53 protein-coding genes and 1 riboswitch (2 of these 54 running past the window's edge) are annotated in these 57,671 nt (G+C 35.2%); of the genes, 46 read left to right on the plus strand and 7 right to left on the minus strand.

Annotated elements, in window-relative coordinates; all coding sequences use genetic code 11:
- The 4 genes from GXW81_RS01665 to GXW81_RS01680 all read left to right on the plus strand — a co-directional run.
- Nucleotides 1–226: the 3' portion of a carboxy terminal-processing peptidase gene (locus tag GXW81_RS01665; RefSeq protein ID WP_161530921.1), read on the plus strand. The gene continues 1,895 nt to the left of window position 1, outside the view; 226 of the gene's 2,121 nt are visible here — the last part of the coding sequence; its start codon lies off the left edge, out of view; the stop codon is at nucleotides 224–226.
- A gap of 77 nt (nucleotides 227–303) precedes the next feature.
- On the plus strand, nucleotides 304–1,167 hold the full coding sequence (locus GXW81_RS01670) for a mechanosensitive ion channel family protein (protein WP_161530922.1): 864 nt from the start codon (nucleotides 304–306) through the stop codon (nucleotides 1,165–1,167).
- A 105-nt stretch (nucleotides 1,168–1,272) separates the two neighbouring features.
- Nucleotides 1,273–4,143, plus strand: a complete 2,871-nt coding sequence (locus GXW81_RS01675; RefSeq protein WP_161530923.1) for a hypothetical protein — start codon at nucleotides 1,273–1,275, stop codon at nucleotides 4,141–4,143.
- A gap of 27 nt (nucleotides 4,144–4,170) precedes the next feature.
- Entirely contained in the window at nucleotides 4,171–4,722 is a 552-nt protein-coding gene (locus GXW81_RS01680) for a hypothetical protein (RefSeq protein WP_161530924.1), read from the plus strand.
- A 74-nt stretch (nucleotides 4,723–4,796) separates the two neighbouring features.
- Here the strand turns inward: GXW81_RS01680 and GXW81_RS01685 are convergent, their stop codons facing one another.
- From GXW81_RS01685 to GXW81_RS01695, 3 genes are read right to left on the minus strand one after another with little or no spacing between them, the layout of a single operon-like run.
- Nucleotides 4,797–5,594, minus strand: coding sequence for a GLPGLI family protein (locus GXW81_RS01685; protein WP_161530925.1), 798 nt, complete (start codon nucleotides 5,592–5,594; stop codon nucleotides 4,797–4,799).
- 27 nt (nucleotides 5,595–5,621) lie between these two features.
- Nucleotides 5,622–6,029: a thiol-disulfide oxidoreductase DCC family protein gene (locus GXW81_RS01690; RefSeq protein ID WP_161530926.1), complete on the minus strand. Its 408-nt coding sequence runs from the start codon at nucleotides 6,027–6,029 to the stop codon at nucleotides 5,622–5,624.
- Nucleotides 6,030–6,035: 6 nt separating this feature from the next.
- Nucleotides 6,036–6,530: a heme-binding domain-containing protein gene (locus GXW81_RS01695; RefSeq protein WP_161530927.1), complete on the minus strand. Its 495-nt coding sequence runs from the start codon at nucleotides 6,528–6,530 to the stop codon at nucleotides 6,036–6,038.
- 104 nt (nucleotides 6,531–6,634) lie between these two features.
- Between GXW81_RS01695 and aroQ the strand changes: the two genes are divergently transcribed.
- The 4 genes from aroQ (at nucleotide 6,635) to GXW81_RS01715 (ending at nucleotide 11,265) form a co-directional block, all read left to right on the plus strand.
- On the plus strand, nucleotides 6,635–7,051 hold the full coding sequence (gene aroQ, locus GXW81_RS01700) for a type II 3-dehydroquinate dehydratase (RefSeq protein WP_161531020.1): 417 nt from the start codon (nucleotides 6,635–6,637) through the stop codon (nucleotides 7,049–7,051).
- A 100-nt stretch (nucleotides 7,052–7,151) separates the two neighbouring features.
- The gene (locus tag GXW81_RS01705; RefSeq protein WP_161530928.1) at nucleotides 7,152–8,432 is read left to right on the plus strand and encodes a regulatory iron-sulfur-containing complex subunit RicT; all 1,281 of its coding nucleotides are present in this window, start codon (nucleotides 7,152–7,154) and stop codon (nucleotides 8,430–8,432) included.
- Nucleotides 8,419–8,889 carry a gliding motility lipoprotein GldH gene (locus tag GXW81_RS01710; protein ID WP_161530929.1) on the plus strand — a complete coding sequence of 157 codons (471 nt, stop codon included), beginning with the start codon at nucleotides 8,419–8,421 and terminating at the stop codon, nucleotides 8,887–8,889. Before GXW81_RS01705 ends, GXW81_RS01710 begins: the two co-directional genes overlap by 14 nt.
- A 12-nt stretch (nucleotides 8,890–8,901) precedes the next feature.
- Entirely contained in the window at nucleotides 8,902–11,265 is a 2,364-nt protein-coding gene (locus GXW81_RS01715; protein WP_161530930.1) for a penicillin-binding protein 1A, read from the plus strand.
- 157 nt (nucleotides 11,266–11,422) lie between these two features.
- Here GXW81_RS01715 and GXW81_RS01720 read toward each other — a convergent pair whose 3' ends face one another.
- On the minus strand, nucleotides 11,423–11,959 hold the full coding sequence (locus tag GXW81_RS01720) for an SPOR domain-containing protein (RefSeq protein ID WP_154137407.1): 537 nt from the start codon (nucleotides 11,957–11,959) through the stop codon (nucleotides 11,423–11,425).
- A 214-nt stretch (nucleotides 11,960–12,173) separates the two neighbouring features.
- Between GXW81_RS01720 and GXW81_RS01725 the strand changes: the two genes are divergently transcribed.
- From GXW81_RS01725 to GXW81_RS01890, 34 genes are all read left to right on the plus strand, one after another.
- On the plus strand, nucleotides 12,174–13,523 hold the full coding sequence (locus tag GXW81_RS01725) for a c-type cytochrome (RefSeq protein WP_154137408.1): 1,350 nt from the start codon (nucleotides 12,174–12,176) through the stop codon (nucleotides 13,521–13,523).
- A gap of 24 nt (nucleotides 13,524–13,547) precedes the next feature.
- On the plus strand, nucleotides 13,548–16,598 hold the full coding sequence (locus tag GXW81_RS01730; RefSeq protein WP_161530931.1) for a TAT-variant-translocated molybdopterin oxidoreductase: 3,051 nt from the start codon (nucleotides 13,548–13,550) through the stop codon (nucleotides 16,596–16,598).
- A 17-nt stretch (nucleotides 16,599–16,615) separates the two neighbouring features.
- Nucleotides 16,616–18,013 (plus strand): NrfD/PsrC family molybdoenzyme membrane anchor subunit, encoded by a 1,398-nt coding sequence (gene nrfD / locus GXW81_RS01735; protein WP_004916117.1) that lies wholly within the window; start codon nucleotides 16,616–16,618, stop codon nucleotides 18,011–18,013.
- Nucleotides 18,000–18,521: a DUF3341 domain-containing protein gene (locus tag GXW81_RS01740; RefSeq protein WP_161530932.1), complete on the plus strand. Its 522-nt coding sequence runs from the start codon at nucleotides 18,000–18,002 to the stop codon at nucleotides 18,519–18,521. Before nrfD ends, GXW81_RS01740 begins: the two co-directional genes overlap by 14 nt.
- Nucleotides 18,514–19,200, plus strand: a complete 687-nt coding sequence (locus GXW81_RS01745) for a cytochrome c (RefSeq protein ID WP_161530933.1) — start codon at nucleotides 18,514–18,516, stop codon at nucleotides 19,198–19,200. The genes GXW81_RS01740 and GXW81_RS01745 overlap by 8 nt, the downstream gene beginning before the upstream one ends.
- Before the next feature lie 14 nt (nucleotides 19,201–19,214).
- Nucleotides 19,215–20,546: a quinol:cytochrome C oxidoreductase gene (locus tag GXW81_RS01750; RefSeq protein WP_161530934.1), complete on the plus strand. Its 1,332-nt coding sequence runs from the start codon at nucleotides 19,215–19,217 to the stop codon at nucleotides 20,544–20,546.
- A gap of 85 nt (nucleotides 20,547–20,631) precedes the next feature.
- Nucleotides 20,632–21,804, plus strand: coding sequence for an NTF2-like N-terminal transpeptidase domain-containing protein (locus GXW81_RS01755; RefSeq protein ID WP_161530935.1), 1,173 nt, complete (start codon nucleotides 20,632–20,634; stop codon nucleotides 21,802–21,804).
- Between the two features lie 5 nt (nucleotides 21,805–21,809).
- The gene (locus GXW81_RS01760) at nucleotides 21,810–22,346 is read left to right on the plus strand and encodes an adenine phosphoribosyltransferase (protein ID WP_161530936.1); all 537 of its coding nucleotides are present in this window, start codon (nucleotides 21,810–21,812) and stop codon (nucleotides 22,344–22,346) included.
- Nucleotides 22,347–22,412: 66 nt separating this feature from the next.
- Nucleotides 22,413–23,126, plus strand: a complete 714-nt coding sequence (locus tag GXW81_RS01765; RefSeq protein WP_064964685.1) for a hypothetical protein — start codon at nucleotides 22,413–22,415, stop codon at nucleotides 23,124–23,126.
- 29 nt (nucleotides 23,127–23,155) lie between these two features.
- Nucleotides 23,156–23,641, plus strand: coding sequence for a 6,7-dimethyl-8-ribityllumazine synthase (ribH, locus tag GXW81_RS01770; protein WP_161530937.1), 486 nt, complete (start codon nucleotides 23,156–23,158; stop codon nucleotides 23,639–23,641).
- Nucleotides 23,642–23,658: 17 nt separating this feature from the next.
- The gene (locus tag GXW81_RS01775) at nucleotides 23,659–24,513 is read left to right on the plus strand and encodes a neutral zinc metallopeptidase (RefSeq protein ID WP_154137415.1); all 855 of its coding nucleotides are present in this window, start codon (nucleotides 23,659–23,661) and stop codon (nucleotides 24,511–24,513) included.
- 86 nt (nucleotides 24,514–24,599) lie between these two features.
- Nucleotides 24,600–24,938, plus strand: coding sequence for a hypothetical protein (locus tag GXW81_RS01780; protein WP_161530938.1), 339 nt, complete (start codon nucleotides 24,600–24,602; stop codon nucleotides 24,936–24,938).
- 121 nt (nucleotides 24,939–25,059) lie between these two features.
- Nucleotides 25,060–26,154 (plus strand): acyltransferase family protein, encoded by a 1,095-nt coding sequence (locus GXW81_RS01785; RefSeq protein ID WP_161530939.1) that lies wholly within the window; start codon nucleotides 25,060–25,062, stop codon nucleotides 26,152–26,154.
- A gap of 55 nt (nucleotides 26,155–26,209) precedes the next feature.
- A complete protein-coding gene (locus tag GXW81_RS01790) occupies nucleotides 26,210–26,854 on the plus strand; it encodes a DUF4271 domain-containing protein (RefSeq protein ID WP_161530940.1) in 645 nt (214 codons plus the stop codon).
- Nucleotides 26,855–26,875: 21 nt separating this feature from the next.
- A complete protein-coding gene (locus GXW81_RS01795; RefSeq protein ID WP_161530941.1) occupies nucleotides 26,876–27,619 on the plus strand; it encodes a uroporphyrinogen-III synthase in 744 nt (247 codons plus the stop codon).
- A 98-nt stretch (nucleotides 27,620–27,717) separates the two neighbouring features.
- Nucleotides 27,718–29,766: a S9 family peptidase gene (locus GXW81_RS01800; RefSeq protein ID WP_161531021.1), complete on the plus strand. Its 2,049-nt coding sequence runs from the start codon at nucleotides 27,718–27,720 to the stop codon at nucleotides 29,764–29,766.
- Nucleotides 29,767–30,039: 273 nt separating this feature from the next.
- Entirely contained in the window at nucleotides 30,040–30,276 is a 237-nt protein-coding gene (rpmB, locus tag GXW81_RS01805; protein WP_004916140.1) for a 50S ribosomal protein L28, read from the plus strand.
- Between the two features lie 10 nt (nucleotides 30,277–30,286).
- Nucleotides 30,287–30,469 (plus strand): 50S ribosomal protein L33, encoded by a 183-nt coding sequence (rpmG, locus tag GXW81_RS01810; RefSeq protein ID WP_004916141.1) that lies wholly within the window; start codon nucleotides 30,287–30,289, stop codon nucleotides 30,467–30,469.
- 22 nt (nucleotides 30,470–30,491) lie between these two features.
- Nucleotides 30,492–30,641, plus strand: coding sequence for a DUF4295 family protein (locus tag GXW81_RS01815; RefSeq protein WP_004916142.1), 150 nt, complete (start codon nucleotides 30,492–30,494; stop codon nucleotides 30,639–30,641).
- Between the two features lie 100 nt (nucleotides 30,642–30,741).
- A complete protein-coding gene (gene ftsY / locus GXW81_RS01820; protein ID WP_107046186.1) occupies nucleotides 30,742–31,698 on the plus strand; it encodes a signal recognition particle-docking protein FtsY in 957 nt (318 codons plus the stop codon).
- A 40-nt stretch (nucleotides 31,699–31,738) separates the two neighbouring features.
- Entirely contained in the window at nucleotides 31,739–31,993 is a 255-nt protein-coding gene (locus tag GXW81_RS01825) for a GlsB/YeaQ/YmgE family stress response membrane protein (RefSeq protein WP_161530942.1), read from the plus strand.
- Nucleotides 31,994–32,183: 190 nt separating this feature from the next.
- Nucleotides 32,184–34,703: a type I DNA topoisomerase gene (topA, locus tag GXW81_RS01830; RefSeq protein WP_161530943.1), complete on the plus strand. Its 2,520-nt coding sequence runs from the start codon at nucleotides 32,184–32,186 to the stop codon at nucleotides 34,701–34,703.
- A gap of 11 nt (nucleotides 34,704–34,714) precedes the next feature.
- Nucleotides 34,715–35,779 (plus strand): formimidoylglutamase, encoded by a 1,065-nt coding sequence (locus tag GXW81_RS01835; RefSeq protein ID WP_161530944.1) that lies wholly within the window; start codon nucleotides 34,715–34,717, stop codon nucleotides 35,777–35,779.
- Nucleotide 35,780: 1 nt separating this feature from the next.
- Nucleotides 35,781–36,773 (plus strand): glycosyltransferase family 2 protein, encoded by a 993-nt coding sequence (locus GXW81_RS01840; RefSeq protein WP_161530945.1) that lies wholly within the window; start codon nucleotides 35,781–35,783, stop codon nucleotides 36,771–36,773.
- Nucleotides 36,774–36,782: 9 nt separating this feature from the next.
- Nucleotides 36,783–37,910 carry an EpsG family protein gene (locus GXW81_RS01845; protein WP_161530946.1) on the plus strand — a complete coding sequence of 376 codons (1,128 nt, stop codon included), beginning with the start codon at nucleotides 36,783–36,785 and terminating at the stop codon, nucleotides 37,908–37,910.
- Nucleotides 37,911–37,926: 16 nt separating this feature from the next.
- Complete coding sequence (locus tag GXW81_RS01850; RefSeq protein WP_161530947.1) at nucleotides 37,927–39,030, plus strand: glycosyltransferase family 4 protein; 1,104 nt, start codon at nucleotides 37,927–37,929, stop codon at nucleotides 39,028–39,030.
- 28 nt (nucleotides 39,031–39,058) lie between these two features.
- The gene (locus tag GXW81_RS01855; protein WP_161530948.1) at nucleotides 39,059–39,940 is read left to right on the plus strand and encodes a polysaccharide biosynthesis/export family protein; all 882 of its coding nucleotides are present in this window, start codon (nucleotides 39,059–39,061) and stop codon (nucleotides 39,938–39,940) included.
- 4 nt (nucleotides 39,941–39,944) lie between these two features.
- The gene (locus tag GXW81_RS01860) at nucleotides 39,945–42,428 is read left to right on the plus strand and encodes an exopolysaccharide transport family protein (protein ID WP_161530949.1); all 2,484 of its coding nucleotides are present in this window, start codon (nucleotides 39,945–39,947) and stop codon (nucleotides 42,426–42,428) included.
- A gap of 87 nt (nucleotides 42,429–42,515) precedes the next feature.
- Complete coding sequence (gene mutS, locus GXW81_RS01865; RefSeq protein ID WP_161530950.1) at nucleotides 42,516–45,107, plus strand: DNA mismatch repair protein MutS; 2,592 nt, start codon at nucleotides 42,516–42,518, stop codon at nucleotides 45,105–45,107.
- Nucleotides 45,108–45,113: 6 nt separating this feature from the next.
- On the plus strand, nucleotides 45,114–45,491 hold the full coding sequence (locus GXW81_RS01870; RefSeq protein WP_161530951.1) for a DUF2809 domain-containing protein: 378 nt from the start codon (nucleotides 45,114–45,116) through the stop codon (nucleotides 45,489–45,491).
- A gap of 79 nt (nucleotides 45,492–45,570) precedes the next feature.
- Entirely contained in the window at nucleotides 45,571–46,287 is a 717-nt protein-coding gene (locus GXW81_RS01875) for a polyprenol monophosphomannose synthase (RefSeq protein WP_161530952.1), read from the plus strand.
- Nucleotides 46,284–46,682 carry a DUF4296 domain-containing protein gene (locus tag GXW81_RS01880; RefSeq protein ID WP_161530953.1) on the plus strand — a complete coding sequence of 133 codons (399 nt, stop codon included), beginning with the start codon at nucleotides 46,284–46,286 and terminating at the stop codon, nucleotides 46,680–46,682. The genes GXW81_RS01875 and GXW81_RS01880 overlap by 4 nt, the downstream gene beginning before the upstream one ends.
- 10 nt (nucleotides 46,683–46,692) lie before the next feature.
- Complete coding sequence (tgt, locus tag GXW81_RS01885; RefSeq protein ID WP_161530954.1) at nucleotides 46,693–47,829, plus strand: tRNA guanosine(34) transglycosylase Tgt; 1,137 nt, start codon at nucleotides 46,693–46,695, stop codon at nucleotides 47,827–47,829.
- A 187-nt stretch (nucleotides 47,830–48,016) separates the two neighbouring features.
- Complete coding sequence (locus GXW81_RS01890) at nucleotides 48,017–49,111, plus strand: LptF/LptG family permease (protein WP_161530955.1); 1,095 nt, start codon at nucleotides 48,017–48,019, stop codon at nucleotides 49,109–49,111.
- Here the strand turns inward: GXW81_RS01890 and GXW81_RS01895 are convergent.
- A complete protein-coding gene (locus GXW81_RS01895; protein ID WP_161530956.1) occupies nucleotides 49,105–49,815 on the minus strand; it encodes a biotin--[acetyl-CoA-carboxylase] ligase in 711 nt (236 codons plus the stop codon). The two genes, GXW81_RS01890 and GXW81_RS01895, sit on opposite strands and share 7 nt — an antisense overlap.
- Before the next feature lie 75 nt (nucleotides 49,816–49,890).
- Between GXW81_RS01895 and rsfS the strand changes: the two genes are divergently transcribed.
- Complete coding sequence (gene rsfS / locus GXW81_RS01900) at nucleotides 49,891–50,259, plus strand: ribosome silencing factor (RefSeq protein WP_161530957.1); 369 nt, start codon at nucleotides 49,891–49,893, stop codon at nucleotides 50,257–50,259.
- Between the two features lie 15 nt (nucleotides 50,260–50,274).
- Entirely contained in the window at nucleotides 50,275–52,260 is a 1,986-nt protein-coding gene (gene ftsH / locus GXW81_RS01905; protein WP_161530958.1) for an ATP-dependent zinc metalloprotease FtsH, read from the plus strand.
- A 59-nt stretch (nucleotides 52,261–52,319) separates the two neighbouring features.
- Here ftsH and GXW81_RS01910 read toward each other — a convergent pair whose 3' ends face one another.
- The gene (locus GXW81_RS01910; RefSeq protein WP_161530959.1) at nucleotides 52,320–53,621 is read right to left on the minus strand and encodes a Na+/H+ antiporter NhaC family protein; all 1,302 of its coding nucleotides are present in this window, start codon (nucleotides 53,619–53,621) and stop codon (nucleotides 52,320–52,322) included.
- 63 nt (nucleotides 53,622–53,684) lie between these two features.
- Nucleotides 53,685–53,783, minus strand: a riboswitch (SAM-I-IV-variant riboswitch).
- A 133-nt stretch (nucleotides 53,784–53,916) separates the two neighbouring features.
- Here GXW81_RS01910 and GXW81_RS01915 point away from each other — a divergent pair.
- Together GXW81_RS01915 and GXW81_RS01920 are read left to right on the plus strand one after the other, a co-directional pair.
- On the plus strand, nucleotides 53,917–56,832 hold the full coding sequence (locus GXW81_RS01915) for a hypothetical protein (protein ID WP_161530960.1): 2,916 nt from the start codon (nucleotides 53,917–53,919) through the stop codon (nucleotides 56,830–56,832).
- 27 nt (nucleotides 56,833–56,859) lie between these two features.
- Nucleotides 56,860–57,411 (plus strand): hypothetical protein, encoded by a 552-nt coding sequence (locus GXW81_RS01920; protein ID WP_161530961.1) that lies wholly within the window; start codon nucleotides 56,860–56,862, stop codon nucleotides 57,409–57,411.
- A gap of 148 nt (nucleotides 57,412–57,559) precedes the next feature.
- On the opposite strand, the gene GXW81_RS01925 is transcribed toward GXW81_RS01920, so the two are convergent.
- Nucleotides 57,560–57,671, minus strand: the 3' portion of a protein-coding gene (locus GXW81_RS01925; protein ID WP_161530962.1) for an Arm DNA-binding domain-containing protein. It continues 50 nt past the right edge of the window; only the last 112 of its 162 coding nucleotides appear in the window; its start codon lies off the right edge, out of view — the gene reads right to left on this strand; the stop codon is at nucleotides 57,560–57,562.

The following is a 57,671-nucleotide window of genomic DNA, read 5'->3' on the forward strand; positions in this document are numbered from 1 at the left end:
TCAGGCTAAATTTAATGATTTGATGAAGAAAAGAAAACAGGAAATTGAGCGTTTTAAAGTATTAGATAAGTATAATAATGGGCTTAAATTCACCCTTCATAAAGAAGAACAAATGAGAGGAAAAACAGATACTACTTTTGCTCATAAAAGCGATATTTGGCTCAAAGGTTTAAAGAAAGACCTCTTCTTACAAGAAGGTGTTAATGTAGTTTTGGATATAAAGTAAAATAATTTAATTGATTTTTTTAAATGAGGGAGTATAGTAATTTTACTCCCTTATATTTTGTTAAAAGTACTAATTATATGCACGAGAATGTAAATCAAATTACAGATGATGTAAATCTTACGCTGAAACAAATCTTAGAATACCAAATTTTTTCCATTGGTAAATACAGTTTAAGTGTCTATCAGATAGTGGTGGCTCTTATCATTTTTATTATAGGTGCTTTGCTAGCTCGTATGATTAAAATGCTTATTTATAGAACAGATAGATTAGATTTAGGGAAAAAATTTGCATTTTCTCAGATACTAAAATATACGGTATTTATCGTTACATTTTTCATTGCAATGAAATCACTAGGTATCAATATTTCTCCTTTGCTAGTAGGGTCTGGAGCTATATTGGTAGGGATAGGTCTTGGGCTTCAAAATTTGGTTTTAGACTTTATTTCTGGGGTGATTATACTCGTGGATAGAACAATAAAGGTAGGTGATGTCATTGAAATAGATAATATAGTAGGAAGAGTAGAACAGATACACATGAGAACTACTTCTATTATTACGAGAGATAATAAAAACATGATTTTTCCTAATTCGGTACTTACAAAAGAAAAGCTAATAAACTTCTCTCATGCAGATGAAATTGTAAGATTTGATGTTGATATTAGAGTACATTATACTGCAGATGTAGACTTGGCGACGGAACTACTTGTTCAGTCAGCTATGGAAAATAGCTCTGTGCTGAAAGGAGAGCCTAATAAACCATTTGTTAGGCTAGAACACTTTGGAGAAAGTTCGTTAGAATTAAAGTTGTTTTATTTTTCTACTCAATTATTTAGAGCTCCACAAACCAAAAACGAAATAAGGAGGACTATCTTAGCCAAGTTTAGAGAGAATGGTATTAGAGTTCCGTATCCTATTAGAACAGTGGAATTTCCTAATGTATAGGAAAATAATATTATATACAATCTAATCAATCTATAAAAGACTTAAAACTAGGCTAATAAATAACTATTTAAGAAAATACTTACCTTTGCAAAAAATAACACACATATGATAAAAAAACTACTAAGTTTGACATTAGTCATACTTCCTTTGTTTATTCTAGCACAATTACAGAGTTTTACAATTAGCCTTACAGGGACACCTGAGACATGTCCTAATAATGGTACACTTTCTTGGACTACTAGTGGGGCTACTACCAATGCTACTTTGGTTTATAGTGTATATAACACCTCTAATCTGTCTACGCCTGTTGCTACTACTACTAGTTTAAGTGCTACAGGGCTTCCTACAGGTACTTATAGAGTGGTAGCTACTCAAACTTTAGGTACGCAGAGCAATCAAGCTACTAGTAGCAACTTTACGATTGCTAACCAGAAAAGAGCAATGACTTCAGTAACATCTACACTTGTTAGCAATGCAATCTGTGGTACGGATGGCTCATTTAGAGTAAGTGTTACGGGAGGGAGAGCTCCCTATCGTTACCAAATATTAGATTCTAATAATCAGGTGATTTCAGAATTTCAAGATAACTCAAACACTTATACTTTTACAGGGCTTGCAGCAGCTAAATATCGTTATCGTGTAGTGGATGATTGTGGTATAGGGTTAGTAGGAGAACGAGAGATTCTTAGTACCCCAAGTAATTTTACAGGAATACTCCTTACTGGTAGTTATGCGGCTGATTGTACTAAAATACAGTTAAATTTTATTGGTCTACATTGGATGTCTGTAGCTAAGTATCCATTAAACATAAAAATATCCTATACAAATCCAGATACAGGAGCTACTGAGGTGGTGGAGGGTACAAATACGGCTATGCCTAGTATCCCAAACTTTACTTCTTTAACGAGACTACCTTTAAGAATAGAGACAACAGATGCATGTGGAAGAACAGTTGTACAGAGTTTAAATTATGATTATTTACCTAGTTCTATTAATCTCTTTCAAACACCTACTATTTGTGGTGGGCAAAATCTTGAGTTTGTTAGAAACACAGGAGGTTTTTTTACTACTATTGGATCTTTTAGAATTAATTTTACTTCTGCTCCAACAGGCTTTGATCCGAGTGTTTATGATATAAATCATGGTAAGCTTGCTACTTCACATATCTATGGTTCTTCTACCCAACCACTGCCTGAAGGTAACTATACCTTTGAAATTATTGATGAGTGTGGTAGAATCCAAACTCGTTCTGCTACCATATCTTCTATATCTTGGAATTCAGCTACTACAATTAGTGTTTTAAGGCAGTGTAGTGATGATGTGAATTCAACTTTATATGGGTTAGCGAGCAATCGCTATACTTATGATTGGGTAAAAATTACTTCTGCTCCACAGACATTTATTGATAAATATGGGCCTTTACCATACACTGTGCCTGAATACAAATTTACGTCAGCAAAAGCAGCCTTTTATTTAAATGATATACCTCCTGGGGTTTATACTTTTGAGTTAGCCAATACTTGTAATGCAGATATTGCTACTCGCTCACTTACAGTACAAGAACAGACTCCAGTTACCCCTGCTCAGGTCTCGGTAGAGGTTGCTTGTGGTAGCCAATTTAGAGTTAGCCAATCTGTGTATTACCAAAGATATTATCCTGAATCTGGTAAATGGGGAAATTCTCCAACAAATTTACAAACTGATGGTTCTGGCAAGATGGCACCTCTTTTTTGGACAAGTATAAATACTTGGCAAAATGCTACACCAGGGCGGTATAGAATTGTATCTTATCCAATAAGATATTCAAGAGCACTTAACAACGGCTCTTTTCAGGAATACTATTGTGATCCTATAGTTATTAAAGAATTTGAGGTAGGAGCTACACTTACTTTTTCTAACGCCTATGCATTTGCCTGTGCCAATGGAACCTATGATGTAGCTTTAGCTGCAAGCGGTGGTACCGCTCCTTTAACTTACGCTATAGTGTCTTCGGAGGCTAATGATGCAATAGTGCTTAAAGATAACGGCACTAATCCTATATTTGAAGGGCTTGAGGGAGGTACTTATTTCTTCCGTGTGTATGATCAGTGTGGTAACTTCCAAACAAGAAAGCTGGACATTGCTAAGCTAGGTCGTCCAGGTATTCGTATGGCACCTGTATGTCCAACAAATGAGCTAAGTCTTGTAGTAGATGGTCTAGACTATCTAAAATACGAGTGGACAAAAGAAGGAGACCCGACTATTTTATCTACTACCAATGTGCTAAGCCTTGGAACATATACGGCAGATAAAGCAGGAGTTTACCATGTTCGTCTTAGTACTAACTCAGCTACGAGCTGTATCAATAGTACCTTGGATTTAAAACTTACAGTAGATGCACTTACATCAGCAAATGCAGGTTTAGGGCAAACCGTTAACCTGACTTATGATGAAGCTATGGGAACTAGCATTAACCTTTTTGATTATCTTCAAGGAAACTACGATGGTTTCGGAACGTGGACAGAAACTACCACACCATCAAGTAGTCTTTTGATAGGTAACCAGTGGAGAGTTAGTTCAGCACAATCAGGTACTTATAGTTTTAAGTATACAGTTACAGGAGCTTGTGGAGGAGCAACAGATACTGCAACAGTGATTATTAACTTGGCTAAAGTTTGTTACAAAAAGCCAGTTATAAGTGCGGCAGGGGATGCACTCCCTACTAAGGTGGGAATTACGTCTCTCTCTAGAGCAGGAGCAGATGCACAAGGAGAGAATTGGCCAATGGTAAGACAGGGCGGTTGGATCGCTTTAGAGTCAAATACTAAAGGGTTTGTAGTAAACAGAGTTCCTTTTGATGCTAGCGGTCTTCCTATTGGGATTCCAGCAACTAACTTTGTAGCAGGGATGATGGTTTATGATACCACAAATAACTGTTTAAAGGTTTATAACGGTAGTATTTGGAGTTGTTTTTCAACACAAACTTGCCCAGAGTAATTTTATAATATACAAATAGAAAAACAAATGAAAATTAAATTGTCAATATTTTTTATAGGCTTGTCCATGTTTGCATTTGGTCAAGTGGCATTGGGTAAGAGTGAAGTTTCTAACCCATCAGTATCCCTAGAGTTTGGGACGCAATATAGAGGTTTTATTTTACCTTATGTAACTTCATTGTCATCTGTGTCTGATGTAGTTCCAGGGACGGTTGTTATGGATGGTTCTGATGGGGTAGTGAAGTATGCACGTCCTAATGGAGATTGGCGAGCGTTAACATTTAACACCAAGCATACCTTTGAAGGAGTTACATTAGATACTACGGGTAAAGTGGATAGGAGTCTTCAGTCATCTAAGACAGATAAAACAGATGCCTCTGTAATTATAGGAGCTAATACTAGTGGTCAACCTTCAGGAATACTGGTATTGTCAGATAATAATAAGGCGATGATTTTACCTAAGATGGATTCTCCACATTTGAAAATTATCAACCCTGCTCCAGGAATGATGGCATACGACACAAAGATGAACCAGTTGGCGGTATTCAATGGTACTGTATGGACTTTTTGGAAAGATTAGAAATATGATAGTTAAGAAAAAGAGGGTGTCTCAAATTTTCAGACGCCCTCTTTTTGTTTAATATAGTTCAGTCTTTACCTTAGCTCTATAGGATTATTATTTTTTGTATTATTTTCTTTTTGTCTTTCCTCCATTCTTTTCCTTGCATTGGCGTCTATTTCTATTCTTACAGGACCACCGCTTCTATTAATGAAAGAGAGAGGGTCTTCTTTAAACCTTTGTTCTATTTTTTGATAATCTTTCTTTTTAACCTCTATTGGTGCTGAACGATAAGAGAAAGTGGTAGGAGTTGCTATCTTCTTACTTTCCTTAAGGTCAAAGCTATAATCTCCTTTGGTATCTTCTACCTTTACAATAAGACCAGGAAGACCAAAGAATTTATAAGGTCCATCGGGCATTGGGATTTCTGTGGTAAACCAAGCTATCCAAGTTCTGCCACCATAGGTAGTTTTTGCCTTTTGTGTTTCATAATTACCTATTTTAGCGGTCTCGGGTAAAATTTCCCAAGTAGTAGGGTTGTTTTCTGTATAGCTGTAAGTGTCGCCTCCAATACGATTTTTAAAGTTAATCTTCTGTGATGCATAATCTTTTTCTACAGAAAAGTTGATAGCGGTGCGGTAGTTATCCATAACTCCTCTATCAAAATTGAAATTTCTAGTTTCTCTCATTCTAGAAAATAGAGAGTCTCTTTGCATTCTTTTTTCGGAATAGAAGATGGATTTTTGAGCCTCAACATCTAGAAATACAGTTTCTGTCTTAGTTTGCGTTCTATTGGTAGAATCTGGCTTGAAACTCATTTCATAAACAAAACGAGTGGCTTGTGCTGCTAAAACCTGAGTGGCTAGTGCTAGAATTAAAAAGTAAAATCTCATAATGTGTAATTGTGATTTAAGTTTGTGCTATTTGATGAATTTCTTTTGCTCCTCCTCGGAAAGTAATAAACACTGCTTACCTGCAATATTCATTCTGTTTTTGGCAACGAGGTCATACATTTTATTCCTGATGAATGTAGGAACTACTTTGCCAATATTTAACAGACTAAACTTACCACTTAAAACACTACCTATTTTAATAACGGCATCAGACTTAGTAAGGTAAAACGCATTAGGTTTCCAAAGGTAAAGTGTCGAAAAGTTAGAGGTAGGCAGATTTCTGTCCTTCAAAAAGCTTTGTCCAAAAGAAGATTGTAGTGCCACAAACCGAAAGTTATCATTTTTATCATTCTTTAGTACCCATTGTACCCATCGGTTACAGACACCACAATCTCCGTCGTAAAAAAGGTAATATTTAGAAGAATCTAAATTCATGTAGATTTAATCTTCGTTTTCATCTCCATCTTCGTCTGCTGTAGCGTGAGAAGTTTGAGCATTGTTACCAATAGATTGTTTTAGGAAGCTTACTAACTCTTGTTTCTGACTATCAGATAGCTTTGCTTCAGGATGAGCCAATAAATAAGATTCTAGCGGCATACCTCCTTTTTCTATTTCTTCTATAGACTCTTCTATTTTTTCTGCTTGCTTTTCTGGGCTATAGGTTGCAAATGTAGAGAAGTTAAGGCGTTTTCTTCCGTCATCTATATGCTCTTTTACAAACCAAGCTACAGGTTGTATATTGGTGTACCAAGGGTATTTGGTTTCGTTAGAGTGGCAGTCATAACAAGCACTTTTAAGGATGTTTGCGGTAGACTCTGGCATTTTTTTGATTTGAGCAAAATCCATTCCTTTGTCTACAGGCGGATTGGTTTTATCTATTTGAAAGAATTGGAGAATTACTCCAGCGGCTAATAAAGCCAACGCTACTTTTTTCATTTTATAAGTTTTATAAGTTGAGGAAGTAAAGTTATAAAAAATATGCCGTAAAATGATTTTTATGAAAACTTTTTGTAAGTTTATCCCCAATAATTAGAATGATGATGAAAATATTAATTATTAATGGAGCAAACCTCAATCTTTTAGGAACTAGAGAACCAGATATTTACGGATATATTTCTATGGAAGAAGTGTTGGCTAATTTGAAAGAAAAATTTGTGAAATATAAAATTGATTATTTTCAATCCAATCTAGAAGGTGAAATCATCAATAGAATTCAGAATGAAGACTACGATGCTTTGGTGATTAACCCTGGGGCATTCACGCACTACTCTTATGCTATTGCCGATGCACTTAAAAATCTTAAGAAACCTAAAGTAGAAATACATATTAGTAATATTTACCAAAGAGAAGAGTTTAGGCAGAAGTCTGTTACAGCAGCTTATACAGATGGTATTCTATCAGGTTTTGGTATTAAAGGTTACCGGTTAGCAGTAGCTGCAGTCGTAGATTTGATGTAACTTACTTTAGTATTTCACCAAAAATATAGTAGGCTATTAGCTGAAATAGTGCTATGAAATAAATTTATATTAAATTTGCAAGAATTAAAAAATGTAAATTATGAGTTGTGGATGTGGAGCATCTGGAAACTCTACTCATACTTGTGGGACAAAATCAGCCTCAGGGTGTGCTAGTGTAGACACCTGCGGCAATAGTTATAAATTAAGTGTTTTTGATTGGCTTTCAAATATAAAGCCGCCAGCACCTTCCCAAAATGAATTTGTAGAGGTAAGATTTAAAAACGAAAGGAAATGCTTTTTTAGGAATGTTCATAACCTTCCGCTTAGTATAGGGAGTGTGGTAACGGTAGAAGCAAATCCAGGTCATGATGTAGGGGTTGTAAGCCTTACTGGCGAATTGGTAAAAATCCAAATGAAGAAGAAAAAGGCAAATTCTGAAGAATGTCTTAAGATATATAGAGTAGCCAATCAGAAGGATATAGATGCGTGGCAAGCTATTAGAAACAAAGAGGAAGAAGTAAAGTTAGAAGCAAGAAAAATAGCGAGAAACCTTAACCTACAAATGAAAATTTCTGATGTGGAATTTCAGGGTGATGGTACTAAAGCTACCTTTTACTATACTGCTGAAGGCAGAGTAGACTTTAGACAACTGATTAAGGAGTACGCCACAATGTTCCGTACTAAAATAGATATGAAGCAGATTGGCTACCGTCAAGAAGCTTCTAAAGTTGGAGGAATAGGTTCTTGCGGAAGAGAGCTTTGTTGTTCTACTTGGCTTACAGATTTTCGTTCGGTGAATACCAATGCGGCTCGTTATCAACAGTTGAGTATCAATCCTCAAAAGTTGGCTGGGCAATGTGGTAAGCTTAAATGTTGTCTCAATTTTGAGCTAGATAGCTACCTAGATGCCTTAGATGCATTTCCTTCTACTAATACTACCATCAATACCGAAAAAGGTAAAGCGTTTTGCATCAAAATAGATGTTTTCAAAAAGAAAATGTGGTTTGCTTATGTAGAAAACTCTATGATGTGGTATGATTTAGATGTAGATGAAGTGAAAAAACTTATTAAGCAGAATAAAGAAGGTAAACAAGCTCAGCCTTTAGAAGAACTTAAAAGTCAAACGCTTCCAAAAGAGGTGCAGAGTGTGGATCTTATTCAAGAAGATAGCATAGACAGGTTTGAGAAAAAAGATAATGCTAAGAGAAAAAATAGAAGGAGAAATAGTAATAATGAAGGAGGAAAATCTCAGAGCAATAATAAAAACCCTCAGAATAATCCAAATAAAGAGGTAGGAAGTAATGAGGCTAAGAAGCCTCGTCCAAAACATAAAAATAAAAGAAAACCTAACTCAAGAAATACAGATAATGATAAAGGTTAATGTTTTTTGGATAATGTTAGCGTTGTTCTCTTTAGCTTCTTGCTCGTCGTTTGGAGATGAAGAGGTTAAGATGAATGACCTTAATGGAGTGTGGTATAAAAATAACCCGCAAAAATTTGAGTTTGAAATAAAAGATGCTCAGAATCCTAAAAATATTATCTTTGTTATACGAAATAATAATGATTATCCTTTCAGTAACCTCTATCTCATTAGTAAGATAAGTAAAGCTAATAAGGTTTTAGGGAAGATAGATACCCTAAACTATATATTAGCAATGCCAAATGGAGAGTGGGTAGGCAGTGGTTTTGGTTCTACAAAGGAGGCATTATTTCAATATAAGGTTAATTATAAATTTCCTGAAAATGGAGTCTACAACATAGAGCTTAAACAAGCGATGAGAAAAGACACTCTAAAGGGAATAGAAGATATAGGGGTAACAATCCAATCACTAAAATAGAATTTAATTAAGATGACTTCTGATAAAAATCAAAAACAAACCTTTCCTCTTCCTCCTAAAAAGAAGAAGAATAACGGATATAAAAAATGGATTAAGCTAATATGGCTAGGTTTAGTGGGCTTTGTAGTAGGTGTAGCAGCTTTGTTTTTTGCAACCTCTCAAGGTCTTTTAGGAGAAATGCCAGATGTACAAGATTTGGAGAATCCTGATATTTATGTAGCTTCGGAGATTATCTCTTCAGATGGGGTAACTTTAGGTAAATTTGAAATGGAGAAAACAGATCCTATTACCTATAAAGACATGCCTCCTCATTTAATTTATGCTCTACAAGCTAAAGAAGATGAGAGATTTAAGGAGCATTCAGGGATAGATTTAAAGTCCATACTGAGGGCTATTCGTTTTGGAGGAGATAGGGGTGGAGGTTCTACCATTACCCAGCAGTTAGCGAAACTTTTATTTACTAAAAAAGCATCCACTAATAAGTTTAGAAGGGTTACTCAAAAACTTAAAGAATGGGTAGTGGCGGTAAGTCTTGAAAAGCGTTATACCAAAGAGGAAATCATTACGATGTACTTCAATAAGTTTGATTTTACATACAACGCTCATGGTATAGAAATGGCGTCAAAGATTTACTTTAATAAGAAAACTAAAGATTTAACACTTCCTGAAGCAGCTATGTTTGTAGCGATGTTGGAAGCACCTGTGGCTAATAATCCGCTTCGTAATGAGGAACGAGCTAAGAAGAGGAGAGATGTGGTACTTAAGCAGATGCTAGAAACAGGCTACATAGACCAAGCAACTTACGAAAAGGCAATAGCAGAGCCATTAGTGGTAAATTATACTCCAATTAAAAATATTACAGAAGGAAATTCTGCTTATTACAAATATTATCTTAGAAAAGAAATCGCTCAGTATCTAAAAGATTACGAGAAAAAGACAGGTAAGTCGGTTAACTTGTTTAGAGATGGACTCAAGATTTATGTAACATTAGATTCTAGAATGCAGAAGTATGCAGAGGAAGCCATTAAAGAGCATTTAACTCAACTACAAAAATCTTTTGATGCAGAGCAGAGAAGAAATCCTAGTCGACCGTTCTATAAGGTAAGTAAAGATCGTCAAAATAGAATTATGATGAGGGCGGTTAAGCGTACGGGGCGTTATCAGCAGCTTTTAGCATCTGGTATGCCAGAAGACTCTATTATTATGGAGTTTCATAAACCTACTAAACTAACGAGATTTACATGGGATGGAGAGGAAGAAGTTGAAATGTCTCCTTGGGATTCTATCCGTTATCATAAGCAAATTGCTCAGGCTGGATTAATGTCTATGGATCCGTCTACGGGAGATATTAAAGCTTGGGTAGGAGGTATAGATTGGCAACATTTTCAGTATGACCATGTAAGACAGGGTAAAAGACAGGTGGGGTCAACATTTAAACCATTTGTTTATGCTGCTGCTATTATGAATTTGGGAATGACGCCTTGTACACCTATTTCTAATGCAACATATACCAAGGGAAGCTGGAGAGTTTTAGGCTCTGGAGGTTCGCTTACACTTAGAGATGCTTTAGCTCATTCCAAAAACCCTGTGGCTGCAAGGCTTATAGAATCTGTAGGAGTAGATAATGTGATTCAGTTAGCTAGAGATTTAGGAGTTGAAAGTGATATTCCTAGAAACAATACAATTGCATTAGGTTCTTCTGAGATTACAATATACGAAATGCTCGGAGCTTACAGTACTTTTGCCAACTTTGGTAACTATGTGAAACCTGAGATGATATGGCGTATAGAGGACGCTAACGGTAGAGTAATAACAGAAGTAAAATCTGAGTTAAAAGAAATAATGAATGAGAAGTATGCTTATTCTATGATTGATTTGATGAAAGGTGTGTCTGCTTACGGTACGGCATCTGGAGAGTTAAGAAGAAAAGGCATTAGTGCAGGTGTTGAAATCGCCGCTAAAACAGGTACAACTAACGATAACTCAGATGGTTGGTTTATAGGTATGGTTCCTAAATTAGCCACAGGTGTTTGGGTTGGTTGGGAAGATAGAGATACCCACTTCTGGAGTACAGGTGAAGGGCAAGGTGCTAAAATGGCACTACCGATATGGGCTTTATTTATGAAGAAAGTTTGGGCGAATAAGAGCTTAAATATATCTCCAGAGGAAAAATTTGTAAAACCTTCGGACTGGACTAATGGTTGTGATGATCTTAGAGGTATGGGAGGTTATGGCGACGAAGGAGGTTTACAGACAATAGACCAGCTGAGAAATCCTAAACCGGTGGAGTCTAAACCTAAAGGCTCTTCTACAGGACGGGAAGAAAATATAAATGAAAAGCTGAATACTTCCGAGGAAATAGATTTTAATCAATAAGAACATCTTAAAAAAACGCTCCTTTTTAGGAGCGTTTTTTTATTGATTGCTATAACAATTTTACTTTACACAATATTATCATTAGAGTATTAAAAAAGTAAAAACCCGTTTTGAAGTTCATTCAAACGGGTTTTTATTTATTTGTTATTACCTTTTTTTAAAGGGCATCAGTACAGAAAATCATGTATCTCACAGGAGTGGCAGATTTAAAGTAACTTCTTATATTTCTTAAATCACTTGCAGCAGCTTCTTTAGTAAAATAACTACCTGCTAATACTTTGTAATTTGGTCTAAGAGAAGCATCTAGTTGTACTTTTATATATGGGAATCTTCTTCTAAAGTATTGAGCAACTTCGTCCGCTTCATCCTTACTTTTTACTACCACGAGTTGTATTTTGTAACCTAATATTCTAGGATTCTTTCTGCAAATTTCAGCGTTAGATAAATTTTTATTAACGTTTGTTGTGTTAGAAGAAACAGTATAGTCAGATTTCTCTGTTTTCTTCACCGTACCTTCTTTTGTAGCACATCCTTTTTCTAAATTATCTAGCAGAGAGCTAATGTTTTTATCAGTAGTAATACTAAGCTCTATGCCTTCTAGTGTATCTTTTTTTATAACGGTATTTTGTGCATTACAAAAAGAAAAGGCTAGAAAGAATAAAGCATAAAAATTTGAGTTTATTAATTTTTTCATTTGAAAGTGTTAAAAATATTCGGCAAAAATACTAAAAGTAAAAAATATACCAAGTGCCAAAATTTAAAAAGATGATCTAATAGTTTAGAATAATTATAAATTAGTTAAATATGATAATTTACACCCATTCTAGTCTGTTAAATTTGTGTTAATGTCTTATTTTTGCCCAACTGAATATAAAATTCATTTTTATTAATAACCCAAGATTATATAAATGATTAGTTGGAGAAAGCATTACAAAAAGGGATTGATAGCTATAGGATTATTGCTATCAACTAGTGCTTCTGTGTACTCACAGGATGCTGCAAGTGGCGACCCAAAGAATGGGGAAACGCTTTTTAAAACCAATTGTGCTGCCTGTCATGCGTTAGATAAACAAATGGTAGGTCCTGCTCTGGGAGGTGTAGTTGATAGACTTAAAACCGAACAAGGGTTAGGTACAGATTGGTTACATAAGTGGATAAAAGACAACAAGGCTCTCAGGACATCGGGAGACAAGTACGCTAATGAAGTCTTTGAAAAGTTCAACAAGACGGAAATGACTACATTTCCAGGGCTTTCAGAAAAAGATATTGATGATATCTTAGCGTATACAACCAATCCACCTGTTGCTGAGCAACCTGCTGCTGATGCGGCAACGGAGGCTAATAATCTAGATGCTATAAAGAAAGCTCAACAAGAGCGTAGTAATACTACTATTGTTTTAGTGTCATTATTGTTTATTGCGGCACTACTAGTTTGGTTATTGCTAAGACTTAGACAGTTGGTTAAACTTAGCCAAAGTGATGAGCTGTCAGAGCTTAACGCTACAAGAACCCAATCTTTTGGTGAACTTTATCAGAAGTATCACTATGTAGGTAAGGGTATTTTAGCAGTATTGGCTGTATTGGCGGTTTATGGTGTTTGGAACTGGCTGATGTGGGTAGGTGTTTATAAAGGGTATAAGCCTGAGCAGCCTATCTATTTCTCTCACAAAATTCATGCGGGTGAAAATAAGATAGACTGTCAGTTGTGTCACTCAAGTGCTAAGTATGGTAAGGTTTCAGAAATTCCATCACTTAATGTTTGTATGAACTGTCATAAGAACATTTCAGAATATAAAGGTAGCTACATTGAACCTGGTAAATCTAAAGAATTCTATACTGCTGAGATTAAAAAGATTTACGCTGCAGTAGGTTGGGATGAAACTACTCAGTCTTATACAGGTAAAACTCAACCTGTGGAATGGGTGAGAATTCACAATATGCCAGATTTTGTTTACTTTAATCACGCACAACACGTGGTAGCTGGAGAGGCGGCTATTAAAAAGGCTAAAAATGTAGATGTGGTTTGTAAGGCTTGTCACGGTGCTATAGATACTATGAATGTGGCTAAAATGGCAAATGATTTCACTATGGGATGGTGTATCGATTGTCATAGAAGTACAGAAGTAGATATGAATAACGATTACAACAAAGAGTATTTCAAAAACTTACATGATAAGTTGAAAAAACAGTACGGCGAAGGCACTAAAATTACAGTAGATGCTATCGGTGGACTAGAGTGTGGTAAATGTCATTATTAATAACAGAAAACTAGAAGTATCAAAATGGCTTCAAATAAAATACAATTCAGAAGTATTCACGAATTAAAAGACCCAACGCTTAATAATAAGTTGGCTCAGAAGGAGTTTCAGAACGAAATTCCAGTAGATGAGTTCTTGGGCAATGATGATAAGATGAATAATTCCGGAACGAGTAGAAGAGACTTTCTTAAGCTATTAGGATTCTCTACTGCTGCGGTTACTTTAGCTGCGTGTGAGTCTCCGGTAATTAAAACAATTCCTTATGTTGTAAAACCTCATAATATTATTCCAGGGGTGCCTAACTACTTTGCGTCTTCATTCTTTGATGGGTATGATTTTGCGAGTGTTTTGGTAAAAACAAGAGAAGGAAGACCTATTAAAATAGAACCAAATCCAGCAGCAGGTTCTTTGGGTAAAACTAACGCTAGAGTTCAGGCGGGATTGTTATCGCTATATGATAATGATAAATTAAAACAGCCAAAGCTAGACGGTAAAGATGAAACTTTTGATAAAGTAGATGATTTTGTTATCAAAGGACTGGAGGAAGCTAAGGCTTCAAACAAGAAAATTGTTTTATTATCTCACTCTTTTGCGAGTCCTACTTTTAAGAAGTTATTTGGAGATTTCAAAGCAAAATATCCTAACGCAGAGTTAGTAACATACGATGCTATACCTTACGCATCAGCTTTAGATGCAGCAGAAGAAGTTTTCGGACAAAGAGCATTACCTGTTTATGATTTGTCTCAGACTGAATTGGTAGTATCTTTCCAAGCAGACTTCTTAGGTGATTATAATGCAGGGTCTTTAGAAACTTCTTATGCGGCTGCTAGAAAACCGGGTGCTAATATGCTTCGTCATATTCAAGTGGAGTCTAACATGTCTCTTACTGGAGCTAACGCGGATACTAGGTTGAGAATGAAGCCTAGTGAAGTGTATAAAACATTGGTAGAGGTTTACAACGGGCTTAATGGTTCTACTTCTAACCAAGTAGCTACTAAGATTGTTGCAGAACTTAAGGCAAAAGGAAGCAAAGCGGTTGTATTTGCTGATGGTTCTAAAGCGGCTTATGTTTTAGCTCATTTAATTAATCAGAAATTAGCTTCTGTAGCGTTTACAGGAAAAGCTAATTATCTAAAAGAATATAACGCTCAGAGATTTAACGAGTTTATAACTTGGCTTAACTCTGGTCAGGTAGGAGTACTTATTTCTAATAATGTTAACCCTATCTATTCTCACAAAACAGGTGCTAAGCTTAAGGAAGCTATTAAGAAAGTACCTTATCATGTAGCTGTAACACAGAAGAAAGATGAGATGTATCAAGTAGCTAAAGCAGCTATTCCTGTTGCTAATTGGCTAGAGTCTTGGGGAGATATAATGCCTGAGACAGGAGCATACTCTTTAATGCAGCCTACAATTCAGAAAATTTATAAATCAAGACAGATAGAAGAGTCTTTATTGGTTTGGACTAATGGTAAAAATCATCCTACTAATAACTACTATGCTTATCTTAAGGCTAATGCCTCTACTATTTTAGGAGAGACTTCATTCAATAAAGGTTTATATAATGCATTTAATAGTGTTGCTGCAGGTAGTACTTTATCGTATGCAGGAGGTAATGCAGGTGGAGCAGTAGCAGAGCTATCACAATTCAAATCAAGTGATTTAGAATTGGTGCTTTATACAAAAACTTCTATGGGAGACGGTACTCAAGCCAATAACCCTTGGCTACAAGAGTTACCAGACCCTATTTCTAGATTATCGTGGGATAACTATTTAACAGTATCTCCTAAAGATGCGGAAAGACTAGGATTAGAAAACGAGCTTAACGGAAGAATGCAGTTAGACGGTTCCAAAGTTAATGTTACCGTTAATGGAGTTACTATAGAAAATGTACCCGTATTCATTCAACCAGGACAAGCAGATGGCTCTGTAGGGTTAGCTTTAGGATATGGTAAAAAAGATTCAGGAAAGGTAGCTGAAACAGGTGTTAATGCTTATCCTTTATTTGACGGATATAACTTGGCTGTTTCTAATGTTAAAATAGAGAAAGTTTCTGGTGGGCATGAGTTTGCTGGAATGCAGCTTCAAAACACTCTAATGGGTCGTTATGAAATTGCTAGAGAAGTTCCTTTAGACACATTCCTTAATGTTCCTTTTGATGACCACCTTAAAGGTTGGAATAAGCCTTTGGAATACCACACTATCAATGGTGCTTTACCAGCAGGTAAAATTACGCTTTGGGATGCTTATGATGATACAGATGGTCCACACTTTAATTTATCAGTAGACTTAAATGCTTGTACTGGTTGTGGAGCTTGTGTAATTGCGTGTCAGGCAGAAAATAATACACCAGTAGTTGGTAAAGAAGAGGTAAGAATGTCTAGAGATATGTACTGGTTGAGAATAGACCGTTACTACTCTGCAAAAGAGAAAATTGAGGTTAAAGAAGGTATAGACAGAGGTCTAGATGTTCCTAACCTTTATGATATTCTTATCCAGCCAAATGAAAGTCCAGATGTGATTTTCCAACCAGTGATGTGTCAGCATTGTAACCATGCACCTTGTGAAACGGTTTGTCCAGTAGCTGCGACTTCTCACGGTAAGCAAGGACAAAACCAAATGGCTTATAACAGATGTATTGGTACTAGATATTGTGCAAACAACTGTCCGTACAAAGTAAGAAGATTCAACTGGTTTACTTACAACTTGAACGATAAGTTTGACTTCAATATGAATAATGACTTAGGAAGAATGGTACTTAATCCAGATGTTGTAGTAAGAACTAGAGGGGTTATGGAGAAGTGTTCTATGTGTATCCAAATGACACAAAGTACAATTCTAGAAGCTAAGAAAGATGGCAGAAAAGTACAAGATGGAGAGTTCCAGACAGCTTGTTCTAAGGCTTGTTCTACAGGAGCAATGACTTTCGGTGATATGAATGATAAGTCTTCTAAAGTAAGAGAGTTATTCAAAGATGAAAGAAGATACTTCTTACTAGAGGAGATAGGAACTAAACCGAATGTATTCTATCATACTAAAGTTAGAAATAGAAAAGAAGAAGAAAATAAAATTTAATTATAAATAGGTAAAAAATGTCAGGACATTACGAAGCTCCAATTAGGGAACCTTTAATTATAGGGCATAAGACTTATCACGATATTACAGAAGATATCGTAAAGCCTATAGAAGAAAGAGCAGGTAAGTTATGGTGGGCGTCTTTATACGCAGCCTTAGTGTTATTCATTTATGGGTTTGGCTGTATAGCTTATACCATTGGTACTGGTATCGGTGCTTGGGGACTCAATAGAACTATCAACTGGGGTTGGGATATTACCAATTTCGTATGGTGGGTAGGTATTGGGCACGCAGGTACACTTATATCAGCTGTACTCTTGCTATTTAGACAAAGATGGAGAATGTCTGTAAACCGTTCCGCTGAAGCGATGACTATCTTTGCGGTAGTTCAGGCAGCTATTTTCCCAGTAATACACATGGGTAGAGTTTGGGTTGGTTATTGGGTATTCCCGTTACCTAACCAGTTTGGTTCTCTTTGGACAAACTTTAACTCTCCTCTACTTTGGGACGTATTTGCTATCTCTACCTATTTCTCTGTATCAGTAGTATTCTGGTTTATGGGACTTATTCCTGACTTTGCAATGATTAGAGATAGAGCTAAAACACCATTTACTAAGAAGATATATACAATATTAGCTTTTGGTTGGGGTGGTAAAGCTAAGCACTGGCAAAGATTTGAAGAACTATCACTTGTGTTAGCAGGTTTGGCAACACCTTTGGTATTCTCGGTACACACTACGGTATCTTTTGACTTTGCTACTTCGGTAATTAAAGGTTGGCACTCTACTATTTATCCTCCTTACTTCGTAGCAGGAGCTATCTTCTCAGGGTTTGCAATGGTACAAACACTATTATTAGTAGCTAGAAAAGTATGCCACTTAGAGGAGTACATCACAATGTATCATATCGAGATAATGAACATCGTTATCATCGTAACAGGTGGTATGGTAACTGTGGCTTATGCAGCAGAGTATTTTATCGCTTGGTATTCTGGAAGTCGTTACGAAGACTTTGCATACTTAACGCCAGGAGCAGCTACTGGACCTTATTGGTGGGCGTTTTGGGCACTAATTATATGTAACTTAGTGATTCCTGCATTATTCTGGTTCAAGAGAGTAAGAACTAATATTTTTGCAACATTTATTATTGCATTAGTAATTAACATAGGTATGTGGTTTGAGCGTTTTGATATCATTGTTATTAACCTTTCTAGAGACTATCTACCTGGTTCTTGGACAATGTTTAAACCAACCATTATTGATGTGGGCGTTTATTTAGGAACTATCGGGTTCTTCTCTGTGTTGTTCTTATTATACGCTAGAACATTCCCTGTAATTGCACAGGCTGAATTGAAGAGTATTTTGAAAATTTCAGGTGAAACTTATAAAGCAAAAGAAGGAGATGAGCACCACTAAAAGAATATACGGACTTTACGGCGATGATGATGATTTAATGCACGGCGTAAAGGCTTTCAGAGAAAGAGGTATTGAAATAGAGGAGGTTTATACCCCTTTTCCAGTACACGGTTTAGATAAGGCACTAGGTTTAAAGAAAACTAGAATTTCAGATGCTGCATTCATCTACGCAGTTTATGGTGTGATGATAGGAGCTCTTACAACATGGTATACTATGAACCATGATTGGCCTCAAAACATAGGTGGTAAGCCAGCTTTTGACTGGGCTCATAACATGCCAGCTTTTGTGGTACCAATGTTTGAGTTAATGGTATTTTGTTCGGCTCACCTAATGTCTCTTACTTTCTTATTTAGAAATAAGATGTACCCAGGAGCTAAGCCACAAAATCCAGATTCAAGGACGACAGATGATAAGTTTATGATGGAGTTTGTGTCTTCTGATGTAGAGACTATTAAACAACTTCTTATAGATACAGGAGTAGAAGAAATAACTGTAAAAGATGCTTAAAATGAAGAAAAATATTTTTAAATTATCAGGTATCTTTGGTGTGTTAGCAATAGTTTTGAATTCTTGCGGACCTAAAGAAAATCCACCGTTGGTGTATTTCCCAGATATGTATTTCCCAGTGGCTTATGATCCGCTAATGAAAGCAGCAGATCCTTATTCTAAGCATGAGAATGAAATTCCTGCTTTTGTTAAGAATAACGGTGCTACGGCTTTAGCAACAGTAGAGGGAACTGTATCTCAAAATCCAGAAGGTTTAGCAGAAAGCACCCCTGGGGCTGCAATGACGGCAGATGAGTATAATGCAGGATATGATGCATCAAAAGCAATAGTAGAGTCTCCATTAAATCCAGCAAATAAAGCTAAAGATTTAGCAAGAGGGAAGCATTTATATGAAATAACTTGTGCTGCTTGTCATGGTACAGCAGGAGATGGTCAAGGACCAATAGTTCAATCTGGAGCTTACTTGGGAGTGCCTAAGTATGCAGATAGACAAATTACAGTAGGATCTGTTCACTATGTATTAACTTATGGTAGAAATGCTATGGGGTCTTATGCAGGGCAGCTAAAGCCAGGTGATAGATGGAGAGTTTCTATGTATGTAATGGATGCATTTAAAGGAGCAGCATTGCCTGCACCTGCAGAAGCATCTGCAGATCAAACAAAAAACAATACTAAATAATAAAACTAAAGAAAATGTATAGTTTTTCACCAAAATTAAGATTATATTCTATCGTATTCATCATTTTGGGATTGGTGCTTTTCGGTGCAGGGTATTTTATGAATCATGGGATAGATGAGGCTAAAATAGAGCATATGATGGAAGCAGTACATGCTTCAGGTCACCATAATCCTACTCATTCTAGTGAGCTTGTAGGTCCTCAGGATCATGCAGCTCATTTAGAACACGCAAAAATGCAAGTGCACAATCAGCCTTTAGCAGCTATTCACTCTGTGGCGGTTTTCTTCTTCGGACTTAGTTGCTGTGTAATGTTTTTCTACTCAGTTCAGCATGCGGCTCATGCAGGGTGGTCTATTATCATTACTAGAGTAATGGAGGCTATTGGAGCTTACATTCCTTACGGTGGGGCGATTCTTATCATTATAATGATTTTAAATGTAACTCATAATGGGCATCTTTTCCACTGGATGGATTCTGAACTTACAGATCCAAACAGTCCTCATTTTGATGTTATTTTATACGAAAAGAAGAAGTTTTTGAATATTCCTTTCTATGTTGTAAGAAATATTATATATGTACTTGGAGCTTCTTTCTTCGCTTGGAAACTTAGATCTATGTCTAAGAAAGTAGATGAGACTAAATCTTTAAGAGACTACCAAATGCTTTATAGATGGAGTGTAGGTTATATTGCTTTCTTCGGATTTGCTTCTGCATTATGGGCGTGGGATTGGTTAATGTCTATAGATCCTCACTGGTACTCTACTATGTATATTTGGTATTCTATGGTGAGTTGTTTAGCAAGTGCTATAGCTGCTATTATCCTAGTAAGTGTTTACCTTAAGAAGAAAGGCTTCTTGCCTCAGTTTAATGATAATCATTTACATGATTTAGGTAAGTATCTTTTCGCTACAAGTATGCTATGGACTTATACTTGGTTTGCACAGTTTATGCTTTATTGGTATGCAAATGTACCTGAAGAAGTAAATTATTTCTTTGGAAGATTTGAGTACTATGCACCGACTTTCTTGCCAATGTTAATCCTTAACTTCTTAATACCTTTATTAGTAATGGTAAGTAGTAGTATTAAGAGAAATTATAAAGTGGTAACTACTATGGCGGTGGTTGTAATTATTGGTCACATTGTGGATTACTTCAATATGGTAATGCCAGGAACAGTAGGTCCTCACTGGAATAACTTTACAGTTCTATTGCTAGTTTTAGGTTCTGTTTTGTTTGTAGTAGGTTTATTCGTATTCGTAACTATGACGCAACTATCTAAGATGAAACTTATTCCTAAGGGAAACCCTTACTTACACGAATCTGAAATTTATGAATATCCTTTCTAATTAGAAAAGGACTATAAAATAAAATGAAAATCCCGATGTATTTGTCGGGATTTTATTATTTTTGTGAAGATATAAATCTTAAATAATGAATAAATTAAAACTAATACCAATACTTTTCTTGCTCTTCTTTACAGGTTGTAAAAAAGATCAAGTAGATGGTAGTAACATAAGAGCATTTCAGTCGAGCATCAATGATATGTCCTCGTCCTTAACTACGCTTGAGCAAGTCAAGTTCAATGAAGCACTTTACATTCTCAAAACATTTGGAGTAGAGGCAGATGGAGATATACAAGAGTTGAATGCATTGTCAAAATTACTTGATGGTAAAAAAGTGCCTGAAATTTTAGCGATGGCTAATGAAGTAGCAGCTAAAAATGAGTTAGAATGGTCTAGTACCTCGCCACCATCTTTAGGAAATATGAATATTTTTCAAAGTCAAGATCCTGCGGCTATAGACCCCAACGATGTTAAGGCTTCGTCTATTAGCTTACAGATAAATCCTGTTTCTGTTGATAGTGTATTAGGAGCTAAGGCTTTACAAGTTGTTCCAAGGTTGCTAGATACAAGAGGTAATTTAGTAGACTTTTCTAATGCGGGGTTAGAGACAACATTGGAGATTTACAGTAATGATATAAAGCTATTAACTTCTAAAAGGCTGATGACGGATAATAATTTTAAAGGTTTTTACGTAAACCTAGCATCTATCCCCCAAGAAAAAGTAACAGGTGGAGTAATAGATATTAAAGTAACTGTAAGAACGGCACAGAAGTTTTTACAAATGGCAAGACGAGGAATGTCTATAAATACCAAAGCATTAAAGCAACCTATTACTGTTGATGAAACAGTGTCTACAGAAAGTGGAGATGGAGAAATAAAAGAACAAGATGCAACAACAGTTCAATCAAAGGAAAACGCTCCTAAAGGTAAAACTGACCCTAAGTCTACAGTTAGCAAGTTTTTAAACAACTTAGGGAGTAATAATTTAAAGGCGGCTTATGAGATTTCTTCAAATCCAAAGTGGGGTTCTTACGACCAGTTTTCTAATCCAACATCTGGTTTTGGTTCGGTAAAAAATATTACTGTAAAAAATATTTCAACTCAGTCTAGTTCTGATAATTCTGCAACAGTAAATGCAAGTTATAATGTAACGGATAATAATGGCAATACTTCGGCATTGGAGGTTACCTATACGCTTAAATCAGACGGAAATAGTTGGAAAATTACAAACTATAAAATTAATTCTACACAAAAACAATAGTGCTAATGGCAACTCAAGAACTCATTAAAAAATTAGAACAAACCATTGATAATATTCCAAACTTCCCTAAAGAAGGAATACAGTTTAAGGATATCACACCTATTTTTCTTAATCCAGAACTTTATGAAGAAGTCATAGATGATTTGGTAGAGTTCAGTAAAGGTAAGGTAGATGTAGTCTGTGGTATAGAAAGCAGAGGCTTCCTTTTTGGGATAGCCGTGGCGGTAAAGTTAGGGGTTCCTTTTGTTTTAATTCGTAAAAAGGGTAAACTTCCTCCACCCTTTATTTCTCAAAAATACGATTTGGAGTACGGCTCATCAGAGATAGAAATGAAAGAGGGACAGTTAAAAGCTGGTGATAGAGTTCTAATTCACGATGACCTTTTAGCAACAGGTGGAACTACTGAAGCTGCAGCAAAACTAGTGGAGAAACAAGGGGCAAAAGCAGCACAGTTTAGTTTCTTAATTGGGCTTAAGGCTCTTGGAGGAGAGGCGAAATTAAAGAAATTCAATTCAGAGATTTATCAGTTATTAGAATACTAAAGCACAGATTAAGTTTTGTGTATCAGAAAAGAAAAAACTAAATTTGCGGACTAAATAATAATCAAAATGTCAGGAAAATACAATAAATTAAGTGAAGAGCAGATAAAAGAAGGAAAAGAAACTGTGGAGATATTTCAGGAGCTAGATCAAACTGCACTAAAATCTGAAAAATTTTTAGAGAAGTATTCTAAATACTTGGTTGGTGTATTTGCATTGGTGTTAGTGTCTATATTGGGATATTTTGCTTATCAACAATTTATAGTAGCTCCTAAAAATGAGGAAGCTACAAAAGGATATTTAGCAGCACAGAAAAACCTATCGGAGGGGAATAATGAGCTTGCATTAGGAGGTAAATCTGCGGCTAATCCAGGTTTTCTAGGAACTTACCAAGAGTTTTCGGGTACTAAGGCAGGAAAACTTTCAGCATATAATGCAGGTCTTCTTAAATTTAAAGAAGGGAAATATCAAGAAGCTTACGACTTGTTAGATGCATTCAAATCGGATAATAAAATATTGATGGCACTAAAATACGGTGCTATGGGAGATTGTCTGTCTAACCTTAATAAAGCTGATGATGCTATGGCACAGTATGATAAAGCATCATCTACATCTGATGACCCATTCACATCTTATTACTTCACAAGAAAAGCAGGCTTGGTGGCAATTTCTCTAAAGAAAAATGCTGATGCTAAAAAATATTTTGAAGCCATTGATGAGAAATATCAAGACTATGATGGTGGTGCTTCAGATGCTTATATAGAAATGGTAAAATATTACTAAATTTACATCATAACTCTAAAATAAAAAATATGGCAACTATTAATCTTTCTGATTATAAGCCACTCGATATTAAAAATGCCGATGAGTTCAACATCGGCATTGTTGTCTCTGAGTGGAACGATTTTGTAACTTTCAATCTCCGTGATGCAGCTGTAGAAACTCTACTCAAAGAAGGAGTGAAGAAAGACAAAATAAAAATTTACTATGTACCAGGTGCTTTTGAGCTTAGCTATGCTGCCATGAGACTTTGTGCTAAACAACGTTATTTTGATGCTGTTATAGCTATAGGGTGCGTCATCAGAGGAGAAACACCTCATTTTGATTATGTTTGCCAAGGCGTTACACAAGGCATTACAGCATGTAATACACAAACAGATACCCCAACAATATTCTGTGTGCTTACAGATGATACCAAAGAACAATCTATAGCACGAAGTGGAGGGAATTTGGGTAACAAAGGTGTAGAGGCTGCTGTTACAGCTCTAAAAATGGTAGATTTTAAGAAAAATATTTAATCTAGATTAGCACTAAAATGAGATGGACTAATAATAGAGGTGATAATGTAGAGGACCGAAGAGGGAGAGGAGGTATGGTTGTAGGCGGTGGTCTAGGCATAGGAACCTTAATCATAGCTGCTATTGTATTTTTTCTAGGGGGCGACCCTTCTTCAATTATAGGAAGCGGTGGTCTGGGAAGTACTCAACAAACGGAGCAGAGAGAATTAACCCAAGAGGAATTACAAGTAAGAGAATTTATTGAGATGTTAATTTTTGAAAATGATACTACTTGGCAGAAAATTTTTTCGGAAAATGGAATGCAATATAGGAAGCCTAAAGTAGTACTTTTTGAAAGCGTAACACAATCAGGGTGTGGGACAGCACAGTCTGAAATGGGACCTTTCTACTGTCCTGCTGATGAAACTATCTATATGGATATGAGTTTTTTCTCAGAGCTTCAGAGTAGATTTGGTGCTAAGGTTACCGAATTTTCTGTAGCCTATGTTTTGGCACATGAGGTAGGGCATCATGTACAGACCATTTTAGGAACTACTGAAAAAGTAAATTCACTTAGAGCTAGTGGAAAGTACTCGGAAGCAGAGATGAATAGAGTATCTGTGGCTACAGAGCTTCAAGCTGATTTCTATGCAGGGCTTTGGGCAAAAAAAACAGATGAAAGAGAAGGTATTTTAACGCCAGGAGATATAGAAAGTGCAATTAGTGCTGCTGAAGCTGTGGGTGACGATAATATTCAAAAAAGAGGACAGGGGTATGTTAATCAGGAAAGCTTTACTCACGGTAGCTCTGCACAAAGGAAAGAATGGTTTATGAAGGGGTATGAGACTGGTGATATTCGTCAAGGAAATACCTTTGACGTTTTGCTAAAGTAATTTTATGAAAACATTAACTAAATTTTAGTATTGTTTGGGTAAAGAGGGTCTGTTTTTTGATACTATACCAAACAAATAATATTAAAATGAAAAAAATACTTATCGCAATGTCATTCGTACTAGGATTGAGTACAGCTTACTCTCAACAAGTACAAGGTTCAGTAACATCTAAAGCTCAAGAAAAAGTTATAAAAAAGGAGCAAAAGATGCAAAGTCAGAAAAAAGATTTCAAAAAGAAATACTCTGAATCTGTTGAAAAAGGTAAAGAAAGAAAAGAGGCTTTTGAAAAAGGTGAAAAAGGAGAACATAAAGGGAAGTTAAAAGCTGATGGTACACCAGATAAACGCTACAAAGAAAACCGTAAACTTAAAAAAGACGGTACGCCAGATAAGCGTTTTAAGGATAAAGAAAATGACAAAGAATAGGGAGCCATTTCTTTAAAAAGAGTAAAGTTCGGTTGTGAAACAACCGAACTTTTTTGTGTGCATATATTTCATTCCTGTATTTTTAAGATGTATCTTTGAGGTGTTAATTAAATGCTGGAAAATGAAAAGAGATTTATACATTGATTTTGCAAAAGGCTTAGCAACTTTATCCATTATCTTTATCCATACCACTTTTTGGAGTGGGCAGTATTATATTCCTACGGAACTTAGAGTGTTGTCATTGTTATTTGATGTCCCTATTTTCTTTGCACTTAGTGGTCTTACCTCTGGCGGGAATGTAGAAAAAACACTTTATAGGCTACTTAAACTCCAGGTAACCTATATGATTTTTGTAACACTGTTATTTTTTGTAGACTATTTCTTTAAAGTTTTTGGGCTTTATTTTTTTGGTCTAGAGAGTTTGAAAAACTTTTATGCTACTTTTGGGAGTAAGTTTGTACCACAGTCTATAGCTTATTTTCCTCAATGGGAAAATTTAGGAAATTGGTATTTACATCAATATTCTACTTGTGATACTTTTCCAGTGGTGATGGGTAGCTTTTGGTATCTTAAAGTCTATTATATTTTAACGGTACTTGGGGTACTAATACTTAGGTTTTTCCAGCAACATATCAATTGGTTTATAGCCCTATGTTTTGGCTTAACTTTATTGTTTAATATTTTTCCACATTATTATCCAACAGGTCAGGTAGGGTATGTTTCTTTTTATCTTGGTGTATTTCTGGTGGCTTATAAAATGAGAGGCAAAAGAATAAAAAACAGTCATATTCCTCTGCTGTATGGAGCTTTAGCTCTAGTTTTAGTTTGGCTGTTTTGGTTCTATGGAACGGATATTTTCTATAAAATAAATAAACAAAAATTTCCGCCAAAAATACCGTATATTGTATGGTCTTTTCTTTCGTTAATAACGGTGTTTGTACTTTATAATAGGCTTAAGATTACTAAAGATAATTTTATAAACTATATTGGTAAGAATGCCATTTTCTACTATTTTGCACAAGGTATTAGTTCATCGTTGGTTTATTTTATAGTAGTTCTTTTGCAGGATAATATCCACTGGGGAGTTTTAATTTTAATGGTTTATTTGGTTAATGTAGTTTTGGCTATACTCATTGCAGAACTGCTTAAAAAGATAGATGCTTTAGGCTGGAATACTTTAACTTGGCTGAGAAGAAAGACGGCAAGTGCTGGTTAGATAAAATTTACTTTTGTGGAAATCTAATAAAGAGTATTTTTGCAAAAAAATAATCTTGATAAGAATTGTAGAAAATAAAGATTGGATTATATACTCTCTTTTAGGAGTTGGTTTTTTGTATGTAGTAATGTTTCGTGTTCTTTTAAGAGATATAAGTTTAATTAAATTTTTCACTCTTAAAGAAGAATTTGCTAATAATACTATTCAGTCTTGGGTTGTAACTAGTGTGGGGTTTATTATTTTAGCGGCTGTAGCGTTATCTAATATTCTTCCTGTAAACCCACGCTTATTTGCTGAGTATTTTAATGTTTTTGGGTATACTCCTAATAAAGTAGGCAGTATTATTTTAGCAGTAGTTTTTTTGTTTTTTTTTAGAACCGTATCTACTTATTTCTTTTTGGCAAGTATAGGAGAGGTAGAGAGATGGAAGAGTTTTTATTTTTTAGCTACAAAATTCTTTTTAGGCTATAGTTTAGCTCTAATAGTACTGGTACTCGCTCAGAATTATTTCCCCATAGAAACAGAATGGATGATATATGTGTATGCCGTCTTTTTCTGTATGTCTTTTATTTTTAAAAACTTGGTCTATCTGTTTCATCATAAGACCATCTTGCCAGATGAATGGTATTATAAAATTTTGTATATTTGCACGCTCCAAATTTTACCTTTTTTGGTAGTTGGGAAATTTTTATTCTTTTAATCAATTTTTAGGATTTTAAAAATGTCAAAAATTAAATCTATTCTAATATCTCAGCCTCAACCTGCGGAATCTTCTCCTTATTTAGAACTTGCGAAAAAGGAAAAAATAGAAATAGATTTTCGTCCATTCATTTATGTTCAGGGGGCAGATGCTAAAGATTTGAGAACACAAAAAATAGACCTCTCTAAGTATACGGGAATTATTTTTACTAGCAAAAATGCAATAGACCACTACTTTCGTTTAGCTGAGGAGATGCGTTTTTCGGTTCCAGATTCTATGCGATATATTTGCCAGTCAGAGGCTATTGCTAATTATTTGCAAAAGCACATCGTTTATAGAAAAAGAAAAATTAGTTTTGGTGAAAAATTACCCACTGATATAATCCCTTTGCTTAAGAAATATCCATCAGAGAAGTATCTTTTACCTTCTTCTGATATTCTTAATGATGGGATAACTAAGGTTTTAGATGAGTCTGGAGTAGATTGGACTAGAGCTATTATGTACCGTACGGTTAATAGTGATTTATCTGATATAAACATCAATGACTATGATGTTTTGGTGTTTTTCAGCCCACAAGGGATAAAGTCTTTGGTAGAAAACTTTAAAGATTATAAAAAATCTAAATTTAAAGTAGCTGTTTTTGGTAATTCTACGAAAGCGGAGGCAGAAAATGCAGGGCTAACGGTGGATATTATGGCTCCTACTAAAGAAAACCCGTCTATGACCATGGCGATAGAAAATTTTGTAAAGAATGTCAATAAGTAGAAAGTAAGAAATATTTAACATATTAAACTCATTATAAAAGGTCATCATCTTTCAATATAACGAAATGAAGATGACCTTTTTAGTAAAAATAAAAAATGATGCAACCACCTAAAGCAATACAAAAACCACAGAAATTAGTTATTCATAATGATGAAAGGATAGACCCGTATTTTTGGCTAAACCAAAGAGATGCTCCAGAGGTTTTAGAATATCTCGAGCAAGAAAATGCTTATACAGAATTTATATTAAAGGATACTGAAGATTTTCAAAAAGAACTTTTTGAGGAAATGAAAGCGAGGTATAAAGAAGATGATGCCTCGTTGCCATATTTTTTTAATGGGTACTGGTATATTGTTAAATTTGAAAAAGGGAAAGATTATCCACTCTTTTTCAGAAAGTACCAAACTTTAGAAGCGGAGGAAGAACTTTTGCTAGATGCTAATCAATTAGCAGAAGGTAAGAAGTTTTTAGATGTGGGAAGTATGGCGGTGAGTCCTAATAACAAATTAGCTACTTATTCTACAGACGAAACAGGAAGGCGTATTTACAGTATTTTCATTAAAAATTTAGAAACGGGAGCAGTCTCCAACGAAGTTATAGAAAATACCACAGGTAAAGCTGTTTGGGCTAATGATAACGAGCATTTTTTCTATATCAGAAAAGATAAAAGTCTTAGGGCATATCAGATTTTTAGACATAAACTAGGAACTTCTCCTAGCGAGGACATTTTAGTTTTCCACGAAAAAGATACTTCATTTGATGTCAATTTATTTAAAACTAAATCTTTAGAATATATATTTATTGCCAGTTCTAGTACGGTTTCAGATGAGCATCGTTTTATTCCAGCTGATGATGTGTCTGCACCATGGCAAATCGTTCAAACTAGAGAAGAAGGCTTAGAGTATGCGGTAGAGCATTATCAAAATCATTTTTATATCATAACCAATGAGGGAGGAGCAACTAATTTTAAATTAGTGAAAACACTAGTAGCTACACCACAGAAAGAAAATTGGCAAACAATAATTCCTCACAGAGAAGATACTTTATTAGAGGGGTTTGAAATTTTTAAAGATTACCTTGTGGTAGAAGAGCGTAGAGAAGGTTTGCTTCAAATTAGTATCAGGCATTGGGAAACGGGTGAACAATACTATCTCCCGTTTCAAGAGGAAACCTATACGGCGTATATTGGACTAAATCTAGATTTTAATTCTACAAAATTAAGATATGGATATTCATCTCTTGTTCAGCCATCTGCCACTTTTGAATTCGATATGAATAGTCAAGCCCAAATACTTCTTAAAGAGCAAGAGGTTTTGGGTGGTAAATTTTCAAAAGAGAACTATACTTCGGAGAGGTTGTGGGCGTCTTCAAGAGATGGTGTTACTAAAATACCTATATCTTTAGTTTATAGAAAAGATACGGTGCTTTCTCAGGATACGCCATTATTACTTTATGGTTATGGAAGTTATGGTCATACCATAGATGCTTCATTTTCTAGAGGGAGATTGTCGTTACTAGATAGAGGTTTTGTGTTTGCTATTGCACACATTAGAGGAGGAGAATATTTGGGTAGAGAATGGTACGAAAAAGGAAAGTTACTTCACAAAAAAAATACCTTTTACGATTTTATAGACTGTGCCAAATTTTTAATTGAGAAAAACTACACTTCTTCAAAACATCTTTACGCTATGGGAGGTAGTGCAGGAGGATTATTAGTAGGGGCTGTTATTAACGAGGAACCTAGCCTTTTTAATGGAGCGGTTGCACAAGTTCCGTTTGTAGATGTGGTTACCACGATGCTAGACGAAGAAATCCCTTTAACAACGGGTGAGTTTGACGAATGGGGAAATCCTAAAGAAGAGCAGTATTATCATTATATGAAGTCTTACTCTCCATATGATAATGTCAAGGCTCAAAGTTATCCTCATTTACTAGTAACTACAGGATACCACGATAGTCAGGTGCAATATTGGGAGCCAGCAAAATGGGTGGCAAAGCTACGAGATATAAAAAAAGACCAAAATCTTTTAGTTTTTAAAACTGACTTTTCTTCGGGGCACGGAGGGGCGAGTGGTAGGTTTGAGTCACTAAAGGAAGATGCTTTAGAGTATGCTTTTTTAATGAAGTTAGAAAAACTGAGTAAATAAATATAGATAATAAAAAACCTTCGGAGTATGCTATCTGAAGGTTATTAGTGTGTATAATATCATTTTGTTGTACTAAACTTACTGAAAACTTTGGTTTAGAATTTAGAATGTATATTTAACATAGCATTTTTTGTGCCAAAAAATATGCTGATGAGTAAAATCTAATGAAAGTGCTGGTTTTGAGAATTAATTTAGAAAAATATTTGGCTATGTCAAAAAAACTTCTTTATTTTGCACTCTCAAATATTTAGTAGTAAAAAAGAACATCGAGATATGTCAAGAATTTGCCAAATAACAGGAAAGCGTGCAATGGTAGGAAACCATGTTTCTCACGCTAATAACAAAACGAAGCGTCGTTTTGAGATTAACTTATTAGAGAAGAAGTTTTACCTTCCTGAGCAAGAGAAACATATTACACTTAAAGTTTCTGCTCACGGATTGAGAGTAATTAACAAGATTGGAATTGAGGAGGCTGTAGAAAGAGCAACTCGTAACGGATTTATCAAATAATTAAGAAATCATGGCAAAAAAAGGGAATAGAGTCCAAGTGATTTTGGAATGTACAGAGCATAAAGAAAGTGGTGTTGCTGGAATGAGCAGATACATCACGACTAAGAATAAGAAGAATACAACAGAAAGATTAGAACTTAAAAAGTATAATCCTGTTCTTAAAAAGTATACACTTCACAAAGAAATTAAGTAATCATCTTTAAAGATATTTTACAATGGCAAAGAAAGTAGTAGCAACCCTACAAACATCTTCTAAGAAGATGACAAAAGTAGTGAAAATGGTAAAGTCTCCTAAAACTGGAGCTTATGTTTTCGAAGAGAAAGTAATGAATGCAGATGATGTAGATGCTTATTTAAAAAAATAAGTATTATTCATTCTAGTATAAGAAATATAAAAGCTATCCAAATAATTTATTTGGGTAGTTTTTTTATATATTTGTTTCTGTTAATCGTACACAAAAATATATGAGTTGGTTTAAAAAAATATTCAAAAAAGAAGAGAAGGAAACTTTAGATAAAGGATTAGAAAAGTCAAGTCAAGGCTTTTTTGAAAAAATATCCAAAGCAGTCATAGGGAAAAGTAAGGTAGATGATGAAGTTCTAGATGATTTGGAAGAGGTTCTTATTGCGTCAGATGTAGGGGCTCAGACAACTATCAAGATTATCGAACGAATTGAAGATAGGGTTGCTAGGGATAAGTATGTTGGTGTAGATGAACTACATAAGCTTCTTAAAGAAGAAATTACAGCATTGCTTTTAGAAAATCCTCATGCTGATACGGGTAATATAGATGAGGCTAAAAAACCTTATGTAATAATGGTGGTGGGAGTCAATGGAGTAGGTAAAACAACTACGATAGGTAAATTAGCACATCAGTTTAAAACACAGGGTAAAAAAGTGGTGCTAGGAGCAGCAGATACTTTTAGAGCGGCGGCGGTGGACCAGTTGGTGATATGGAGTGAGCGAGTAGGTGTACCTATTGTAAAGCAAAATATGGGTTCTGACCCCGCTTCTGTTGCCTTTGATACAGTGCAATCTGCAGTAGCTCAAAATGCTGATGTAGTGCTTATAGATACAGCTGGAAGGCTTCATAATAAAGTAAACCTAATGAATGAGCTGTCTAAGATAAAAAGAGTAATGCAGAAAGTAATTCCTGATGCTCCACATGAGGTTTTGTTGGTGTTAGACGGTTCTACAGGGCAAAATGCATTTGAACAAGCTAAGCAGTTTACTGCGGCAACAGAAGTTAATGCTCTTGCGGTTACAAAATTAGATGGTACAGCAAAAGGAGGTGTGGTTATTGGTATTTCTGATCAATTTCAAGTTCCTGTAAAGTATATAGGAGTGGGAGAGAAAATGGAGGACTTGCAGTTATTTAATGGCACGGAATTTGTTGATTCTTTTTTCAAGAAAAAGAGTTAATACTCAAAAAATAAGTACTTAATTTTTAAACTATAAACTTATGGGAATTTTATCTTGGCTATTATTTGGCCTTATTGCAGGCGCTATCGCTAAAGCTATTCATCCAGGAAAAGATCCTGGAGGTTGGTTAATGACTATCGTTATTGGTATTTTGGGAAGTGTGGTAGGAGGCTGGTTGGGCTCTATGTTATTCAATGTAGATGTTACAGGCTTTAACCTTAAAAGTTTCTTTGTGGCCGTAGGTGGAGCATTGATTTTGTTAGCACTTTACTCAAAGGTGATAGCTAAAAAGTAGAAATACTTGTTTCGAGGTCGAATAATTATATTTCGATATAGTTAATTATTGAATGCCTGCTTTAGCAGGTATTTTTTTTGATATTCATATAAATTTTAATTTAAAATAAGAGAATATTATATAGTAATTAAGCAATAATAAGCAGCTATTTATTAAAAAGTTTATACTTTTGCAAAAAAATAAAAAACACATGCCCAAAAACTTAGTCATCGTAGAGTCTCCTGCAAAGGCGAAAACTATCCAAAAATATTTAGGTAAAGATTTTGAAGTATTGTCTAGTTTTGGACACATTAGGGATTTGCCTAAAAAAGGGATGGGGATTAATCTTAATACCTTTACTCCAGAATATGAGGTGTCTACGGACAAAAAGAAGTTGGTGTCGGATTTAAAAGCAGCAGCGAAGAAAGCGGATATGGTATGGCTAGCATCTGATGAGGATCGAGAGGGAGAAGCTATTGCTTGGCATTTGGCTCAAGAGCTTAAGTTAAAGGATGAAAAAATAAAAAGAATTGTATTTCACGAAATTACTAAAAATGCAATTCTAAAAGCTATAGAAAATCCTAGAAATATAGACAAAAACTTAGTGAATGCTCAACAAGCTAGGCGTGTTTTGGATAGGATAGTAGGTTTTGAAATGTCTCCCGTACTTTGGAAAAAAGTAAAAACGGGGCTTTCAGCAGGCAGGGTTCAGTCGGTTGCGGTTAGACTTATTGTCGAAAAAGAAAAGGAAATACAAGACTTTGTTCCTAATTCCTATTATAAAACAGAAGGGAAATTTTTGAACGCTGATAATCAAGAAATATCAGCTCAGTTGAAAAAAAGCTTTTTTGAAGAGGCAGAGGCGAAAGAATTTTTAACATTAGCGAAAAATACAGAGTTTAAAGTCCTTAATATAGAAAAAAAACCAGGTAAAAGAACCGCTTCTGCACCTTTTACGACTTCAACTTTACAACAAGAAGCGAGTAACCGTCTAGGTTATGGGGTTACTACTACAATGAGGGTCGCTCAGCGATTGTACGAGGAAGGATATATTACCTATATGAGAACCGACTCGGTTAATTTATCTCAAGAGGCTATAGAGGGAGCCAAAGAACAAATTATCAAAGAATTTGGGCAGGAGTACTCTGAGCCGAGAAACTATACTACTAAATCATCTTCTGCACAGGAAGCTCACGAGGCTATTCGTCCTACGGATTTCAAACTAAAAACTGTTGCAGGAGATACTCAACTTAATAGACTTTATCAGCTCATCTATAAGAGAACGCTGGCTAGCCAAATGGCAAATGCTCAAATAGAAAAAACCGTTGTAGAGATAGGTAATCCAAAGTTGCCTTATAATTTTGAGGCTCAAGGGGAGGTTATTGTATTTGATGGTTTTTTAAAGGTTTATGGTATATTAAAGTCGGAGGAAGAAGATACGGAGGATACCGAAAAAACTTTACCAAAGGTAAGTGTTGGAGAGAGTTTAACTTATCAAAATATTATTTCTGTTCAGAAATTCACTCGTCCACCTGCACGATATACAGAGGCAGGGCTAGTGAAGAAGCTAGAAGAGTTGGGTATTGGTAGACCTTCTACCTACGCTCCAACTATACAAACCATACAAAATAGAGAGTATGTAGATAAAAAAGAGATTGCTCCGCAAGAAAGGGAAGTTATTAAACTTAATCTTACTTCAAATAAGATAGACAGAAAGGTTTTAACCGAAAATTACGGTGGAGATAAAAATAAATTTGTACCTACGGATATAGGTATTGTAGTTAATGATTTCTTGACTGAAAATTTTGCGGAAGTTTTAGACTACGGCTTTACAGCCAAGGTTGAACAAGATTTTGATGACATTGCGAACGGTGATGAAAAATGGAAAGAGGTACTTTCTGGATTTTATGAAAAATTCCACGATAAAATAGAAGATGTAGAGGAAAATGCAGATAGAGCAAATGGAGAGAGAATCTTAGGAGAAGACCCTAAAACAGGAAAGACTGTTTTAGTAAGAATTGGTAGATACGGAGCAATGGCTCAGTTAGGAGATAGTGATGATAAAAACCCTGTTTACTCTTCATTATTGCCTCACCAAAATATCAATACGATTACATTAGAAGAGGCTTTAGACTTGTTTAAAGTACCTTTTGATTTAGAGAAGATAGATGGCAAGGCTGTTTCCGTAGGGGTAGGGCGTTTTGGACCTTATGTGAAGTGGGGCGAAACTTACATTAGTATTCCTAAAGAAGAAGACCCATTATCTGTAAATCAAAAAAGAGCTGAAGAGCTAATTAGAGAAAAACAGAAAGCAGATGCTCCTATAACAACATTTAAAGGAGAGCCAGTAACTAAAGGGACAGGGCGTTTTGGACCTTTCTTGAAGTATAAAAATATTTTTGTAAATGTTCCTAAAAAATATGATTTTGAAAATCTTACTCAAGATGATATTGTGGAACTCATAGAAGCTAAGTTAGAGAAAGAAGCCAACCGTTACATTAAACAATGGGAAAAAGAAGGTATTTCTATAGAAAACGGAAGGTGGGGACCATTTATCAAATTTAACAAAACTAATTTCAAAATTCCTAAAAACGGAGATGAGAAATATACAGCCGAAGAGCTGAAAAAAATATCTCTAGAAGAGGTTAAGAAATGGATTGTAGCACAGGATAAAAATGCCTTTGCAGAGAAAAAAACAACTAAAAAGAAAACCGTAACTAAGAAAAAATAGCATAAATACTAATGACTATTGAAGAGATTGTAAAGCCTTTTCCTTTAGGAGATTATAAACCTTGGCAACTGGGTAGTTTGGTATGTAGTGAGATAAAAGAAGGTGGAGTAGTGCTATTATTTTGCTCTGATGACAGAGGTGCAGGAGGTTCTGCGGTGACGAAGGATTTTAGTGTAATAAGAAAATGTTTATATCAACTTTCTAAGAGTGATTTTAACTTTCCTATTTGTGATTTAGGAGATTTAATATCGGGTAAATCATTGGAAGATACTCAGTATATTGTTGCGGAAATTGTTTCTAAATGTATCGCCGAAGGTGCATTACCTATAGTTATTGGTGGTAGCAATGATTTGGCTCTTTCGTTATATACTGCGGTAAAAAATCATAAAGATAAAATTTCTTATACACAAATCAACTCGTTTATACATTTGGAAGCTGTGAAGGAGGGTATCAACGAGCGAAATTTTGTATCAAAAATATTGAGTGAACCTTCGCTGAAGAATTATTATCATTTGGGTTATCAAAAACATCTAAATGAGCCTCATTCGGTTTCTGTACTTAAAGAGATAGATTTTGAAGTGTTAAGGCTTGCTGATATGATGAATAGCACAGATTTGGCAGAGCCTTTCTTAAGAAGGGCAGAAGTGGTAAGTCTTAGTGCTGATGCGGTGGAGAGTTTTAGTGGAGAGTTTTCTTTTCACGCTCAAGTTAACGGGTTGAATAAGAGAGAAATTTGTGCCTATATGAAAGAAATAGGCTTGGGTGAAAACTTAATGGCTTTTGGTTTGTTTAATATAAATATAGATGCTTCTCATTTAGTTTACAATCAACTTATTGCCCAAATGATTTGGTATTTTTTAGAAGGTTTGAGCATACAGAAAACTCACCCTAAAGAACGCCAGTACGAAAATTATTTAGTGGTAATCAATAATCAAGATTATACTTTTAAGAGAGATACCTTTAGTGGATTATGGTATTTCGGAAATGACGATGATATTTTAAAATGTTTGCCTTGTGCTGAGAAAGATTATCATAATGCTAAAAAGGGGCTTTTGAACCCTAGATTTTTAAAATAGTATGAAGAAAGTTTCCGTTATTGTTCCTGTTTATAATGTTGAACGCTTTTTAAAAAAGTGTTTGGATTCTTTGGTCAACCAAACATTAGAGGATATTGAAGTTATCGTGGTAAATGATGGAAGTAAAGATGGCTCTCAGGCTATTATTACTGAGTATGAAGATAGGTATCCTAATAAAATAAAGGCGTTTCAAAAGGAGAATGGTGGATTAAGCGATGCTAGAAACTTTGGTTTAGAACGGGTGAAAGGTGAGTATATAGGCTTTGTAGATAGCGACGATTTTGTGAGAGAAACAATGTTCGAAGAGATGTATCATCTTGCAAAGAAGCACCGAGCAGAAATGGTAGTATGTAATCTACAAAAAGTAAACGAAAAGGGAGAAGTTACCCAGCGACTCACACAAATACCTAATATGCCCGAAAAAATAGTTCTAGAAGAACATTTTTCCGTTTTCTCTGATATGAGCTATTTTGCTTGTAATAAATTGTTTAATCGTAGTTTATTTCAGAGTAAAAGATTTAAAAAAGGAGTTCATTTTGAGGATATACAACTTATTCCTCAATTATTGTTAGAGTGTAAAGTTATTGCCCAAACTCAAACCTATCATTATCAATATTTAGAACGAACGGATTCTATCACTAAAACCCATACAGATAAAGGTCTGGATATTTTAAGAGCGGTAGAAGATGTGGAAAATGCTTTTGAAAACTCACTCTATAAGCATAAAAAAGAAGAGCTAAAAGGATTTCAAATTTTAGAGGGTTTTTATACTTTTCTAGCCTATTTAGCATTTGTTAAAGATGAGCAGGTATATCATAAATTATCCGAAGAGCTAAAAAGATTTCTGTTTAAGAGAAAGATTACCAAGAAAGAAATACTTAGTTATCGTAGATTTGGAAAGAATTATCTCGTATCTTTGCCGATTAAGAAACAGGTTTACTATCTATTTTATCTTTTGGGGCTAAATCGATTGTTAAGGAAACTAATTCACTAATAATAAACAATGAATATTGTTTTTTTACATCCTATATTTACCATTATAACTATAATTTTAATAGCTTATAGTTTTTTGGAGGTTTATAATTATAAAAATTATAAATCGGTGTGGGTGGTGGTATCGGTGATGATTCTTTTAGTGGGTTTTAGGGCATGGGTAGGAGCGGATTATGGAGTTTATGTACAGATGTATGAATATTTTGGTCAGAGTACAGCATATTCAACAGTCTATAATAAAGCTCTTTTTTCAGGTAATGAGAGATTAGATGTAGAATGGCTTTATGTTTTAGTAGGAAAATATGTTTATGATTTTGGAGTTCCATTTTTTGTTTTTACATTCGTAATAGCTTTATTATCTATTGTTCCAAAATATTTTACATTTGAAAATGCGGTTGTCTATCCATCATTGAGCTTATTGCTTTACATGTTCCCTTCTTATTTTACAGCAGATGGAGGACATATGCGACAGGCGGTATCGATGTCTATTCTTATTTTTTCTTTTTATTTCATTAAAAAACGAAATTTACCGTTGTTTTTATTGATGATTTATCTGGCAATGGGATTTCATAAATCTGCTGCTATTTTTATTTTAGCTTACTGGATTGCTTTAATCCCAATGACTAAGACAAGAATTATTCTTGTTTTGGTGGTTAGTGCTATTTTATCTCCATTTCAAATATATCAATATTTTTCCTTGTTTGATACATTAGCGCCTGCTGAAGTTTATGAGGGGTTCTCTGCATATGAAACGATAGAGAATAGTGAAACAACGGGAAGAATAAGCTTTACGGATATGATTATCGTATTCTATAGTTATTTTCTAGTAGTTTATAATGAGGAAGCATGTGAAAAGATTCCTTATTACGAATATATGAGAAATATAGCCTTGTTTGGAATGTGCTTGTACTTTATATTTAGAGGTAGCCCAATATTCTCTTCAAGATTAGCTATGATATATATGATTTTTACGGTAATGGTTTTGCCTAATATAATTGCTTCAGTAGAGGATGAAAAACATAAAAGATATTTACATTTAATAATCGTTTGTTTTGCTATTTTTTATTATTTTGTATACGGTAGTTTTCAGGCTACTAGAGCAAGATATACTTGGGATTATAGCAATTATTTGTGGTAGATACTAAATTTGAATTATGGCTTATTTAGATTATTTAATTATACAGTTAGGGATACCTTTTTTCTACATAAAATTGATAGGCTCTTTTTTTATGTCTTTTCTGCTATGTTTTCTTTCTGTTCCTACAATACTCAAAATCTCTAAAAGAAAAAACCTGATGGATGAACCAGGGATAAGGAGTTCTCATGTAAGGAAAATTCCTAATTTGGGAGGAATAGCTATATTTTATGCCATAGGAATAGCTACCCCAATGTTTGGATATGAACTGTTCGATTTGTATAAGTTTTTATTTCCTACCCTAATAATTTTATTATATGTTGGTGTAATGGACGATATTGTAATTATGCGAGCGTATAAAAAATTATTTATTCAGATATTCGTAGCTTCCCTAATGGTAATAGGCTCAGATATAAGGATAGAAAGTTTATTTGGTCTTTTTGGTGTTTATGAGTTGCCCTATTTCATAAGTATTTTATTTACTATAGTTACTATAATTATCATTATAAATTCTTTTAATTTAATTGATGGAATAGATGGTCTTGCGGGTACATATACTATTATTTGTTGTTTACTTTTTGGTATTAGTTACTATAGGTTGGGAGAATATAATTATCCCATGATTATTCTGTGTGCTTCGATAATAGGAGCTTTAATAGGTTTTTTATACTATAATTTATCAAGTAGTAGGAGTAAAAAGATATTCATGGGGGACACAGGCTCAATGATAGTGGGTTTTTTATTAGCATTTACAGCAGTATATTTTATAAATATTTTTACGATAAGTGGTGGAAGAAGCTTATATCACTTACCAACGGCACCTGTCATTGCATTTGCAATACTAATTTTACCAATGGTGGATACACTCAATGTAATTTTGATAAGGCTATTCAATAAAAAATCGCCTATGGAAGCAGATAAAAATCACATTCATCATAAGCTTTTAGACCTCGGATTATCACATAAAAAATCAACTTTTTATATCCTATGTTACTATATGTTTACGATAATAGTTGTCTATTTTTTTAGACATATAAATATAAACCTACTTCTTGTCTTTGTTTTGATGCTAGGTTTTATAGGAGCATATATACCTAGGTTTATTCTAAAATTGAGAAATTAAAACTTACTTTTGTATAAATATCTTTTCTATGAAAAATATAAAACTATATCTATTATTACCAATTATATCTCTGTTTTTAGTATCCTGTCTAACGACTAAGGAAGTGAGATACCAACAACCTAATGAACATCTTGTGCTTAATGAAGAGGGGTTGATACCATATAATAATGAAGTGTATCGAGTAACTAAAGCAGATATTCTTAATCTTAATATAGTAACCACTCCTAAAGGAGATGCGGCTCAGTTCTACTCCCGTTTTAACACTTCTGGTGGTGAAAATGGAGCAGGAGGGAATATCGGAGGTGCGGGAGCTGTCTCTGGAGGAGGAGCTGGTATTGCTGGAGGAAGAATGAGTGGCAATAGTAATTTTTATTTTAATGGATTAAAGATAAACTCTAGAGGAAACATAGATATAATGGGGATAGGAGAAATAAAAGCCGTAGGTAGGACTATTGAAGATATAGAGGCAGAAATACAAACTCGTGTTAACGAAAACTTTGTTGAAGGTAAATCGCAAGTAAGACTTAATACAGATGGGATTACTTATTACATATTGAGTGATATAGAGGAGATGGGAGCTCTTACTGGAGAGAAAAAATCTTACACCTCAATGTTAAGTATAACAGAAGCTTTAGCTCAAAATGGTGGGCTTAATAGAACAATAGATAAAAAACATGTGGTTTTACAAAGAAAATATCCAGAAGGTATTAAAAGAGTTACACTAGATTTAACGAGAGATGATATTATGAACTCTCCATACTATTGGATTCAAAATGGAGATATGGTTTATCTCAATACTCGTTCTAAAAGTCTTTATGGGTTTGGTAAAGAGCCTTTGCAAACTTTAACTACGGGGGTTTCTCTTATAACAACAGCCCTTTCTGTATATTTGTTAATTTCAAGATTTTAGATTTATGATACCAGAAAAAGTAGGACAAAAAACACCTAGTGCACAACCTGAAAAGTCTAAAGTTGGAACATTTGACTTCTTTAATCTTGAATTTTTTATAAAGAAGGTGCTAAAAAATTGGTATTTGTTTTTGTTATTAGGTATATTAGGTTATGCTATTAGTTATATCTATAAAAAATACTATATACAATACACTTATGAGTCTAGTATATCTTTGAGTGTTTCTAATAATACAGCAAGTTATTTGGCGCCTAGTAACCAGTCTATTAACTTTATATGGGGGCAAGGAGGAAATCAAGACGGATTGTATGTGAAAAAATTACTTTTATCAAGAACACATAACGAATTTATTACTAGAAAACTTGAGTTATACATTGATTATAGCACTTCAGGTAAGCTAAAAAGCACCTTTTTAGATAAGAATGAATCTCCCTTCTTTTTAGAAATAGATAAAGAGCACTTTCAAGCGATAAATATTCCAATCACATTTATTCCTAAAGGTAATTCTTATACAGTTAATTTGCCAGAGGATTTACCCAACTACCTATATAGTTATAAAACTGAAGATTTTCATCCTTTAAAAGAAACATATAAAAAAGAGGTTCAAAAAAATATAAAATTAAACGAGTGGTATGAGTCTCCTTACTTTAGGTTTAGATTGATAAAAAATCCAGTACAACCTAGTATTGATTATAATAACATAACAGTTGTTTTAAGTAGCATAGATCAAAAAGTAAGAGAGAATATAGGTAGTATCAATATAGAGTTTGATAAGGAACTTCCTTCTATAATGTCTGTGTCGAAGAGAGGGGCTAACTTAAACTCCACAGTTAACTTTTTAAATAACTCTATTAAAGAGCTTATAGAAAAAAGAAAGCAGGATAAGAGCTTAGTAGACAAAAATACAGTTGTATTTATAAAGAGAAATTTAGATAGTGTAAAAATAAAGTTAGACTCTTCTGCACAAAGCCTTAATGGAGTTAGGATTGGAGAAAACATTGTTGATGTTGAAGGAGGTGTAAGCTCTATAATGGAAAAAATAAAGGAGGTTGAAAAGAGAAAGGCAGAGCTACTTACCCGAATTTCAGCACTTAATAGTATCCGAAACTCTATGAATAAAAATTTAGATGAGGTGATCAATATCAATGCTGCTGGAATAGAAGATGGTAACTTCATGGGTTCGGTTAGTGAGTTAAAAGCTCTTATACAAAAAAGGGAGGAGATGAGGACTATTTATACGCCAAATTCTGAACCTATGAAAGAAATTAATCGTCTTATTAAAGAGGCGAGAGGTAAGTCTTCTGGAGTTGTGGGGAACTACTATAGTATGTATCTGAGTGATATCGAAAAACTAGATGCAGAACTCTTACAGTACGAGAGAGAGATAAGAAGGTTTCCTCTTAAGGAGCAGAAGCTAATTGATGCAGAGAGAGGCTACTCAATTAACGAAACTACATATAATGCATTGCTGTCGGAACAGGCAAAAGCAGAGATGCGTCTTGCTGTAGGACAGTCTGATATAACGGTCTTAGATTGGGCTAAAAATCTTGGGCAGGGTCCAGTAGGACCTAATACCTCTATGTTTGGAGTAGCACTTATTGGAGGATTGTTATTTATTCCATTTATAATATTACTTATTAGTTCTCTTTTAGATAATAAGATAAGAAGTGTTAAGGAAGTGGTAAAAGCAACCAAAATACCTTTATTAGGGGTTATTGGTAAAAATACTAATGAGAATAATCTCACAGTAATAGAGCAATCTAAATCTTCTGTTGCAGAGTCATTTAGAGGGGTTAGGTCTAATTTGAGGTTTTTGTATGACGACGGAGTAGAAGGCGGAAAAGTGATATTGGTAACTTCTTCTATCAGTGGAGAAGGTAAAACATATACCTCAATAAATATAGCCTCTGTTTTAGCTTTAAGCGGTAAGAAAACCATATTATTAGGAATGGATTTGAGGAAACCTAAGATTTTTGGAGATTTTGAAATCAATAATAAATACGGAATTTCTAACTTCTTGACAGGGGAAATACCAGTGGAACAAATTATAAATAAAACTAAGATATCTACATTAGATGTAGCGACCTCTGGACCAATTCCGCCTAACCCTTCAGAGTTGTTGATGAGTGACAGAAACACACAGTTTATAGAAGAGCTTAGAAAATCCTATGATTTTATTATTATAGACTCGCCTCCAGTAGGTCTAGTGGCAGACTCTTTTGAATTGATGAAATATACAGACGCTAATATTTATGTTGTGCGTCATGAATATACGGAGAAGTATATGCTTAAAATGATTATAGAGAAATACCATAATCAAGAGGTTAAACATTTAGGATTGGTGTATAATGATTATCCTTCTAATCAAGGTTATGGCTATGGTTACGGTTACGGCTATGGTTATTTTGATGAGGATAAAAATTATCAAGAACCTATACTTGTAAGGTGGAGAAATAAATTAAAATCAATTTTTAATAAAAAAGGTTAATACTAAAAGGGCTACTTCTAATTTTGAGAGTAGCCTTTTTTAACCCATAATGTTTTGTTATTTTTGCTGTTCAAAATTAGGATAGATATGGCAAAAACAAAGAAAGAAACTCCTCTAATGCAACAATACAATAGTATTAAAGCTAAATACTCTGACGCGATATTACTTTTCAGAGTAGGAGATTTCTATGAAACCTTTGGAGCAGATGCCATTAAAACAGCTCAAATTTTGGGCATTGTTCTTACTAAAAGAAACAATGGTGGAGATGGTCAGAGTATAGAACTAGCAGGGTTTCCACATCATTCTTTAGACTCCTATCTTCCGAAATTGGTAAGGGCAGGTCTTAGGGTAGCGATATGCGACCAATTAGAAGATCCTAAATCAGTAAAAGGTATCGTTAAAAGAGGCGTTACGGAATTGGTAACTCCAGGGGTTACATTTAATGACCAAGTTCTTAACTCCAAGAAAAATAATTTTTTACTTGCCCTTCATAAAGAGAAAGAAAAATATGGTGTGGCCTTAGTAGATATTTCCACAGGAGAATTTTTGTTAGGAGAGGGCAATTTAGAAAAGTTACTTCATATCATCAATACATTTGAACCTAGCGAAATTATTTACCAAAGAACTCAAGAAATTCCTAGTCAAGTTAAAAATAAGAGTGTTTTTAAGATGGAGGATTGGGCATTTCAGTATCATTTTGCTTACGAAAAGCTCACGCAACACTTTAAAACCAATTCTCTTAAAGGTTTCGGAGTAGAGGACTATAAGCTAGGCATTACGGCTGCTGGAGCTATTTTTGCCTATTTGGTGGAGGATACGCATCATAATTTGCTCAATCATATTACTCAGATAAAACTTATTCCACAGGAAGATTATTTAATGATGGATCAGTTTACGCTGAGAAATTTGGAGGTGGTATTTCCTGCACATCAAAACGGGAAAAGTCTTTTGGATATTATAGATAAAACGGCTACTCCAATGGGCGGAAGGCTGTTGAGGAGAAGATTGATATTGCCACTTAAATCCGTAAACGAAATTAATAGAAGACTTTCCTTAGTTGAGTTTTTGAATAATGAGGAGCAGCTAAGATTAGATGTTGCAACAAGGCTTAAAGGTATTTCTGACTTAGACCGACTGATGGGTAAGCTAGCAGCAGAGAAAATCTCACCTAAAGAGCTAGGCTATCTTAGACAAAGTTTAGTTTATATTTCCAAGATAAAATCGTTGTTGCATCAATATCCTGATGTTTTGGCGTGGCTTAATCCACTTAATCATTTAGAGGAAGTCATCAGTGCTTTAGAGAATAACTTAAACGAAGAGTTACCTGTAAATTTAGCCAAAGGTAATGTGATTAAGTCTGGGGTTTCTGATGAGCTGGACCGTTTGAGAGGTTTGCAGAACTCTGGTAAAGGCTACCTAGACGAGATGTGCCAAAGGGAAATAGAAAGAACGGGCATTGCTAGTCTGAAAATCAATTTTAATAATGTTTTTGGCTATTATATAGAGGTTAGAAATACGCATAAGGACAAAGTTCCTGAAGAATGGATTAGAAAGCAAACGCTAGTCAATGCCGAGAGGTATATTACAACAGAGCTGAAGGAATACGAAGACCAAATTTTAGGTGCAGAAGAGCGTATAAGTGTTTTAGAACAGGAGCTTTATAGAAAGGTATGCCAAGAGGTGCTTGTTTATATAGACCAAATTCAGGAAAACGCACAACTCATCGCACAGCTAGATGTGGCGGTTGGGTTATCAGAGTTGTCTATGGAAAGAGGCTATACTAAACCAATCCTTAACGATGGTTTTAGTATAGAACTCAAAGAAGCAAGACACCCTATTATAGAAAATGCTTTGCCGTTAGGCGAAAAATACATTCCTAACGATTTGTTTTTAGACCGAGAGGAGCAGCAGATTATTATGGTAACTGGTCCCAATATGGCGGGTAAATCGGCGATATTGAGGCAAACAGCAGTTATTTGTCTTTTAGCACAAATCGGGAGTTTTGTTCCAGCTAAATATGCTTCTATTGGTATTTTAGATAAAATATTTACGAGAGTAGGGGCAACGGATAATCTTTCCGCAGGAGAATCAACCTTTATGGTGGAAATGAACGAAGCCGCTAATATCCTCAATAATATTTCTGACCGAAGTTTAATTCTTTTAGATGAAATAGGGCGAGGTACTTCCACTTATGATGGCGTTTCTATTGCTTGGGCTATTGCGGAATATTTGCATCAGCACCCAACCAAACCTAAGACTTTATTCGCCACTCACTACCACGAGTTGAATGAAATGACCAATAATTTTGAAAGGATTAAAAACTTCCATATTTCAATTAAAGAGCATAAGGGGAACATTATTTTCCTAAGGAAGTTGGTGTCTGGTGGTAGCGAACATAGCTTTGGTATCCATGTGGCAAAATTGGCAGGAATGCCTGCTACGGTAGTTAATAGAGCTAACGAAATTCTGAAAACTTTGGAAAACAATCGTTCACAGAATGATACAAAAGAATCTATTAAAAGGGTAACGGAAGAAAATTTGCAACTCTCGTTCTTCCAATTAGACGACCCAGTTTTAGAAAATATCAGAGAGGAACTTACTAGGATAGACATCAATACACTCACGCCTATAGAAGCAATGATGAAGCTCAATGCAATCAAAAATATGATAGGCAAATAATATAAAATGAGACCAAGGTTTAGTCTTTTCTGGTTTGCTATTACCCTATTGTTATTTTTAACAGAGGTAATAATTGCGGTTTGGCTTAAATCCTGTTATTTTATTAGAGCATATCTAGGAGATGTACTAGTGGTAATTCTTATTTATACCTTTGTCTTAACTTTCTTTAAAATCAAAGAAAAAGCTCAACTGATTGTAGGGATATTTCTATTTTCTGTTTTAGTAGAGGTATTACAATATTTTAGCATTGCAGAGAAACTAGGGTTTAGAGAAGGTAGTGTAGGGCATATTGTTATTGGGAACTCTTTCTCTTGGTTAGACATATTGTGTTATGCGGTGGGGTGTGCTTTTATTTTTGTATTTGTTAAAATGAGAAGTAAATAATAGAACTTGCGATTTCCCCACAAACCACTTTTTCCTAATTAAAAAAGACTTAACTTTGCGGATTATTAGTTTTTTTTGAATGAAAAAAATCGTTGTCATTCCTACCTATAACGAGAAAGAAAATATACAGTCCATTATTCAAGCGGTGATGGATTTAGAGGGAGGTTTCCATGTTTTGGTCGTAGATGATTCCTCTCCTGATGGTACGGCAGATATTGTTTGTTCTATGCAGAATCTTTTTCAGGATAGGCTTCATTTAACCGTAAGAAAAGTAAAAGATGGTTTGGGCAAAGCTTATTTGCATGGCTTCCGTTGGGCAATAGAGCAGGGCTATGATTTTATTTTTGAAATGGACGCCGATTTTTCTCACAATCCAAAAGACTTGCCTAGACTTTATGAGGCGTGTTTAGATGCGGATATGTCGGTAGGCTCTCGTTATTCTCAAGGGGTTAATGTGGTTAATTGGCCTATGGGAAGGGTTTTGCTATCTTATTTTGCGTCTAAATATGTAAGGTTTATTTTAGGTTTACCAGTACACGACACTACGGCAGGGTTTGTTTGCTTTAAAAAAGACACGCTCCTAAAAATAGGGTTAGAGAAGGTAAAGCTAAAAGGCTATGGCTTTCAGGTGGAAATGAAATACAGAGTATTCAAAAAAGGACTAAAAATAAAAGAAGTCCCTATTATTTTTACCGATAGAACCAAAGGCGAGTCTAAAATGAATGGTGGAATTATTAAAGAAGCAGTAATAGGTGTACTTAATCTAAGATGGAAGGCTTTAATAGGTAGATTATGAATAGGTTGATTGGGCTTTTTTTTGTGATGATATTTGTGGTAGCTTGTAGACATTCAGTCGAAGCTCCTAAAGATTTATTACCCAAAGAAGAAATGGCACAGATAGTAGCAGACTTTGCTGTTTATACACAGTCTTCCGATTTTACTAGAAATATGGATATGGAGGAAGTCAGTCGTTTTGTGATGAATAAAAATAAAGCCAAAGGCAAAGCATTTGAAGACAGTTTTAAATACTATTTGAACAAACCGTCTGATGTAGATAAAATTTATGATATGGCTCAAGATATATTGCTTAATGATTCAGACTTAGAGGAGTATATCAAGAAGAAAGAAGGAGAGAATAAAAATCAAAATAAAGAAGAAAAAATTAATGCAGGAGATTTACAACAACAATAATAACAACACAATGTCAAAACCATTTTTTAGTATAGAAAAAACTACCGACTCTAAGGCTAGAGCAGGGCTTATCAGTACCGCTCATGGAGAAATCCAAACGCCTATTTTTATGCCTGTGGGGACGGTAGCATCGGTAAAAACACTACATCAAAGAGAAATAAGAGACGATGTTAAGGCACAAATTATTTTAGGTAATACTTATCACCTTTACCTTAGACCAGGTATGGAAGTCATGGAAAAGGCAGGAGGTCTACATCGTTTTATGAACTGGGAGCGTCCTATCCTTACAGACTCTGGAGGTTATCAGGTTTTTTCTCTTTCAAAAAGCAGAAAAATGACGGAGGAAGGGGTTAAATTTAAATCTCATATTGATGGAAGCTACCACTTCATTTCTCCAGAAAAGTCTATGGAAATACAAAGGCAGATAGGAGCCGATATTTTTATGGCATTTGATGAGTGTACACCTTACCCTTGCGAATATAATCAAGCCAAAGCCTCTATGGAACTCACCCACAGGTGGCTCAAGCGTTGTATAGAATGGACAGAAAATAATGCTGAATTGTATGGGCATAAGCAGCGTTTATTTCCGATAGTTCAAGGCTCTACTTACTCTGATTTAAGAAAGATTTCCGCTGAAGTTATTTCAGAGGCAGGAGCTGAAGGTAACGCCATTGGAGGGCTTTCGGTAGGGGAGCCAGAAGAAGAAATGTACCGAATTACCAACGAGGTTACCGATATTCTTCCGAAAGAAAAACCAAGGTATCTAATGGGTGTAGGCACACCGTGGAATATTTTGGAAAGCATAGGTTTGGGAGTGGATATGATGGATTGTGTGATGCCAACTAGAAACGCCCGAAACGGAATGTTATTCACTTGGCAAGGCGTTATGAATATGAAAAACCAAAAATGGAAAGATGACTTTTCTCCGTTAGATGAGATGGGGACGAGCTTCGTGGACAAGGAGTATTCTAAGGCTTATGTAAGGCATCTTTTTGTAGCTAAAGAATATCTAGGTAAGCAGATTGCTTCTATACACAACTTGGCATTCTATTTAGATTTGGTAAAGGTGGCTAGAGAGCATATCTTAGCAGGAGATTTCTACAAGTGGAAAGAGCAGATTGTACCAGTTTTAAAACAAAGGCTTTAGTTTTAGTAAGGTTAGGGCGTTCCCCTCTCCAGGGCTAAAGTCCAACGGCTAGGGTCGGGCTATCGCTCATACGCCTTCGGTCATTGCCGCTCCGCTTCGCTCCGCGGCTTCTTCCCTTCGGGGTATCCGCTCTATCCCTAACGCGGTGGCTGCCAAAACAAAAACAGAGAAAAGTAAGAATTAAATTATGAAAATAATAGACGCCTATATCATCAAGAAATTTTTAGGGACATTAGTTTTTATGCTAGTGTTACTATCTATTATTGTGATAGTGGTGGATATACAAGCCAAAGCGCCAAACATAGAGAAAAGTGGTTACACGGTGGGGTACTTTTTACTACATTTCTACCCATTTTGGATGATATACCTTATCCTTACCTTTATGTCCATTCTGGTGTTTATTTCGGTTATTTACTTTTCATCTCGTATGGCGGATAATACCGAAATTGTAGCCATTGTAAGTAGTGGAGCAAGTTTTCATAGATTTGCCAGACCATACTTTACGGTAGCAGTTGGGATAGCATTGTTTATGTTGATGCTTAACCACTTTGCCTTGCCTTGGGCTAATGTTAAAAAGAACGAACTGATGGTCTTTACCGAAAGCCAAGTAAGGCAAGATGAGAAGAACAGAAGCGTTCCCATTTCAGCTCAGATGTCACCAACGGAATATGTATTTATAGGTTCCTATTACAGAAAAGAAGCAAGAGGTTCGGATTACCTTTACCAAAAATTTGATAAAAACAACAAACTTATACATCAGATAAGGGGTGATTATGTCTCTTGGGACGAAAAAAAACAAGCTTTTTCCATCACCTCTTTCTACGAAAAAAAAGCAGGTAAAAACGAAACCGAAAAACTCAGCAATGGCACACAAACTTACCAGAGTTTTGGTTATCCGCCTGAGGAACTTTTTCCAGACGAGCTTTTGGGTGAGAACAAGACAACTCCAGAGCTAGTGAAATTTATAAATAGAGAGAAAATAAAAGGCAACGGTAATATCAATACCTATCTCAACGAGCTTCACGCCCGCACCTCAATGCCGGTTTCTATTATAATTTTAACTATTTTAGGTTTGGCTCTAGCGTCCGAAAAAAAGAGAGGTGGGATAGGAGTCAATCTTGCGGTGGGGATAGCTTTGGCGTTTGTATTTATTTTTTCGTTTGAAGCACTTAAAGTGGTTTCATCTAGCAAAATACTCACGCCTTTCGTAGCAATGTGGATGCCTAATTTTGTATTTGCTCCACTTGCTTTGATACTGTATTTCAGAAGGGCTCGTCAGTAGAGCATTTGGATTTCTTTGTGGTAAAACCTGTGTAACTGTTCATCTTCTAGTTCTATCCAAAGATATCCTTCAGCATCTGCTTTTCGGATAATGCCATTTTGTCTTACGCCTTTAATGTCAAACACGCAGACCTCGTCTTTTTTGAAAAGAGTATTATTAAGTATCTCTAGAATTTGGGATTCTGTTTTTGGTTGTGCTATTTCGTTAGCGAAAAATTCAAAGAACTCTCTAGCAAGTAGATGAGGTTCAAAAGAGCGATGAGTTTGCGTATAGATAGACCCTGCTTTTGGGAAATGCTCAAAGTTTTGCTGTAATACATTGATGCCGATGCCAATGACTAAACAGTTATTTTTCTTTTCAAGAAGAATACCTGACATCTTCTTTTGATTGAGTATAATATCATTTGGCCACTTGATTTTTGGCTGAATTTGGGTCAAATTGGCAATAAAATCTCTCACAATAATAGCGGTATAATAATTGATGATAGAAACCGCAAACGGAAATTTATCCAGAGAAACTGCTAGGCTGATGGCAATGTTTTCGTTAGGATTTATTTCCCAAGAATTGCCGTATTGTCCCTTTCCTCGAGTTTGGTTAAGGGTATAGACACCTACTAAGTCTTCTTTCTGGAGAATAGAGGGAACAAAATTGATAATCTCGTCATTGGTAGAATTACATTCGGTAAGGTGATGTAAGATTTTCATAATGGGCAAAATTACGGTGTTAAAGTAGATAAAATAAATAAAAAACAATTAAATTTGCAGATAATACATTTTTGAATGAGTAATACAAACGATAAACAAGAGTTGATAGACACTATCATTAGAGCAATACAAGATACTAAGGGAGAAGGTATCCAAGTTCTTAATTTAACTAAAATAGAAAATGCCGTAGCAGATTATTTTATTATCTGTAGTGGTAACTCTAATACTCAGGTGTCAGCTATTGCAGGGAATATAGAGAAGACAGTGCGTAACGAACTTAGAGAACGCCCTTGGCATACCGAAGGTGCAGAAAATGCATTGTGGGTATTGGTAGATTATGTATCTGTGGTGGTGCATGTTTTTCAAAAGCATATTAGAGAATACTATGAAATAGAAGAGCTTTGGGGAGATGCAGAAGTAACCAAAATAGAAGATTTAAATTAAATTTAAGAAAAAAGTATGGATAAAAATAAAGGGTTTAACTGGTTCTACTTACTTATTTTTGGTGCTTTGGCAGTTTTATTTTTGCCAAAGTTGTTTTCTTCATCTAATACGAAAACCATCAATGAAGATGAGTTTTTTAATATGATGAGAGGAGGCAAAGTAGAGAACCTTGTCTTAATGAGAGACTCTAAGGAAGGCTTAGTTTTTCTAACCAAAACTGCGAAAACAGCTTCAAAAGGCAATTCACAAGCGGATAATCCACTTATGGCACTACAACCATCACCAGATTTTAAATTCGCTTTTGGAGATTTACAATATTTTCAGCAGAGATATGATGCTGTAAAGAAGGAAAATCCACAGATAAAAACATCTATGGATTTTGATGATTCTGAATCGCCAATGCAGAGCTTATTATTCCAGGCGTTGTTTTGGATAGGGATTATGTTTTTGTTTTACTTTGTTATCTTCAGAAAGATGGCAGGAGGTGGTGGTGCCGGTGGTCAGATTTTCAACATAGGAAAATCGAGAGCTAAGCTTTTTGATGAAAAAGATAAAGTGCAGGTAACATTTAAAGATGTTGCAGGATTAGAAGGAGCTAAAGAGGAAGTACAAGAAGTAGTGGATTTCCTTAAAAATGCAGAAAAATATACTAAACTAGGAGGGAAAATACCTAAAGGAGTACTTCTTGTAGGGCCTCCAGGGACAGGTAAAACTTTATTGGCTAAAGCAGTTGCTGGTGAAGCTAAAGTACCTTTCTTTTCATTGTCTGGTTCGGACTTCGTAGAAATGTTTGTGGGGGTTGGAGCTTCTAGGGTGAGAGATTTGTTTGCTCAAGCTAAAGCAAAATCACCAGCCATTATATTTATAGACGAGATAGATGCTATTGGTAGAGCTAGAGGTAGAGGTTCTTTAACGGGAGGAAATGATGAGAGAGAAAATACCTTGAACCAACTTTTAACAGAAATGGACGGCTTTGGTACAGACACTAATGTGATAGTGATGGCAGCAACTAACCGTGCAGACATTTTGGATAAAGCCTTGATGCGTGCAGGAAGGTTTGACCGCTCTATCTATGTGGATTTACCTGAATTACACGAGAGAAAACAGATATTTAATGTTCATTTAGCTAAAATAAAACTAGACAATACTGTAGAGGTAGAGTTTTTGGCAAAGCAAACACCTGGTTTTAGTGGTGCAGATATTGCGAATGTGTGTAATGAGGCGGCATTAGTAGCGGCAAGAAAAGGACATGAAGCGGTAGGAAAACAAGATTTCTTAGATGCAGTAGATAGAATTATAGGTGGATTAGAGAAGAAAAATAAGGCTATTAAACCTTCCGAAAAGAGAAGAGTAGCGTTCCACGAAGCTGGTCATGCGAGTATCAGTTGGTTAGTAGAACACGCAGCACCACTGCTTAAGGTAACTATTGTTCCTAGAGGGCGTTCTTTGGGTGCGGCTTGGTATCTTCCAGAGGAAAGACAGCTTACGACTACAGAGCAAATGCTAGACGAAATGTGTGCAACTCTAGGTGGTAGAGCGGCAGAGCAAGTGGTATTTGGAACCATTTCTACAGGAGCCTTGTCTGATTTAGAAAGAGTTACAAAACAGGCTCAAGCAATGGTTACCATTTATGGTTTAAATGATAAGGTCGGGAATATTTCTTACTACGATAGTTCAGGACAGCAGGAATATAGTTTTAGCAAGCCTTATTCTGAGCAAACGGCTAAAATGATAGATGAGGAAATTTCTAAAATTATTGAAGGTCAGTATCAAAGAGCTATCAATATTTTGAACGAAAATAGAGATAAACTAGATGCATTAGCGGAAAAACTCCTTGAGAAAGAAGTTATCTTCCGTGAAGATTTAGAAGCGATATTTGGTAAAAGAGCATGGGACCCAGAACTTACTGAAACTCCCGTTTCATCTACAGAAGATATTAAGAAAGATGATGAGCCAGTGGCGATTGATAATGATGAAGAAAAACAAGAGCTAAATCAATAATAGAAAATTAAATAAAAAAAACAGACCGTCTTTTTGATAAGGCGGTCTGTTTTTGTGTTTTATATTTGAGCCTTCTTCTCTTTAGAAAAGAAAATCCAAAGGAGTACACATAAAAGCAATAAAATAGGATAAAAAGTATAGCTTACTAAGTTGAAGTAATCAATACGGTTGTTACTTAGTCCAATGATAATAAGTATCTGAGCTCCATAAGGCAGTAGTCCTTGTATAACACAAGAAAAAATATCTAGTACAGAAGCCATAAATCTAGGAGCTATTTTATAGTGCGTGCTTATATTTTTTGCAATTTTACCTGATATAATAATAGCTATCGTGTTATTGGCAGTTGCCATATCTACAAGGCTTACAAGTGTACCTACTCCCAGTAAAGCAGATTTTCTTCCTGAAATAATTTTCTTTATTCTGTTAAGAAGAAACTCCATTCCTCCAGCTTTTTCAACTAAGGTAGCTAAGCCTCCTGTAAAAAAGGAAAGTATAAAAATCTCCTGCATACTGGTGAAACCTTCATATATTTTTTTACTAATTTCTAGTATCCCAAAATCCAAAATAAAAAAACCTAAAGAACTACTGAATACAATACCTAGTAGAAGCACTAAAAAAACATTGATACCCGCAAGAGAAAGGAGGATTACTAATAGATATGGTAGTATTAGAAATAGCTGATAGGTATTAGTTGGAGAGGTGCTGGATGTGATGTTGCTGGCAGGAGCATTTGTATTTGCTAATACAATATATAGTACACAGGTAACGATAGCAGCAGGGATAGCTATTTTAAGATTAGTTCTAAACTTATCTTTCATTTCACATCCAAGTGTTTGGGTAGCGGCTATGGTAGTATCCGAAATTACGGATAGGTTATCTCCTAGCATAGCTCCACCTAATAGTGCTGCTCCTAATAGGTTAATATCTATCCCTTTGTCAGCGAATCCAACCACCACAGAGCCTAAAGCTACAATAGTTCCTACAGAAGTTCCTGATGATATAGAAATAAAAGATGCAATTATAAAAACACCTACAGGTATATATGAAAAAGGGATAATATTAACTCCTAAATTTACAATGATATCTACGCTTCCTATAGATTTTGATACCACGGCAAAAGCTCCAGCAAGAAGGTAAATAATACACATGTTGAGTATTTTGTGATCACCACAACCATTTAGAAAAGTGTCTATTTTTTCGCTAAGCTTTCCTTTAAATAGTAGAAAAGCAGATATAATTCCAGCCATTACAGCGATAGGAGATGGAAGAGCATAAAAATCATTAAAATAAATACCACTACCAATAAAGATGGATACAAACACCAGTAGAGGAATAACTGAGATAATAGATGTGTTTTTCATTTTTTAATGCAGTTTTGTCTAATCTGCATTTACCAATGAACCTCTTTGTAACTGTAAGAAATAATGGACAACATTTTTTCCTTTGTTAAGGCTTATCGTTTCAGCACCTTGCTTGTTGTTGCAGGTTGCTACCTTTCTTATATAAGGTTCTTGATAAATACAATGCTACAAATATAGAAAATTTAATTTTTATTAGCAAAAATTAGATTTTGGCATAATATTTACATTATCACCCCTCAATATATATTGAGATATATTAAATAATACCTATGTTTGTACAAAAATTACGCACACTATGATAAAAAAACTACTAAGTTTGACTTTGGTCATACTACCTTTGCTTATTTTAGCACAATTACAGAGTTTTACAATTAGTCTTACAGGAACTCCAGAGATTTGCCCTAACAATGGTACGCTTTCTTGGACTACTAGTGGAACTACCGCTAACTCTACTATATCGTATTCTATTTACAATGTTACTAATCTTACAACCCCTGTTACTTCTACAACCTCATTGACCTATGTAGGGCTTCCTGCTGGTACTTACAGAGTAGTGGCTACACAAACTTTGGGTACATCTAGCAACCAAGCTACGAGTAATAATTTTACCATTGCCGACCAGAAAACACCAATGACGGCAGTTACTACTAATTATAGAGGTAATGAAATTTGTGGGAATGATGGCTTTATTAGAGTTCAAGCCACAGGAGGTAGAGCTCCTTACCGTTATCAGCTTTTAGATGATAGTAATGCAGTGGTTTCAGAGTTTCAAGATAATGCAACCTCCTATACTTTTACAGGGCTTAAAGCAGCTAACTACAGATATAGAGTTATAGACGCCTGTGGAACAGGTATTGTGGGTGAAACAGCAATTACATATACGCCAACTAATTTTACAGGTATTTATTATAACGGTAAAAATTTGGAGGATTGTTCGGGAGTTCAGCTAATATTCTATTCGGTGTACGGGTATAATTTAGTTCAAAAGCCTCCTTATCAAGTTAAAGTAAGCTACACTGACCCTAATACCAATGAGGTGGTAACATTAAACTCTAACCCCGTTAGTAGTAATGGAGATCCCATGGTTGTTATTCCAAGGTTTCAAGGGATAGATCAGCTTCTTCTTACGGTTACAACAACCGACGCTTGTGGACGAACAGTTACGCAGACGGATAATTTTAATTACAGTATAAGCCATTATGTTGCAAGTAGCTCTTGTGGAGGACAGTATTTTTATATAAAAGGACAGTTGGATAGATACCAAAATTTCTACTCTACTTATAAAGTTAATTTTATAGAGGCTCCTGCAAATTTTGATCCTGTTGCCTATAATGAATTTCATGGGCAGTACCAAAGCTCTCATAGTTATGGAAGCACATCTCAACCTTTACCAGCGGGAACTTATCGTTTTCAAATTATAGATTCTTGCGGAGGAATAAGTGAAAGAACTGTTGTTATCAAAACAATGGCTCCAACATTATATGTTGAACAGAGAAACAGTTGTGATATAGATAGAGTTAATTTAGTTGGAAAAATATCTGATGCGTATTATGGTCTTTCTTTTGGATTTGTTGATACACAAATTACAAAAGCGCCTCAATCTTTTATTGATGAATATGGCCCTCTTCCCTACATCATCCCAAAGGACAGATTTGAAATAGATGCTACAGGAAAGCTAATTATGTTTGTGTTAAAAAATATGCCTGTAGGAAGTTATACATTTTCTACTAGTAATGCTTGTAATGATTTAGTTGTAACAAGTAATATTACAGTAAATAAATCACCTTCTTCATATTCTCCAAAATATACTATGGAGTATTCATGTGATGGTAAATTTAGATTTTTGGAGGCAAGAGGTCGAGCTATTTATTATCAGCGTTATTTTCCAGAACAGAATGCATGGGGTATTTCTTCTACTAAGACTCATGTAGATGGTTCAGGTACGGAGGCTCCATATTTTTATGCTTCAAGTGGTGAATGGCAGTCTCAACCAGAGGGTAGATATAGAGTGATTGAAGAAATTGTGCAATATAATGATATAAAAGATAATAAGCGGGTATTTCTATATTGTGACCCTGTTGTTGTTAGTGAGTTTGAGATAAAGCCACCCACTACTTTAGCTTTTTCCAATGTTTATGCATTTGCCTGTGCAAATGGGACTTATGATGTTACTTTATCTGCAAGTGGTGGCACAGCTCCTTTAACTTATGCTATAGTATCTTCAGAGGCTAATGATGCTACAACAATTAAAGATAACGGTACCAACCCTATATTTGAGGGACTTGCGGGAGGTACTTATTTCTTCCGTGTGTATGATCAGTGTGGTAACTTCCAAACAAGAAAATTGGATATTGCTAAACTAGGTCGTCCAGGTATTCGTATGGTTCCTGTGTGTGCATCTAATGAGCTAAGTCTCGTAGTAGATGGTCTAGACTATCTAAAGTACGAATGGACAAAAGATGGAGAACCTAACAATATCTTATCTACTACCAATGTGCTGAATCTTGGAACATATACGGCAGATAAAGCAGGTCTTTACCACGTGCGTATTAGTATTAACTCAGCTACGAGCTGTATCAATAGTACCTTGGATTTAAAACTTACAGAAGATGCACTTACCGCAGCTAAAGCAGGAACTGGTCAAACCGTTAACCTTACTTATGATGAAAATATGGGTACCAATCTTAACCTTTTTGATTATCTTCAAGGGAACTATGACGGTTTTGGAACATGGACAGAAACTACCACACCATCAAGTAGTCTTTTGATAGGTAACCAGTGGAGAGTTAGTTCAGCACAGTCAGGGACTTATAGTTTTAAGTATACAGTTACAGGAGCTTGTGGAGGAGCAACAGATACTGCAACAGTGATTATTAACTTGGCTAAAGTTTGTTACAAAAAGCCAGTTATAAGTGCGGCAGGAGATGCACTCCCTACTAAGGTGGGAATTACGTCTCTCTCTAGAGCAGGAGCAGATGCACAAGGAGAGAATTGGCCAATGGTAAGACAGGGCGGTTGGATCGCTTTAGAGTCAAATACTAAAGGGTTTGTAGTAAACAGAGTTCCTTTTGATACTAACGGTCTTCCTGTTGGGATTCCAGTAGCTAACTTTGTAGCAGGGATGATGGTTTATGATACCACAAATAACTGTTTAAAGGTTTATAACGGTAGTATTTGGAGTTGTTTTTCAACACAAACCTGCCCAGAGTAATTTTATAACATACAAATAGAAAAACAAATGAAAATTAAATTATCAATATTTTTTATAGGCTTGTCCATGTTTGCATTTGGTCAAGTGGCATTGGGTAAGAGTGAAGTTTCTAACCCATCAGTATCCCTAGAGTTTGGGACACAGTATAGAGGTTTTATTTTACCTTATGTAACTTCATTGTCATCTGTGTCTGATGTAGTTCCAGGGACAGTTGTGATGGATGGTTCTGATGGGGTAGTGAAGTATGCACGGCCTAATGGAGATTGGCGAGCATTAACATTTAATACCCAACATACATTTGGGGGTGTTACATTAGATACTACAGGTAAAGTAGATAGGAGTCTTCAGTCATCAAAGACGGATAAAACAGATGCCTCTGTAATTATAGGAGCTAATACTAGTGGTCAACCTTCGGGAATACTGGTGTTGTCAGATAATAATAAGGCGATGATTTTACCAAAGATGGATTCTCCACATTTGAAAATTATCAACCCTGCTCCAGGAATGATGGCATATGACACAAAGATGAACCAGTTGGCTGTATTCAATGGTACTGTATGGACTTTTTGGAAGGATTAGAATTATATACAAAAGTATAAAAATAAAAAGAGAGAGGGTTTACTATTCTAGTGAACCCTTTCTTTTTAGATTAAAAGAGTAGCTGAGGATGTTCTTTTAACTTTTATAAAATATTGTTGATAGCAAAAGAGTATATATTTTAGTAATATCATGCTTTTTGTTTTTTAGAATCCCAGTTATCAGGATTTATGAATAATCCTGTTGCAAAAGGTTTCCTTTCTTTATCTAATGTTATTCTACATTCAATAGGACAGAGACCT

Origin of the sequence: Riemerella anatipestifer (assembly GCF_009932355.1) — a bacterium.
Taxonomy (GTDB): Bacteria; Bacteroidota; Bacteroidia; order Flavobacteriales; family Weeksellaceae; genus Riemerella; species Riemerella anatipestifer_E.

Bases quoted from the DNA above. Each gene is read 5' to 3' on its own strand.
- GXW81_RS01670 (WP_161530922.1), top strand. From the start codon at position 304: ATGCACGAGAATGTAAATCAAATTACAGATGATGTAAATCTTACGCTG.
- GXW81_RS01675 (WP_161530923.1), top strand. From the start codon at position 1,273: ATGATAAAAAAACTACTAAGTTTGACATTAGTCATACTTCCTTTGTTT.
- GXW81_RS01680 (WP_161530924.1), top strand. From the start codon at position 4,171: ATGAAAATTAAATTGTCAATATTTTTTATAGGCTTGTCCATGTTTGCA.
- GXW81_RS01685 (WP_161530925.1), bottom strand. From the start codon at position 5,594: ATGAGATTTTACTTTTTAATTCTAGCACTAGCCACTCAGGTTTTAGCA.
- GXW81_RS01690 (WP_161530926.1), bottom strand. From the start codon at position 6,029: ATGAATTTAGATTCTTCTAAATATTACCTTTTTTACGACGGAGATTGT.
- GXW81_RS01695 (WP_161530927.1), bottom strand. From the start codon at position 6,530: ATGAAAAAAGTAGCGTTGGCTTTATTAGCCGCTGGAGTAATTCTCCAA.
- aroQ (WP_161531020.1), top strand. From the start codon at position 6,635: ATGAAAATATTAATTATTAATGGAGCAAACCTCAATCTTTTAGGAACT.
- GXW81_RS01705 (WP_161530928.1), top strand. From the start codon at position 7,152: ATGAGTTGTGGATGTGGAGCATCTGGAAACTCTACTCATACTTGTGGG.
- GXW81_RS01710 (WP_161530929.1), top strand. From the start codon at position 8,419: ATGATAAAGGTTAATGTTTTTTGGATAATGTTAGCGTTGTTCTCTTTA.
- GXW81_RS01715 (WP_161530930.1), top strand. From the start codon at position 8,902: ATGACTTCTGATAAAAATCAAAAACAAACCTTTCCTCTTCCTCCTAAA.
- GXW81_RS01720 (WP_154137407.1), bottom strand. From the start codon at position 11,959: ATGAAAAAATTAATAAACTCAAATTTTTATGCTTTATTCTTTCTAGCC.
- GXW81_RS01725 (WP_154137408.1), top strand. From the start codon at position 12,174: ATGATTAGTTGGAGAAAGCATTACAAAAAGGGATTGATAGCTATAGGA.
- GXW81_RS01730 (WP_161530931.1), top strand. From the start codon at position 13,548: ATGGCTTCAAATAAAATACAATTCAGAAGTATTCACGAATTAAAAGAC.
- nrfD (WP_004916117.1), top strand. From the start codon at position 16,616: ATGTCAGGACATTACGAAGCTCCAATTAGGGAACCTTTAATTATAGGG.
- GXW81_RS01740 (WP_161530932.1), top strand. From the start codon at position 18,000: ATGAGCACCACTAAAAGAATATACGGACTTTACGGCGATGATGATGAT.
- GXW81_RS01745 (WP_161530933.1), top strand. From the start codon at position 18,514: ATGCTTAAAATGAAGAAAAATATTTTTAAATTATCAGGTATCTTTGGT.
- GXW81_RS01750 (WP_161530934.1), top strand. From the start codon at position 19,215: ATGTATAGTTTTTCACCAAAATTAAGATTATATTCTATCGTATTCATC.
- GXW81_RS01755 (WP_161530935.1), top strand. From the start codon at position 20,632: ATGAATAAATTAAAACTAATACCAATACTTTTCTTGCTCTTCTTTACA.
- GXW81_RS01760 (WP_161530936.1), top strand. From the start codon at position 21,810: ATGGCAACTCAAGAACTCATTAAAAAATTAGAACAAACCATTGATAAT.
- GXW81_RS01765 (WP_064964685.1), top strand. From the start codon at position 22,413: ATGTCAGGAAAATACAATAAATTAAGTGAAGAGCAGATAAAAGAAGGA.
- ribH (WP_161530937.1), top strand. From the start codon at position 23,156: ATGGCAACTATTAATCTTTCTGATTATAAGCCACTCGATATTAAAAAT.
- GXW81_RS01775 (WP_154137415.1), top strand. From the start codon at position 23,659: ATGAGATGGACTAATAATAGAGGTGATAATGTAGAGGACCGAAGAGGG.
- GXW81_RS01780 (WP_161530938.1), top strand. From the start codon at position 24,600: ATGAAAAAAATACTTATCGCAATGTCATTCGTACTAGGATTGAGTACA.
- GXW81_RS01785 (WP_161530939.1), top strand. From the start codon at position 25,060: ATGAAAAGAGATTTATACATTGATTTTGCAAAAGGCTTAGCAACTTTA.
- GXW81_RS01795 (WP_161530941.1), top strand. From the start codon at position 26,876: ATGTCAAAAATTAAATCTATTCTAATATCTCAGCCTCAACCTGCGGAA.
- GXW81_RS01800 (WP_161531021.1), top strand. From the start codon at position 27,718: ATGCAACCACCTAAAGCAATACAAAAACCACAGAAATTAGTTATTCAT.
- rpmB (WP_004916140.1), top strand. From the start codon at position 30,040: ATGTCAAGAATTTGCCAAATAACAGGAAAGCGTGCAATGGTAGGAAAC.
- rpmG (WP_004916141.1), top strand. From the start codon at position 30,287: ATGGCAAAAAAAGGGAATAGAGTCCAAGTGATTTTGGAATGTACAGAG.
- GXW81_RS01815 (WP_004916142.1), top strand. From the start codon at position 30,492: ATGGCAAAGAAAGTAGTAGCAACCCTACAAACATCTTCTAAGAAGATG.
- ftsY (WP_107046186.1), top strand. From the start codon at position 30,742: ATGAGTTGGTTTAAAAAAATATTCAAAAAAGAAGAGAAGGAAACTTTA.
- GXW81_RS01825 (WP_161530942.1), top strand. From the start codon at position 31,739: ATGGGAATTTTATCTTGGCTATTATTTGGCCTTATTGCAGGCGCTATC.
- topA (WP_161530943.1), top strand. From the start codon at position 32,184: ATGCCCAAAAACTTAGTCATCGTAGAGTCTCCTGCAAAGGCGAAAACT.
- GXW81_RS01835 (WP_161530944.1), top strand. From the start codon at position 34,715: ATGACTATTGAAGAGATTGTAAAGCCTTTTCCTTTAGGAGATTATAAA.
- GXW81_RS01840 (WP_161530945.1), top strand. From the start codon at position 35,781: ATGAAGAAAGTTTCCGTTATTGTTCCTGTTTATAATGTTGAACGCTTT.
- GXW81_RS01845 (WP_161530946.1), top strand. From the start codon at position 36,783: ATGAATATTGTTTTTTTACATCCTATATTTACCATTATAACTATAATT.
- GXW81_RS01850 (WP_161530947.1), top strand. From the start codon at position 37,927: ATGGCTTATTTAGATTATTTAATTATACAGTTAGGGATACCTTTTTTC.
- GXW81_RS01855 (WP_161530948.1), top strand. From the start codon at position 39,059: ATGAAAAATATAAAACTATATCTATTATTACCAATTATATCTCTGTTT.
- GXW81_RS01860 (WP_161530949.1), top strand. From the start codon at position 39,945: ATGATACCAGAAAAAGTAGGACAAAAAACACCTAGTGCACAACCTGAA.
- mutS (WP_161530950.1), top strand. From the start codon at position 42,516: ATGGCAAAAACAAAGAAAGAAACTCCTCTAATGCAACAATACAATAGT.
- GXW81_RS01870 (WP_161530951.1), top strand. From the start codon at position 45,114: ATGAGACCAAGGTTTAGTCTTTTCTGGTTTGCTATTACCCTATTGTTA.
- GXW81_RS01875 (WP_161530952.1), top strand. From the start codon at position 45,571: ATGAAAAAAATCGTTGTCATTCCTACCTATAACGAGAAAGAAAATATA.
- GXW81_RS01880 (WP_161530953.1), top strand. From the start codon at position 46,284: ATGAATAGGTTGATTGGGCTTTTTTTTGTGATGATATTTGTGGTAGCT.
- tgt (WP_161530954.1), top strand. From the start codon at position 46,693: ATGTCAAAACCATTTTTTAGTATAGAAAAAACTACCGACTCTAAGGCT.
- GXW81_RS01890 (WP_161530955.1), top strand. From the start codon at position 48,017: ATGAAAATAATAGACGCCTATATCATCAAGAAATTTTTAGGGACATTA.
- GXW81_RS01895 (WP_161530956.1), bottom strand. From the start codon at position 49,815: ATGAAAATCTTACATCACCTTACCGAATGTAATTCTACCAATGACGAG.
- rsfS (WP_161530957.1), top strand. From the start codon at position 49,891: ATGAGTAATACAAACGATAAACAAGAGTTGATAGACACTATCATTAGA.
- ftsH (WP_161530958.1), top strand. From the start codon at position 50,275: ATGGATAAAAATAAAGGGTTTAACTGGTTCTACTTACTTATTTTTGGT.
- GXW81_RS01910 (WP_161530959.1), bottom strand. From the start codon at position 53,621: ATGAAAAACACATCTATTATCTCAGTTATTCCTCTACTGGTGTTTGTA.
- GXW81_RS01915 (WP_161530960.1), top strand. From the start codon at position 53,917: ATGATAAAAAAACTACTAAGTTTGACTTTGGTCATACTACCTTTGCTT.
- GXW81_RS01920 (WP_161530961.1), top strand. From the start codon at position 56,860: ATGAAAATTAAATTATCAATATTTTTTATAGGCTTGTCCATGTTTGCA.